Annotated in this window: 53 protein-coding genes and 1 pseudogene (1 of these 54 cut by a window edge); 21 read left to right on the forward strand and 33 right to left on the reverse strand. The window is 70.8% G+C overall.

Annotated elements, in window-relative coordinates:
- Positions 1–912 carry the 5' end (the start) of a CoA transferase gene (locus ABD191_RS03425; RefSeq protein WP_344076660.1) on the reverse strand. The gene continues 1,269 nt to the left of window position 1, outside the view, so 912 of the gene's 2,181 nt are visible here — the first part of the coding sequence; it begins with the start codon at positions 910–912; its stop codon lies off the left edge, out of view.
- A 95-nt stretch (positions 913–1,007) separates the two neighbouring features.
- Here ABD191_RS03425 and ABD191_RS03430 point away from each other — a divergent pair, with 95 nt between their 5' ends.
- Both ABD191_RS03430 and ABD191_RS03435 read left to right on the forward strand, forming a co-directional pair.
- Positions 1,008–2,234 carry an acetyl-CoA C-acetyltransferase gene (locus tag ABD191_RS03430; protein ID WP_344076663.1) on the forward strand — a complete coding sequence of 409 codons (1,227 nt, stop codon included), beginning with the start codon at positions 1,008–1,010 and terminating at the stop codon, positions 2,232–2,234.
- A complete protein-coding gene (locus ABD191_RS03435) occupies positions 2,227–3,453 on the forward strand; it encodes a CaiB/BaiF CoA transferase family protein (protein WP_344076665.1) in 1,227 nt (408 codons plus the stop codon). Before ABD191_RS03430 ends, ABD191_RS03435 begins: the two co-directional genes overlap by 8 nt.
- On the opposite strand, the gene ABD191_RS03440 is transcribed toward ABD191_RS03435, so the two are convergent.
- Both ABD191_RS03440 and ABD191_RS03445 read right to left on the reverse strand, forming a co-directional pair.
- Positions 3,425–4,099, reverse strand: a complete 675-nt coding sequence (locus ABD191_RS03440) for an EthD family reductase (RefSeq protein WP_344076668.1) — start codon at positions 4,097–4,099, stop codon at positions 3,425–3,427. The genes ABD191_RS03435 and ABD191_RS03440 overlap by 29 nt on opposite strands.
- Positions 4,096–4,836 (reverse strand): enoyl-CoA hydratase/isomerase family protein, encoded by a 741-nt coding sequence (locus tag ABD191_RS03445; protein ID WP_344076670.1) that lies wholly within the window; start codon positions 4,834–4,836, stop codon positions 4,096–4,098. The genes ABD191_RS03440 and ABD191_RS03445 overlap by 4 nt, the downstream gene beginning before the upstream one ends.
- 333 nt (positions 4,837–5,169) lie before the next feature.
- On the opposite strand from ABD191_RS03445, the gene ABD191_RS03450 reads away from it, so the two are divergent.
- Genes ABD191_RS03450 through ABD191_RS03460 form a run of 3 tightly spaced genes read left to right on the forward strand, consistent with a single transcriptional unit; the run spans position 5,170 to position 7,913 of the window.
- Positions 5,170–5,982, forward strand: coding sequence for an ABC transporter ATP-binding protein (locus tag ABD191_RS03450; RefSeq protein WP_344076672.1), 813 nt, complete (start codon positions 5,170–5,172; stop codon positions 5,980–5,982).
- Positions 5,982–6,857: an ABC transporter permease gene (locus ABD191_RS03455; RefSeq protein ID WP_344076674.1), complete on the forward strand. Its 876-nt coding sequence runs from the start codon at positions 5,982–5,984 to the stop codon at positions 6,855–6,857. The genes ABD191_RS03450 and ABD191_RS03455 overlap by 1 nt, the downstream gene beginning before the upstream one ends.
- 15 nt (positions 6,858–6,872) lie before the next feature.
- Positions 6,873–7,913 (forward strand): TIGR03619 family F420-dependent LLM class oxidoreductase, encoded by a 1,041-nt coding sequence (locus tag ABD191_RS03460; protein ID WP_344076676.1) that lies wholly within the window; start codon positions 6,873–6,875, stop codon positions 7,911–7,913.
- Here ABD191_RS03460 and ABD191_RS03465 read toward each other — a convergent pair.
- Together ABD191_RS03465 and ABD191_RS03470 are read right to left on the reverse strand one after the other, a co-directional pair.
- Positions 7,895–8,881 (reverse strand): SMP-30/gluconolactonase/LRE family protein, encoded by a 987-nt coding sequence (locus tag ABD191_RS03465; protein WP_344076678.1) that lies wholly within the window; start codon positions 8,879–8,881, stop codon positions 7,895–7,897. The two genes, ABD191_RS03460 and ABD191_RS03465, sit on opposite strands and share 19 nt — an antisense overlap.
- Positions 8,878–10,374 (reverse strand): class I adenylate-forming enzyme family protein, encoded by a 1,497-nt coding sequence (locus ABD191_RS03470; protein WP_344076680.1) that lies wholly within the window; start codon positions 10,372–10,374, stop codon positions 8,878–8,880. Before ABD191_RS03470 ends, ABD191_RS03465 begins: the two co-directional genes overlap by 4 nt.
- Before the next feature lie 151 nt (positions 10,375–10,525).
- On the opposite strand from ABD191_RS03470, the gene ABD191_RS03475 reads away from it, so the two are divergent.
- Genes ABD191_RS03475 through ABD191_RS03490 form a run of 4 tightly spaced genes read left to right on the forward strand, consistent with a single transcriptional unit; the run spans position 10,526 to position 13,997 of the window.
- Positions 10,526–11,149 (forward strand): TetR/AcrR family transcriptional regulator, encoded by a 624-nt coding sequence (locus ABD191_RS03475; protein WP_344076682.1) that lies wholly within the window; start codon positions 10,526–10,528, stop codon positions 11,147–11,149.
- Positions 11,139–11,885 (forward strand): SDR family NAD(P)-dependent oxidoreductase, encoded by a 747-nt coding sequence (locus ABD191_RS03480; protein ID WP_344076684.1) that lies wholly within the window; start codon positions 11,139–11,141, stop codon positions 11,883–11,885. The genes ABD191_RS03475 and ABD191_RS03480 overlap by 11 nt, the downstream gene beginning before the upstream one ends.
- A gap of 48 nt (positions 11,886–11,933) precedes the next feature.
- Complete coding sequence (locus ABD191_RS03485; protein WP_344076686.1) at positions 11,934–12,740, forward strand: enoyl-CoA hydratase/isomerase family protein; 807 nt, start codon at positions 11,934–11,936, stop codon at positions 12,738–12,740.
- A 12-nt stretch (positions 12,741–12,752) separates the two neighbouring features.
- A complete protein-coding gene (locus tag ABD191_RS03490; protein WP_344076688.1) occupies positions 12,753–13,997 on the forward strand; it encodes an MFS transporter in 1,245 nt (414 codons plus the stop codon).
- 5 nt (positions 13,998–14,002) lie between these two features.
- Here the strand turns inward: ABD191_RS03490 and ABD191_RS03495 are convergent, their stop codons facing one another.
- From ABD191_RS03495 to ABD191_RS03525, 7 genes are all read right to left on the reverse strand, one after another.
- Entirely contained in the window at positions 14,003–14,773 is a 771-nt protein-coding gene (locus ABD191_RS03495) for an enoyl-CoA hydratase/isomerase family protein (RefSeq protein WP_344076691.1), read from the reverse strand.
- A gap of 8 nt (positions 14,774–14,781) precedes the next feature.
- Positions 14,782–15,948, reverse strand: coding sequence for an acetyl-CoA acetyltransferase (locus ABD191_RS03500; protein ID WP_344076693.1), 1,167 nt, complete (start codon positions 15,946–15,948; stop codon positions 14,782–14,784).
- Positions 15,945–16,319 carry a Zn-ribbon domain-containing OB-fold protein gene (locus tag ABD191_RS03505; protein ID WP_344076695.1) on the reverse strand — a complete coding sequence of 125 codons (375 nt, stop codon included), beginning with the start codon at positions 16,317–16,319 and terminating at the stop codon, positions 15,945–15,947. Before ABD191_RS03505 ends, ABD191_RS03500 begins: the two co-directional genes overlap by 4 nt.
- Positions 16,304–16,720 carry a MaoC family dehydratase gene (locus ABD191_RS03510; RefSeq protein ID WP_344076782.1) on the reverse strand — a complete coding sequence of 139 codons (417 nt, stop codon included), beginning with the start codon at positions 16,718–16,720 and terminating at the stop codon, positions 16,304–16,306. Before ABD191_RS03510 ends, ABD191_RS03505 begins: the two co-directional genes overlap by 16 nt.
- Complete coding sequence (locus ABD191_RS03515) at positions 16,720–17,223, reverse strand: FAS1-like dehydratase domain-containing protein (protein WP_344076697.1); 504 nt, start codon at positions 17,221–17,223, stop codon at positions 16,720–16,722. Before ABD191_RS03515 ends, ABD191_RS03510 begins: the two co-directional genes overlap by 1 nt.
- A 5-nt stretch (positions 17,224–17,228) precedes the next feature.
- A complete protein-coding gene (locus tag ABD191_RS03520) occupies positions 17,229–18,185 on the reverse strand; it encodes an SDR family oxidoreductase (protein ID WP_344076699.1) in 957 nt (318 codons plus the stop codon).
- 90 nt (positions 18,186–18,275) lie between these two features.
- Positions 18,276–19,472 carry an acyl-CoA dehydrogenase family protein gene (locus ABD191_RS03525; protein ID WP_344076701.1) on the reverse strand — a complete coding sequence of 399 codons (1,197 nt, stop codon included), beginning with the start codon at positions 19,470–19,472 and terminating at the stop codon, positions 18,276–18,278.
- A gap of 44 nt (positions 19,473–19,516) precedes the next feature.
- Between ABD191_RS03525 and ABD191_RS03530 the strand changes: the two genes are divergently transcribed.
- Positions 19,517–20,632, forward strand: coding sequence for an acyl-CoA dehydrogenase family protein (locus ABD191_RS03530; RefSeq protein ID WP_344076703.1), 1,116 nt, complete (start codon positions 19,517–19,519; stop codon positions 20,630–20,632).
- A gap of 11 nt (positions 20,633–20,643) precedes the next feature.
- Here ABD191_RS03530 and ABD191_RS03535 read toward each other — a convergent pair whose 3' ends face one another.
- Together ABD191_RS03535 and ABD191_RS03540 are read right to left on the reverse strand one after the other, a co-directional pair.
- Positions 20,644–22,413, reverse strand: coding sequence for a flavin-containing monooxygenase (locus ABD191_RS03535; protein WP_344076705.1), 1,770 nt, complete (start codon positions 22,411–22,413; stop codon positions 20,644–20,646).
- A gap of 71 nt (positions 22,414–22,484) precedes the next feature.
- Entirely contained in the window at positions 22,485–23,228 is a 744-nt protein-coding gene (locus tag ABD191_RS03540; RefSeq protein WP_344076707.1) for a GntR family transcriptional regulator, read from the reverse strand.
- Between the two features lie 133 nt (positions 23,229–23,361).
- Here ABD191_RS03540 and ABD191_RS03545 point away from each other — a divergent pair, with 133 nt between their 5' ends.
- The 3 genes from ABD191_RS03545 to ABD191_RS03555 are packed head-to-tail and all read left to right on the forward strand — an operon-like array spanning position 23,362 to position 26,256.
- The gene (locus ABD191_RS03545) at positions 23,362–24,567 is read left to right on the forward strand and encodes a CoA transferase (RefSeq protein ID WP_344076708.1); all 1,206 of its coding nucleotides are present in this window, start codon (positions 23,362–23,364) and stop codon (positions 24,565–24,567) included.
- A gap of 8 nt (positions 24,568–24,575) precedes the next feature.
- Entirely contained in the window at positions 24,576–25,418 is an 843-nt protein-coding gene (locus ABD191_RS03550; protein WP_344076709.1) for an HTD2 family dehydratase, read from the forward strand.
- A gap of 4 nt (positions 25,419–25,422) precedes the next feature.
- On the forward strand, positions 25,423–26,256 hold the full coding sequence (locus ABD191_RS03555; RefSeq protein WP_344076710.1) for an HpcH/HpaI aldolase/citrate lyase family protein: 834 nt from the start codon (positions 25,423–25,425) through the stop codon (positions 26,254–26,256).
- 128 nt (positions 26,257–26,384) lie between these two features.
- On the opposite strand, the gene ABD191_RS03560 is transcribed toward ABD191_RS03555, so the two are convergent.
- The 13 genes from ABD191_RS03560 to ABD191_RS03620 form a co-directional block, all read right to left on the reverse strand.
- On the reverse strand, positions 26,385–26,912 hold the full coding sequence (locus ABD191_RS03560) for a DUF6036 family nucleotidyltransferase (RefSeq protein WP_344076711.1): 528 nt from the start codon (positions 26,910–26,912) through the stop codon (positions 26,385–26,387).
- Complete coding sequence (locus ABD191_RS03565; RefSeq protein WP_344076712.1) at positions 26,909–27,274, reverse strand: hypothetical protein; 366 nt, start codon at positions 27,272–27,274, stop codon at positions 26,909–26,911. The genes ABD191_RS03560 and ABD191_RS03565 overlap by 4 nt, the downstream gene beginning before the upstream one ends.
- 371 nt (positions 27,275–27,645) lie before the next feature.
- Entirely contained in the window at positions 27,646–28,941 is a 1,296-nt protein-coding gene (locus ABD191_RS03570) for a YeeE/YedE thiosulfate transporter family protein (RefSeq protein ID WP_344076714.1), read from the reverse strand.
- Positions 28,931–29,347 carry a thioredoxin family protein gene (locus ABD191_RS03575; protein ID WP_344076717.1) on the reverse strand — a complete coding sequence of 139 codons (417 nt, stop codon included), beginning with the start codon at positions 29,345–29,347 and terminating at the stop codon, positions 28,931–28,933. Before ABD191_RS03575 ends, ABD191_RS03570 begins: the two co-directional genes overlap by 11 nt.
- Entirely contained in the window at positions 29,325–29,936 is a 612-nt protein-coding gene (locus ABD191_RS03580) for a GTP-binding protein (protein ID WP_344076719.1), read from the reverse strand. The genes ABD191_RS03575 and ABD191_RS03580 overlap by 23 nt, the downstream gene beginning before the upstream one ends.
- A gap of 2 nt (positions 29,937–29,938) precedes the next feature.
- Positions 29,939–30,391, reverse strand: a complete 453-nt coding sequence (locus tag ABD191_RS03585) for a roadblock/LC7 domain-containing protein (RefSeq protein ID WP_425560645.1) — start codon at positions 30,389–30,391, stop codon at positions 29,939–29,941.
- A gap of 2 nt (positions 30,392–30,393) precedes the next feature.
- Complete coding sequence (locus tag ABD191_RS03590; protein WP_344076722.1) at positions 30,394–32,814, reverse strand: sensor histidine kinase; 2,421 nt, start codon at positions 32,812–32,814, stop codon at positions 30,394–30,396.
- 22 nt (positions 32,815–32,836) lie between these two features.
- Positions 32,837–33,499: a DUF742 domain-containing protein gene (locus ABD191_RS03595; protein ID WP_344076724.1), complete on the reverse strand. Its 663-nt coding sequence runs from the start codon at positions 33,497–33,499 to the stop codon at positions 32,837–32,839.
- 19 nt (positions 33,500–33,518) lie between these two features.
- Positions 33,519–33,968, reverse strand: a complete 450-nt coding sequence (locus ABD191_RS03600) for a hypothetical protein (protein WP_344076727.1) — start codon at positions 33,966–33,968, stop codon at positions 33,519–33,521.
- Complete coding sequence (locus tag ABD191_RS03605; protein ID WP_344076729.1) at positions 33,965–35,218, reverse strand: NAD(P)/FAD-dependent oxidoreductase; 1,254 nt, start codon at positions 35,216–35,218, stop codon at positions 33,965–33,967. The genes ABD191_RS03600 and ABD191_RS03605 overlap by 4 nt, the downstream gene beginning before the upstream one ends.
- Positions 35,215–36,051: a 4Fe-4S domain-containing protein gene (locus ABD191_RS03610; RefSeq protein ID WP_344076731.1), complete on the reverse strand. Its 837-nt coding sequence runs from the start codon at positions 36,049–36,051 to the stop codon at positions 35,215–35,217. Before ABD191_RS03610 ends, ABD191_RS03605 begins: the two co-directional genes overlap by 4 nt.
- The gene (locus ABD191_RS03615) at positions 36,048–36,797 is read right to left on the reverse strand and encodes a DUF4142 domain-containing protein (RefSeq protein ID WP_344076733.1); all 750 of its coding nucleotides are present in this window, start codon (positions 36,795–36,797) and stop codon (positions 36,048–36,050) included. Before ABD191_RS03615 ends, ABD191_RS03610 begins: the two co-directional genes overlap by 4 nt.
- Positions 36,798–37,061: 264 nt before the next feature.
- Positions 37,062–37,916 (reverse strand): helix-turn-helix transcriptional regulator, encoded by an 855-nt coding sequence (locus ABD191_RS03620; RefSeq protein WP_344076735.1) that lies wholly within the window; start codon positions 37,914–37,916, stop codon positions 37,062–37,064.
- A 407-nt stretch (positions 37,917–38,323) separates the two neighbouring features.
- Between ABD191_RS03620 and ABD191_RS03625 the strand changes: the two genes are divergently transcribed.
- The 3 genes from ABD191_RS03625 to ABD191_RS03635 all read left to right on the forward strand — a co-directional run bounded on the left by ABD191_RS03625 (position 38,324) and on the right by ABD191_RS03635 (position 42,090).
- Positions 38,324–41,185: a helix-turn-helix transcriptional regulator gene (locus ABD191_RS03625; RefSeq protein ID WP_344076737.1), complete on the forward strand. Its 2,862-nt coding sequence runs from the start codon at positions 38,324–38,326 to the stop codon at positions 41,183–41,185.
- 67 nt (positions 41,186–41,252) lie between these two features.
- Positions 41,253–41,759 (forward strand): mycothiol transferase, encoded by a 507-nt coding sequence (locus ABD191_RS03630; RefSeq protein ID WP_344076739.1) that lies wholly within the window; start codon positions 41,253–41,255, stop codon positions 41,757–41,759.
- Between the two features lie 100 nt (positions 41,760–41,859).
- Positions 41,860–42,090: a hypothetical protein gene (locus ABD191_RS03635; RefSeq protein ID WP_344076741.1), complete on the forward strand. Its 231-nt coding sequence runs from the start codon at positions 41,860–41,862 to the stop codon at positions 42,088–42,090.
- 75 nt (positions 42,091–42,165) lie between these two features.
- On the opposite strand, the gene ABD191_RS03640 is transcribed toward ABD191_RS03635, so the two are convergent.
- Positions 42,166–43,506: an FAD-binding oxidoreductase gene (locus tag ABD191_RS03640; RefSeq protein WP_344076743.1), complete on the reverse strand. Its 1,341-nt coding sequence runs from the start codon at positions 43,504–43,506 to the stop codon at positions 42,166–42,168.
- A 168-nt stretch (positions 43,507–43,674) separates the two neighbouring features.
- On the opposite strand from ABD191_RS03640, the gene ABD191_RS03645 reads away from it, so the two are divergent.
- Complete coding sequence (locus tag ABD191_RS03645; protein ID WP_344076745.1) at positions 43,675–44,799, forward strand: helix-turn-helix transcriptional regulator; 1,125 nt, start codon at positions 43,675–43,677, stop codon at positions 44,797–44,799.
- An 89-nt stretch (positions 44,800–44,888) separates the two neighbouring features.
- On the opposite strand, the gene ABD191_RS03650 is transcribed toward ABD191_RS03645, so the two are convergent.
- The 4 genes from ABD191_RS03650 to ABD191_RS03665 are packed head-to-tail and all read right to left on the reverse strand — an operon-like array spanning position 44,889 to position 47,103.
- On the reverse strand, positions 44,889–45,446 hold the full coding sequence (locus tag ABD191_RS03650; RefSeq protein ID WP_344076747.1) for a hypothetical protein: 558 nt from the start codon (positions 45,444–45,446) through the stop codon (positions 44,889–44,891).
- Positions 45,447–45,453: 7 nt separating this feature from the next.
- Complete coding sequence (locus ABD191_RS03655; RefSeq protein ID WP_344076749.1) at positions 45,454–46,386, reverse strand: AAA family ATPase; 933 nt, start codon at positions 46,384–46,386, stop codon at positions 45,454–45,456.
- Entirely contained in the window at positions 46,386–46,610 is a 225-nt protein-coding gene (locus ABD191_RS03660) for a hypothetical protein (RefSeq protein WP_344076751.1), read from the reverse strand. Before ABD191_RS03660 ends, ABD191_RS03655 begins: the two co-directional genes overlap by 1 nt.
- A gap of 4 nt (positions 46,611–46,614) precedes the next feature.
- Entirely contained in the window at positions 46,615–47,103 is a 489-nt protein-coding gene (locus tag ABD191_RS03665) for a hypothetical protein (RefSeq protein WP_344076753.1), read from the reverse strand.
- A gap of 250 nt (positions 47,104–47,353) precedes the next feature.
- On the opposite strand from ABD191_RS03665, the gene ABD191_RS03670 reads away from it, so the two are divergent.
- The gene (locus tag ABD191_RS03670; RefSeq protein ID WP_344076754.1) at positions 47,354–49,207 is read left to right on the forward strand and encodes an ABC transporter ATP-binding protein; all 1,854 of its coding nucleotides are present in this window, start codon (positions 47,354–47,356) and stop codon (positions 49,205–49,207) included.
- On the forward strand, positions 49,204–50,997 hold the full coding sequence (locus tag ABD191_RS03675) for an ABC transporter ATP-binding protein (protein ID WP_344076757.1): 1,794 nt from the start codon (positions 49,204–49,206) through the stop codon (positions 50,995–50,997). The genes ABD191_RS03670 and ABD191_RS03675 overlap by 4 nt, the downstream gene beginning before the upstream one ends.
- Positions 50,998–51,010: 13 nt before the next feature.
- Here the strand turns inward: ABD191_RS03675 and ABD191_RS03680 are convergent, their stop codons facing one another.
- Positions 51,011–51,601, reverse strand: coding sequence for a TetR/AcrR family transcriptional regulator (locus ABD191_RS03680; protein WP_344076759.1), 591 nt, complete (start codon positions 51,599–51,601; stop codon positions 51,011–51,013).
- Between the two features lie 129 nt (positions 51,602–51,730).
- Between ABD191_RS03680 and ABD191_RS03685 the strand changes: the two genes are divergently transcribed.
- Positions 51,731–52,426: a DUF998 domain-containing protein gene (locus tag ABD191_RS03685; protein ID WP_344076761.1), complete on the forward strand. Its 696-nt coding sequence runs from the start codon at positions 51,731–51,733 to the stop codon at positions 52,424–52,426.
- Between the two features lie 31 nt (positions 52,427–52,457).
- Positions 52,458–52,643, forward strand: a pseudogene (locus tag ABD191_RS03690) (DUF1257 domain-containing protein); the annotation flags it as partial.
- Between the last annotated feature and the right edge of the window lie 122 nt (positions 52,644–52,765).

Consider the following 52,765-nt stretch of genomic DNA (forward strand, 5'->3'; position numbering starts at 1 on the left):
GCGCTCCCACAGGTGCGGCGCAGCCATCACCTCGGGACCGTTGTTCACCGGGGTCGCCGGCACGCCGTGCTCCTGGAGCAGCTGGGCGACCTCGGCCTTGGCCCGCCCGAGGGTCCACTGCCTGACCTCGGCGGTGAGCCGCTGGGCGTGATCGCGACGGTCCTCGACGGTGCGGTACTTCTCGGCCCACTCGGGGTTGCCGAACGCCGCTTTGGCCCCGTTCCACTGGTGATCGTCCACGGCCGCCAGCCGCAGGTGGCCGTCCCTGGTCGGGAAGATGCCCGTCGGCGCGGTGTAGCGGCGCCCGCCCGAGCTACCCGGGCAGTTCAGGAGATGGTGCGCGCAGTCGAGGTAGGTGAAGGTGAACACGACCGCGTCCCGGGCGGCGACGTCGACCTCGACCGGGGCGTCGGACTGCTCACGGGAGGTGTTGAGGCCGTCGAGCGCGGCCAGCGCCGCGACGGCGCCGGTGGAGAGCATGGCCTGCCACCCCGCGGTCGGGACGGGTCGCCCCTCGGCGTCGTGGACGCCGGCCATTCCGCCGCCGGCGGCGAGGGCGACGAACTCCGACCCGACCCAACCGTCGTGGGTGCCGTCGAGGCCGAACGCGGTGATGGTGACGAGCACCCGCGGCGACCGCCCGAGCAGAGCGGGGGCCTGGCTGGGCGTTCCCGAGTCGATCCGGTCGTCGATGACGACGTGCCACTCGCCGCCGGCCACCGCTGACCGGTCGCCCGTTACGGTCTTGAACCGGTCCAGGTCCAGCTGGCCGGCAACCTGCGCCCGCCCGTCGCCGGCAGCGGTCAGCTTGGTCACGGACGCGCCCAGCTCGGCCAGGGCGGCGGCGGCGCACGCGCCCGCCACACCGTCGCCGAGTTCCAGTACCTGCAGGCCTTCCAGCAGCGTCGCCATGTTAGATATCTTGCCTAAATCATTCGTATAATTCAACTAGGTTTGCAGTAGGCTCCTCGCAGTCGGTCACCAGAGAAGGGGAGGGCGGCGGTCCGATGACCTCAAGCCGTGACGCAGTCATCTGCGAGCCCGTACGGACGCCCATCGGCTCATATGGCGGCAGCCTCCGCGACGTGTCGGCCACCGCGCTCGGCGTCGCCACGCTGACCGCGCTCCTCGAGCGCACGGGAGTCGACGGGGCGGATGTCGACGATGTCGTCCTCGGCCATTGCTATCCCAACAGCGAGGCCCCCGCCATCGGCAGGGTGGTCGCCCTGGACGCCGGCCTGCCGGTCTCGGTGCCGGGCTACCAGGTCGACCGCCGGTGCGGCTCGGGCCTGCAGGCCGTTATCGACGCGGCACTGTACGTCGGCACCGGCGCCATGGACACGGTCGTCGCCGGTGGCGTGGAGAGCATGAGCAATGTCGCGTTCTACTCCACCGAGCTGCGCTGGGGCACGCGGCGTGACAGCCTGGCCCTGCACGACGGACTCGCCCGCGGCCGGGTCACCGCGGGCGGCGTGAACCACCCGGTGCCGGGCGGCATGCTCGAAACCGCCGAGAACCTTCGCCGCCGCTACGCCATCACCCGGGCGGAGCAGGACGAGTTGGCCCTGGAATCACACCGGCGAGCGGTCGCGGCCCAGGCATCCGGCGTCTTCGCGGAGGAGATCGTCCCGATCGAGGTGACGACCGGACGCGAGACGAGGACCGTCGACACCGACGAGCATCCACGCCCGGCGGCCTCCATGGAGAAACTCGCCGCCCTACGCCCGATCCTGCGCGCGTCCGATCCCGAGGCCACGGTTACCGCCGGCAACGCGAGCGGCCAGAACGACGCGGCCGCGATGTGCCTGGTCACCACCCGCGAGCTTGCCGAGCGGCGCGGCCTGGCTCCCCTGGCGCGCATCGTCACGTGGGCGGCGGCCGGCGTGGCACCCGACGTCATGGGCCTCGGCCCGGTCGCCGCCTCCGAACGGGCGCTCGGCGCGGCCGGCCTCACACTGGCCGACATGGATGTGATCGAGATGAATGAGGCCTTCGCCGCGCAGGCCCTGGCCGTGTACCGCGCGTGGGGCTTCGGTCCAGCCGACCTGGAGCGCACCAACGTGCATGGATCGGGGATCTCGCTCGGCCATCCGGTGGGCGCCACCGGGGGTCGCATGGTGGGTGCCCTGGCCCGCGAGCTGGGCCGCCGCGGTGGGCGCTACGGACTGGTCACGATGTGCATCGGGGGCGGGCAGGGCCTGGCCGCGGTCCTCGAACGGATCACCAATGACTGACGGCGAGGGCATGCTGGCCGGCGTGACCGTGGTGGCGATTGAGCAGGCGGTGTCGGCGCCGCTGTGCACGCGGACCCTTGCCGACCTCGGGGCGCGGGTCATCAAGATCGAAGAACCGACCGGTGGGGACTTCACGCGGGGCTACGACGACAGCGTCAACGGTCTCGGGTCGCATTTCGTGTGGCTCGCCCGCGGCAAGGAGTCGGTGACGCTCAACCTCAAGCACGAGTCGGGCAGCGAGATCCTGCATCGGCTCCTGGAGAAGGCCGACGTCCTGGTCAGCAACCTCGGGCCCGGCGCGACGACCCGGCTGGGCCTCTCCCCCGCCATGCTCCGGTCCCGCCACCCGCACCTGATCACGCTGGAGATCTCCGGCTACGGCGAGGGCGGACCACTCGCGCACAAGCGCGCCTACGACCTGCTGATCCAGGCCGAGAGCGGCGCCTGCGCCATTACCGGCTGGGCCGACGCGCCGGCCAAACCGGGTCCCCCGATGGCTGACGCCTGCACCGGCCTCTACGGTGTCATCACGATCCTCGCCGCGCTGCATGACCGGGGCCGCACCGGCCGGATCGCGTCCGCGTCGGTCAGCATGTTCGACTCGATGGTGGAACTCATGAGCTTCGCCCTCAACCATGCCCGCTACACCGGCACCAACCAGGTTCCGGTCGGGATGGGCTCACCGGCGGTCGCTCCGTACAGCGCGTACGAGACGGCCGACGGCGAAACCGTCGTCCTCGGCACGACCAACGACGGCGAGTGGACGCGGCTGGCTGCCATGATCGGACAGCCTGAGCTGGGGACCGCAGAGAAGTACCGCACCAACGCCGGCCGCGTCAGCGCTCGCGAGGAACTCGACGCGTTGATCGGGCAGTGGTGTCGCGCGCGCACGATCGCGGAGATCCAGCAGGCCGCCGACCGGGCGGGCATCGGCAACGCCCGGTACAACACCCCGCTCGGCGTCCTTGAGCACGAACAGTTGACCCAGCGTGGTCGGTGGCGGACGGTCCAGACCCCGGTCGGCGAGATCGTCGCGACCCTGCCGCCCCCGGTCTTCCAGGGCTGGGAGGCACCGATGAGGCCGGTTCCGGCCCTCGGCGAGCACACCGACGCCGTTCTCGGCGAGCTGGGTTTCAGCGCCGATGACCTGGCCCGGCTCCGGGCGAGCGGCGCGATCGGGGCGGCCCCGGTCACCGCCGCCGACACACCTCGCCGGTGAACAGACCGACGGACCCGCCGACGAAGTGGGGGCGGTCGGCGGCAATCGCCGCCCGCCCTTCCTCGCTGCCGTAGCGCCGCTCCCGCGCGTCCGCCACCGTCGGGTAGTGCAGTTCGGCGACACCGTCGAAGGGCAGCCCGGCCTCGCCGAAGCGGGCGACGACGAGGTTCTGCACGTACTTCCACATGCCGACGTGATGGCGCAGCGCCAGCGGATGGTGGACATCGAGCCAGTGCGCCGCGAACTCGGACCGGGTGCGCCCCGCGGGCCGGGTCAGGAGGAAGATCTCCTTGACGCCGGGCACCCGCTGGCCGATGGGGAAGGCCGGTCGCTCGTCGCGACGAACGTGCTCCTCCACGTGGTAGTGCCATACAGCTGGGCCCTCGCGGGGCATCCGCGCCGCCACGCTCGCGTGGAGGTCTTCGGGCGAGGCGAACCAGTTCTCCTCGACGGCGGCGAAGCGCGGGTAGTCGGCCGGCTGCGGCCAGCCACAATCGGCCGGGCTCACATCGGCCGGACTGACCGTCCGCCGAAGGGCCAGCGACGCGGGCCCGTCCCGCGTGTCGGCCTCGTGCCGCTGGACCGTGTCCGGTCCGACGTGGACGCTGATGAGCTTGCACCGGCCCGGCGGCGCGGCGTGCCTCACCGGAACCCGTCCCGGGCGGCAGCCGCGGCCGGACCGTACTGCGCGACCACCGCGGTCGCCAGTTCGAGGGCGGCGAACGACTCCTCGGACGCGGACTCCGCGGCGACCAGCAGGCGCTTGGTGAGTTCCAGGGCGCCGGCGTCGCGGCCGCTGAGCGTCTCGGCCGTCGCCACCGCGGACGCGAGGGCGCCACCCGGCTCGACCACACTGCTCACCAGCCCGAGCGCCCACGCTTCCTCGGCGCCGATCCGCTCACCCAGGAAGAGAGCGCGTGCGGCCCGGTGCCGGCCCAGGAGTTCAGTGAGACGCCGGGCCAGACCCCCGTCCGGCACGACGGCCCGTTCGACGAACGGCGCCGAGAACCACGCGTCGCGCGCGGCCACGACGAGATCGCAGGCGAGAGACAGGCTCCACCCCAACCCCACGGCCGCGCCCTCGACGGCGGCCACGACCGGGACCCGGGCCTGACGGATGCGAGCGAGCGCCTCCTGGGCCCGCTCGACCCGGCCGGCCGGTGCCAGGGGACCGCTGCCGTACGTGGGCGGGATCTTGAGGTCGCCGCCCGCGCTGAAGAAGCCGCCGGCCCCGGTGATGACGACGGCGCGGATCGTGGGGTCGTCGTCCACATCGGCCATACGGGCGATGAGGGCGGTCCACGACTCGTGGACGAGGGCGTTGCGGCGCTCGGGACGGTTGAGGGTCAGCACGAGGACGCCGTCGTGACGCTCGCGTCGCACCAACTCGACCGGACCACGCTCTTGATCGGAGCCTGACATCTCCTTAGATTATCCAGATCATTCAGGTTAACCAACTGATTCGTCAACCACCGATGGGACCGCCGCGATCGGAGCCCACCGCGGGACGGGCCTGGAGCCCTCGGCCGCCCCGGGAGGCGGACCGCGCCGCGCGCCGGGCCGCAGACACCGTGGCGGCCAGCCGGCCCGGGCCGGCATGGCGCGACCATTGCGCGCTCTTTTCGGCCGGGTTACGCTGCACGCCAGAACAATTGGTTGAATGATTTATCCAGATGGCGCCTCGACCGCCGACGTGGCAGGCAACAGGGAGATCGTGTGGACGAGAAGATCCGGATCCGGGACGTCGGAAAGGTGTACGGCACCACCCACGCCGTCACCGCACTCGAGGGCGTGGACCTCGACGTCATGGACGGCGAGTTCGTCTGCCTGGTCGGGCCGTCCGGCTGCGGCAAATCCACGCTGTTGCGGATGATCGCCAACCTGCACCGGCCCACCTCCGGCCTCGTCGAGATCGAGACGCAACGCCCGGTGCCGTGGCCGACCGCGATGGTCTTCCAGGACTACGGCATCTTCCCGTGGAAGACCGTCGAACAGAACGTGGCCTTCGGCCTGCGACCCCGAGGTGTCGGCAAGGAGGAGGCCCGGCGACGCGTCGCGCACTGGCTGGAGCGGATGGGCCTCACCGACTTCGCGAAGACCTACCCGGGCAACCTGTCGGGCGGCATGCGCCAGCGCGTGTCGATCGCCCGGGCGATGGTCGTCGAGCCGGAGGTCCTGCTCATGGACGAGCCTTTCGCGGCCCTCGACGCGCAGCTGCGCCGCCTGCTGCAGGAGGAACTGCTGGCCATCTGGCAGGAGAACTCGCGGACGGTCGTCTTCGTAACACACAGCCTTGACGAGGCGATCCTGCTGGGCGACCGGATCGTCGTCATGTCGGCCCGCCCCGGCCGGATCATCGGCGACTACCGCGTCCCCTTTGAGCGACCCAGAACCCCCGACATCCGCGGCACGGCCGAGTTCAGTGCCCTTGAGGAGCGCATCTGGGCCCAGCTGCGGGCGGAGGTGCGGCGCGCACCGGGCGGCGAACCCGCTGGCGCCATGGACGACAACCAGCGCGAGGTGGCCTGATGACCAGTACCGAACAGCGGACGGCTGCCCGGAGCACCGAGGCGAACGCCCGCGCCGCCTGCGCGGTCGTGCCGAGCGGGGCCGAGCTCGACCCGGTCGGCTTCGCGCGCAAACGCCGACGCATCTCCCGCACGCTCGGCATCGGCGTACCCATCGTGCTCATCAGCCTCTGGCAGCTGTGCGCCGCACAGGGTCTCATCGACACCCGGTTCTTCCCCGCACCCTCCCAGATCGTCACCACAGCCCAGCGCATGATCGCTGACGGCACGCTGTTCAGCGATGTGTGGACGACCCTGCGGGCCCTGCTCATCGGCTTCGCCGGTGGTGTCGTCGTCGGGGTGACGACCGGCGTTCTGCTGGCGCTGTCCTGGCCGATCCGGGCGGGGTTCGAGCCGCTGTTCAACGCGCTCTACACGGTCCCCAAGCTCGCCATCCTGCCACTGCTGCTGCTCATCTTCGGCCTCGGCGAGACCCCGAAGATGATCCTGGTCGGCATCGGTGTCTTCTTCATCATGTGGATCTCGACCATCGAGGCGGTCTCGGACATCCCCGAGGGCTACATCGAGGCGGCACAGTCCTTCGGTGTGCGCGGCTGGGATCGATTCGCCAACGTCACCCTGCCCGCGGTGCTCCCCCGCATCTTCACGGGGCTGCGGCTGGCGATCGGCAACGCGGTCCTGATCGTGGTCGGCATCGAGTTCGTCAACGGCGACGCCGGCATCGGCTACCGCATCTGGCACTCGTGGTCGCTGTTCGTGGCCGACCAGATGTACGTCGGCATCGTGACCGTGGCACTGCTCGGATTCTCGCTCGCTCTGGTGATCCGGACCGTGGCCCGCCTGGTCATCCCGTGGTCGCCGAGCAACAAGGACTGAGAGCCGACGACCGCGATGGAGGTCGGGCTTCAGCTGCCCCACCTGGGTGAGCACGCGACACCGTCGTTCGTACGCGACTTTGCGCAGGCCGCTGAGGAGCTGGGCTTCGACGGGCTGTGGGCGGCCGATCATGTCGCGGTGCCGCGCCGGATACGGTCGGCCTACACGCTCGCGGGCGGTCGACCCCCCGAGGACGGCGCGCTGTCGGCCGTCCTCGGCGGCAACCTCGAGTGCCTGACGACGCTCGCCTACGTCGCGGCCGTGACGCGGCGGGTGAAACTCGGCACCAGCGTCGCCGTCCTTCCGCTGCGCCACCCGCTGCTCAACGCCGCGATGCTGGCCAGCCTGGACGCGTACTGCGACGGGCGGTTGTGGTTCGGCGTGGGCGCCGGCTGGCTGCGGGAGGAGGCCGAGGCGCTGCAGATGCCGTGGGACCGGCGCGGTGCCCGCATGGACGAGCATCTCGAGCTTCTCCGTCGCATGTGGAGCGAGCCGGGCGACTACCTCACGTTCCACGGGACGTTCTACGACGTCGAAGAGATCGACGTACGCCCCCGACCGGCCCGGCCGGGCGGGCCGCCCATCCTCGTCGGTGGCCACAGCGCGAGCGCGCTCGATCGTGCCGGTCGCCTGGGCCATGGCTGGATCGCGTCGCGGATCACGCCGGCCGAGCTGGCCGCCGGCTTCGCGACCGTACGGGAGACCGCCCGCCGCCACGGCCGCGACCCGGCCACCCTGCGGTTGCACGCCAATGTCGACTTCTCGCCCCGCGCCGATCTGCGCCGGTTCGCCATCGTCAGCGACGCCGTCGCGAAGCACGGGGCGGCGGCGCAGGGCGTGGGCGTGTCCGAACGGCCGGAGGAGATCGTCGCCAGCCTGCGCGCCTACGCCGGCGCCGGCGTCCACCACCTCAAGGTGTCGGCCCGCATGGCGACCGCCGAGGCCGAGCTGGCGTGGCTGCGGCTACTGGCCCGCGAGGTGCTGCCCGCGTTGCGCGGCGGGAGCGGACCGCGACCGGCCGGCCGGGCCGACGACGCTCAGCGCCAGGTCACCTGAGCCGGCACGGCGGCGGTCGCTCCGCCGGCCCGGACGGCTGTTAGGACCTCGCTCCATCGCTCGACGGCGACCAGCCGGCCGGTGGAGGCCAGCGACGCGACCAGGCGGTCGCCGTACCGGTCGACGGTGGCGTTGGTGGTCATCGGATCGCCGGTCGGGATCCACAGCCGCAGTCGTCCGGCCGGGTCGTAGACGGACAGCCCGGCCGAGCCCAGGGTCGCCACGACGACGTAGCCGCTGGGATCCACGCAGACGCCATCGGCGCCGCCGAAGTTCATCGGGCCACCGCTCTCGACGGTGGCGAACCCGTGCACCGCGCCCACCTGGCCGGGCCCGTCGAGGGAGACGCGCCAGACCCGGCGGGTACGGGTCTCGGTGAGGTACAGCGTGCGGCCGTCGGGGGCCAGCGCGACACCGTTGGGCATCTCCAGGGGGTACAGGATCTCGGTGACGGTCCCGTCCGGCCGCCCGTGCAGCAGCCCCATGAGTTCGCGTCGGCGGTCGCGGGTGGCACCGGCGTCGGTGAGGTAGAAGCCGCCCTGGCCGTCCGAGCAGATGTCACTCGGCCGGCTCAGGGGACGCACCTGGCCGGTGGCCGTCGTGAACTCGGTGGCCACCGTGGACACGGCGCCGTCTTGCGCCACCCGCAGCACGGCCGGCGGCACCGGCCGTTGCGGGGGGCCGTGCGGAAGGCGCAGCCGCACCGCGCCCGGCAGGTCGAAGGGCCAGGCGACCTCGGCCCAGGACGCCCCGCCGTTCTGGCAGACCAGCAGGTCCGCGCCCTCGGCCAGGAGCCCGTTCGGTCCACCGCCGAGGTCGGCGTAGACCTCCGTTCTTGCATCGGCCACGCGGCTGACCCGCCCGGCGGACAGTTCGCTGACCAGCACCGAGCCGTCCGCCAGCGCCAGCGGCGATTCGGGAAAGCCCAGGCCGGCCGCCAGCTCGGTCAGCACGACCCCGACCGTCATGTCAGGTCCTGCAGCAGGGTCCGGAGCATGGGCTGGCTCACCTTGAGCGAGTCGGTGCGCGGCAGCGCGTCCACGGGCACGACCCGCACCGGAACCTGGTAACCGGTGAGCCGGCCGCGGACGAACGCGATCAGGTCCTCCTCGGTCGCCGCGTCGGGCGTCACCAGCTCCACCGCCGCCACGGGTACCGCCCCGAGCCGGGCGTCCGGGATGCCGACGACGCCCGCGTCGCGTACGGCCGGATGCTGCCGCAGCACGTCGACGATGGTGGCCGGCGTGATCTTGAATCCACCACGGATGATGACGTCGTCGGCCCGGCCGTCGATGAACAGGAACCCGTCCTCATCGATGTGGGCCAGGTCGGTGGTACGCACCCACGACGCGTCACCCGAGGTCCGCACCTCGAGCAGGCCGCGTTCGCCGGCCGGCAGCGGCTCACCGTCCTCGGTGACGACCCGCAGTTCGCGGCCACCCTGGGGCCGCCCGACGCTGCCCCTCTTGCGGTCTCCCCATTCGCGGTAGAGCGGAAGGTTCCAGCCCGCGACGCCGCCGGCGAACTCGGTCGCCCCGTAGGAGGGCATCACCGCCACCTGGTAGCGCTCCTCGAAGCGCCGCTGGAGGTCCACCGGCAGGTGCGACGTGCCCGCGGTCACGACCTTCACGCTGTCGAAGACCGCCGCCGGCACGTCGGCGTCGAGGACCATGGCGAGGGCGGCGGGCACGAGGCTGACCGCCTTCGGGCGGTGCCGCTGCACGAGTCCGGCGAACTCGGCCACCTGGAAGCGGTCCATCAGGGCGATGCGCCGCCCCTGGCAGATGTTGAGCACGGTACGGAACAGGCCCGACATGTGCACCATGGGCGAGCTGATGATGGCCACGCCGGTGCCCAGCCGTACCTGTGCCGATCCGGACGAGTAGTGCCGGCCGGCGGCGAAGATCGCCCGGCCGAGCGCCCGGTAGCCGAGGGGCACCCGCTTCGGCGGGCCGGTCGTACCGCTCGTCAGCATCTCGATGGCGACCTCGGGCCGTGGTGGCCGTCGACCGGCGGCCACCGCGCCGTCCGGCTCGCCGATCTCGACGCCGACCGCCGTGGCGTCGCCCGGGCCGACGCGCAGCCCGAGCGCGCCCGCCGCGGCGGCGCGCGCCCCGTCCCGGTCCCAGTCCCGGCGCAGTGCGACAACCACCGGCGGAAGGAGCGTCTTCAGGTCGTGCTCCAGGCCGGCGTCACCCTGATGCGCGCTGATGGTCACCACGCAGCCGCCGGCGAGCAGCACGCCGAGCACGGCCCCGACGATCGCCGGGTCGTTGCGCAGGACCACGCCCACCGCGATGCCCGGGGTGTCGAGGGCGCGAAGGCGCCGTTCGACGTCCACGGCGACGGTGGCCAGGCTGCGCCAGTCGTACCAGGTTCCGTGGTACTCGACGGCTGGGGCGTCGGGGTCGATAGCCAGCACCGCCCGGATGCGGTCGGCCAGGTCGCTCTGTTCGCTCACCGCGTCCTTCCCTCGCCGGGGACCGGTGCCCCGCGTTCACCGGACAAGTAGTTGCGTTAACTGCAAGTACTATGTCAGCATGCCGGAAGGAAGGTCAACAAGGCCGCAGGGCTTGTCACATAACGAGTCCCGCGGATCGAACGGAGGCCACGTGGACCTGCGGCGCGTTCGCGGGCAGCGCAACCGTCAGGCGCTCATCGACGCGGCCCTGGCCCTGTTCGAGCAGCAGGGCTTCGAGGAGACGACGACCGACCAGATCGCGGCGCGGGCCGGCGTGGCGCCGCGGACGCTGTTTCATCACTTCCCCGACAAAGAGGAGATCCTCTTCGACCAGCAGTCCGAGCGACTCGAAGCGGCCATCAACGTCCTGCGCACGATGCGGGACAAGTCGTTGGCCGAGTCGCTCACCGCGGTCGCGGGTGCGGTGGCCACGTCGATCCTCGACCAGGGCGAGGTGTTCCCCGCCCGGGCCCGCATGTACGGAAAGGCCCCCGCGCTGCGCTCACGCATGCTCTCGATCAACGAGAAGTGGATCGACAAGGTGACCGACGAGGTGGCCGCCCGCTACGGCGTGGACGCGCGCACGGACCCGCGTCCGCGCATCGCCGCGTCCATCGTGAACAGCACCAACCGGGCCACGATCGAGGCCTGGCTCGCGCGCGGCTGCCAGGACGACCTCACCGAAATGATCATGACCTCGGTGGAGCTGCTCCGACCGACCCTCGACCGCGTCGAAGCCGAACTGATGGAAGGCCTGAACGCACATGGAACCTGACCGGCCGGCCGCGATCGTCACCGGCGGCGCGCGCAGCATCGGACGCACGATCGCGCTCGAGCTGATCAGCCAGGGCTGGCGGGTCGGCGTCCTCGACGTGAACCCCAAGGCCATCGCCTCCTCGCAGGCGCTGGCGGAGGCCGAAGCCGGACTGCTGGTCCCCCTGACGGCCTCGATCACCGACCGGTCGGCCGTCACGTCCGCGCTCGGAACGTTCAGCGCCACGGCCGGCCCGGTGCGTGCCCTGGTCAACAACGCGGGCATGACGCTGCCCGCGCGGTTTCTCGACCAGACCGACGAGGACTGGGACCGCATCGTCGACGTCAACCTGAAGGGCACCTTCATCGTCTCGCAGGTCGCGGCGCGGTCCATGGTCGAGCAGGGCACCGGCGCCATCGTCAACATCAGTTCCATCTCCGCGCACGGCGTGCGCACCGGACCGCCGGCCTACGCCGCGGCCAAGGCCGGCGTCGAGGGCCTGGGCCGGCTGATGGCCGTCCAGCTCGGCCCATTCGGCGTACGGGTCAACACAGTCGTCGTGGGCACCATCGGATCCCCCTGGCTCCTGTCCCGCAAGACCCCGGACGAGCTGGCCGAGATGGCCGCCAGCACCCTGACCGGCCGGATCGGCACGCCGGCCGACGTGGCCGGGGTGGTCGCCTTCCTCTGCTCCGACGCCGCCTCCCACGTCACCGGCCAGCTGCTGTCCGTCTCCGGCGGGCAGTGGATCGCCTGAGACGGACGCGAGACCTCACCGCTCACCGATCGCCCGAAAGGAGTCCCGATGGCTGTCACCGTCGACGACCTCAACCCGACCGGAACAACCGAGCTGGAACGCATCCTGTTCGACGTCACCGACCACGTCGCGACGATCACCCTGAACCGCCCGGAGCGCCTCAACGCCACCGACGACACCGCCCGCACCGAACTGGGTGTGGCCTGGGCCAGGATCCGGCAGGACGAGAACATCCGCGTCGCCATCATCACCGGGGCCGGGGACCGCGCCTTCTGCGCCGGCCAGGACATCCGCGCCACGTCCGAGAAGGGCATCCGTAACAAGGTCCCCGGGTCGCGGTTGCATCACCAGGTCTGGAAACCGGTCATCTGCGCGTTGAACGGGATGGTCGTCGGCGGCGGGCTGCACCAGGTCGCGGACTCCGATCTGATCATCGCCGCCGAGCACGCGGAGCTCATCGACACGCATCTCATGGTCGGCAACGTGTTCGCCATGGAGCCCACGGTGCTGCTGCGCCGCATGCCGATCTCGATGGTCATGCAGCTGGCCCTGATGACCAAGGACGGGCGGATCAGCGCGCAGCGGGCGTACCAGATCGGTCTCGTCAACGAGGTCGTGCCGGCTGACCGCCTGCAGTCCCGGGCCCGAGAGATCGCCCTGCAGATCGCCAAGCTCTCGCCGGGCACGACCCAGGCCTCGATCCGGGCCATGTGGACCAGCCTCGACGTCGGTCTGGCCGCCTCGCATGACGTCGCCTACCGGTACGTCCTGCAGCACCAGTTGCAGCACCCCGACTACCACGAGGGAATGCGGGCCTTCGCCGAGAAACGCGAGCCCCGCTGGGCCGCGTCATGACGACGCGCCCCGATGGTGGATGAGCCGCTGCCGAACCGGACCATCGGTCGGCTGCTCACCGACCGGACCTTCGGCGCGTTGTTCTGGGGCAAGCTGCTCACGTCGTTCGGCGTTTTCATCCACAGCATCGTGGCGGCCGTCGTGGTCTTCGAGGCGACCGGGTCGGCGGCGGCCGTCGCGCTGGTGACGGTCGCGCAGTTCGGCCCCCAACTGGCCCTCACCCCGCTGACGGGCCGATGGGCCGACACCGGCTCGCCCACCTTCCAGATCCTGCTCGGGCGGATCTGCTGCGTGGTCGGCTCCGCCTCCGTGGCGGTGTGGCTGCTGCTGGACGACCAGCTGCGGGGGTGGGCGGTGGCCGTCCCCGTCCTGGTGGGGTCGCTGCTGGTCGGCATCGGCTTCTCGATCGGCGGGCCGGCGATGCAGTCGATCGTGCCGGCGATCGTCACCCCGGAGGAGCTGCCGCGGGCGATGACCCTCAACACGCTGCCGATGATGGTCGCCCGCATCGCCGGACCGGCCGTCGGCGCGATCGTGGCGACCCGGATCGGACCGGCCCCCGCCTTCGCGTCCAGCGCGGCCACCCACGCGGTGTTCGCGCTGTTCGTGCTGGTGGCCCGTTTCCCCCCTCCCGAGGCGCCGCCGCCGCGCTCCGACCGGCGGGTCTGGGCCGCCGTACGGCACCTGCGCAACGACCGCGTGCTCGGCCTGGCCCTGCTGGCGGTCACCATCCTCGGCTTCGGGTCGGACCCGTCCATCACCCTGGCCCCGGCCTTGTCGAGCCTGCTCACCGGGGATGTCGCGCTGGTCGGACCCCTCACCTTCGCCTTCGGGTGCGGGGCCGCGGCCGGCCTGCTGGTCCTTCTCCTGGCGCTGCGCTGGCTTGAACAGCGCACCCTGTCGCTGGCCGGTCTGGTGCTGCTCGCGGCCGGGTTGGCCGGGGCCGGACTGGCCCGGCACGAGCTGGTCGCGGTGGTCGCCTTCGTCGTCGCCGGCTGCGGCTTCGGAGTCGGGATGGCGTCGCTGAGCACCCACATCCAGCAACGGGCGCCGGTGCACCTGCGCGGGCGGGTGATGGCACTGTGGATGGTCGGCTTCGTCGGCTCGCGACCGCTGGCGAGCGTCTCCCTCGGACTGGTCACCGACGCCTGGTCGGTCCGGGCGGGCCTCATCATCGCGGGCGTACTGGTGGGCGGCGCCGCGATCGCCTTCGCCGCCGGTACCCGGCACGAGCCGGACGTGGGGCTGGCGGGCTGAGCCCGCTACCCGGCCGTGTCCGGGCGACGCTCGGTGACGCGGGCGACGGTCGCCGCCCGCAACTGCGCCCGCAGCGGGTCGGCCAGCGCCTCGGCCTGCAGGCGGTCCTCCCGGTCGAGGTGCTCAGCCAGGCTCGCTGAGGCGGCGGCCCGGAACAGGGCGCGGGTGACCCGTACCGCGGTGGGTGTGGTCGCGGCCAGGCTCTGGGCGAGCGCGACCGCCTCGGGCACGAGGTCGTCGGGCTCGACGACCGCGCGCACCAGTCCCTCGGCGAGCGCCCGGTCGGCCGACCACCGTTCGCCGCGCAGCACCCACACGAGCGCCCGCTCGTAGCCGAGAATGCGCGGCAGGTGGTAGGACGCTCCCATGTCCGGCGCCACGCCGATCTGGGCGAAGGCGGGGACGAACGTCGCCGTCGTGGCGGCGATGCGGACGTCCGCCGCGCAGGCCAGTCCGAGGCCGGCGCCGGCCGCGGCTCCGTTGACGGCCGCGACCAGCGGCTTTCCCAGCGCGTCGAGACGCAGCAGCATCGGGTTGTAGCAGCGCCTCAACACGGTCGTGACCGGCAGGGTCACCTCGTCGGGGTCCGGCGCGAGATCCGCGCCGGCGCAGAAACCGCGCCCGGCACCGGTGAGCACCATGGCCCGCACGGCCGGATCGGCCGCCTCGTCCCACGCCGCGTCCAGCTGCTGGACCATCAGCGGCGACAGCGCGTTGAGCCGATCGGGCCGGTCGAGGGTGACGACCAGGACCTCGCCGCGCCGTTCGGTACGCACCCGGGCGGTCACAGGGTGCCCCGGCTGCCGAAAATCGCCGTCGCCTGGCTGGACAGCTGACCGCCGTTGCCATGGGCGAGCGCGACCTCCACGCCGGGAACCTGCCGGTCGCCGGCCTCCCCACGCAGCTGCCGTACCGACTCGATGATCGTGAAGATGCCGTACATGCCCGGGTGGCAGTAGCTCAGCCCTCCGCCGTTGGTGTTGACCGGGTACGCGCCGCCGGGTGCGATCCGGCCCCCCGAGACGAAGGCGCCGCCCTCGCCCTTGGCGCAGAAGCCGAGGTCTTCGATAAAAAGGATCGGATTGATGGTGAAGGCGTCGTAGAGCTGCAGGACGTCCACGTCGGACGGACTGAGGCCGGCCATCCGGAACGCCCGCTCGCCCGACTCCCGGGCCGCGGTGACCGTCAGGTCGGGCATCTGCGAGATCCACTTGTGCCAGTGGGCTTCGGCCGCGCCGAGCACGTACGCCGCCGGCTTGGGGGCGTCGGCGGCCCGGTCGGCCCGGACCATGACGGCCGCCCCTCCGCCGTCGGTCACCAGGCAGCAGTCGAGGGCGCCGAAGGGCGCGGAGATGACCGGACTGGCCAGCACGTCCTCGACCGTGATCGGGGTCCGCCGGTACGCCCTGGGGTTGAGCATCGCCCATTGCCGGGCGGCCACGGCGACCTCGGCCAGTTGTTCGCGCGTCGTGCCGTACTGGTGCATGTGGCGGCGGGCCGCGAGCGCGTACCCGGTCACGGGGCTGCGCGGCCGGAACTCGCTCTCGTAGTCGGGTTGGTCGGCCGGGCGTCCGCCGTACAGCCGGCCCGCCCTGGCGTCGGTGCGGGCCGTGCTGCCGTAGGTGATGAGCGCGACGTCGCAGGCGCCCACGGTGAGCGCGATGGCGGCGTGCAGCAGCATGGAGACGAACGCGCTGCCGCCGGTCATGGTGCTGTCCGTGAAGCGCGGCCGGATGCCGAGGTACTCGCCGACGTCGACGGTGTGCAGCAGCTTGCCGTTGACCACGCTGAACAACCCGTCCACGTCGCGGGTGCCCAACCCGGCGTCGTCGAGGGCCCGCACGGCCGCCTGGGCGGCGAGGTCGATCGCGGTGATGCCGGGGGCCACCTGGCCGAGGTCCGACTCGGCGACGCCGACGACCGCGGTCGAACCGCGTAGCGACATTGTCATCGGCCGGTCCCGCCGACGAAGGTGGGACGGGGCGGGTCGCCGTCCTCGACGACGAGCGTGACCCGCGACCCGATCTCCACATCAGCGGCGGCCACGCCGGTGACCGTCGACATCATGCGGAAGCCCTCGTCGAGGTCGATCAGGCACACGGCGTACGGCTCGCCGTCTTTGGCCGCGACGGCCGTCGTGCTGTAGACCTCGCCCAGGCCCGCGCTCTGTTCGGTGCTGAGGTCCGCGCCGCCACACGACGGGCACACGACGCGGGGCGGAAAGACGGCGGCCGAGCAGGCGTCGCACCGCTGGAACAGCAGCACGCCCCGGGCCAGCCCGTCCCGGTAGGCCACGTGGGGCGAGGTCACGAGGTCGCGCATCGGGTCCTCGCGTATCCCGTGAACACCGGTTCCCCGGTCGCGTTGCGGACCACGACATCGAGTTCGGCGGTCCCGCCCTCGGTGTCCGCCTCGGTGACCGTGGCCGTGACGGTGAGCGTGTCACCGGGCCAGACCTGGGAGCGGAAGCGCCCGCCGAAGGCCAGCAACGCGTCGACACCGACCAGGTCGGTGAGCATGCGGCCGGCCATGCCCATCGTGAGCATGCCGTGGGCGAACACCGTGCGGTACCCGGCGACCCGCGTCGCGTAGACCTCGTCCGTGTGCAGCGGGTTGTAGTCACCCGACGCGCCGGCGTACATGACGAGCTGGGTCCGGGTGAGGTCCTCGACGACCACCGCCGAGAACTCCTGCCCGACCCGCAGATCGGCCGCGTTGAGCATCACCCACGCTCCTCGTCGCCGACCGTACGCTCGGTGCGCACGTACACGCTGCGCTCCCGGATGACCAGCGTGCCGTCCTCGTCGCGGAACTCGGTGATCTTTTCGATGAAGGTCAGCCGGCCGCCGCGGCTGCCCTGCTTGTGCCAGGTCCGACCCCAGTCCGTGCGCGCCGAGAGGCGTTGACCGGGCCGGACCGGGGCCAGGTACTCGAAGTGCTCCTCGGCGTGGAAGCCGGTTCCCTTCGACCCGCCGGTGTCCTCGCCGTTGCCGAGGGCCCGCCGGGGCGTTCCGGGAGTGCTGGCCGAGCCGAACCACGGTTGTTCGGGCGTCGGCCGCATCGGGTAACCCGGTTGGAACTGGGCGGCCGCGATGGCGAAGGTGGGCGGGACGGCGGTGATCGCGGTTTCGGCCGACGGCGGCTCGAACGCGGGGTTCGGGTCGCCGATGGCGCGGGCGAACATGGTGACGTGGCCAGCTTCGACGGGGAAGGTCCAGGACGTCACCGGGCTCACACCTTGGCCGGCGCGTCGGGGGCGACCTTCGGCTTCGACCAGCCCTGGTACCGGGCGCGGGCCAGCAGGTCGGGGACGACGTCGTCGAGTTCGGCCACCTCCCAGCGCGCACCCTTGTCCGCCTTCGGTCCTTCCTGCCACGGCTCGGCGACCGCCACCTGGCCGCCCGCGACGAAGAAGACCCGCCCGGTGATGCCGCGGGCGGCATCGGTACCGAGCCAGGTCACCATGGGCGCCACGTTCCCGGGCGCGATGGCGTTGAAGGTGTCCTCGGGCAGGTCCACGTACTTCTGGGCGAACGGCCGGTCCTCGGTCATCCGGCTCAGCGCGGTCGGCGAGATCGCGTTCACCGCGACCCCGTACCGTTGGAGTTCCTGCGCGGCGATGATGGTCAGAGCCGCGATGCCGGCCTTGGCCGCACCGTAGTTGGACTGCCCGGGGTTGCCGATCAGCCCCGAGTGCGACGAGGTGTTGATGACCCGCACGTCCTGCTCCGCCCCCGACTTGGCCTGGGCCTTCCAGTGCACGGCGGCGTGGTGCATGGTCAGGAACGTGCCCCGCAGGTGTACCCGGATGACGTCGTCCCACTCGTCGACGGACATGTTGGCCAGCGTGCGGTCGCGCAGGATGCCGGCGTTGTTGACGAGCACGTCGAGCTGTCCCCAGGTGTCGAGCGCCGTCGCGATGAGCCGCTCCGCGCCGGCCGGGTCCGAGACGTCGTCCGCGTTGGCTACGGCCTCGCCGCCCATGGCCCGGATCTCCTCGACGACCGCGTTGGCGGCCTCCGACGTCGGCCCCTGGCCGTGAACGTCCACGCCGTAGTCGTTGACGACGACGCGCGCCCCGTGGCGGGCGAACTCGAGGGCCTCGCCACGGCCGATGCCACGGCCGGCTCCGGTGACGATGACGACCTTCCCGACACAGCGACGTTCCATGGGGCTGCGACGTTCCATGGCGCTCTCCCAGTCAAATCATTTAGCTCATTTAGCCTGGGGTCATCGAAGCATCGGGCGCCGGGCGCGTCAAGGCGGCGAGGCGGGAACTCAGCGCGGCAACCCGAGCGCGGTCGTCGCGATGACGTCGCGCTGGATCTCGCTCGTGCCGCCGCCGATGCGGTGCAGCAACGACAGGAGCAGGCCCTCGGAGAAGTGGCCGTGCAGGACCGCGTCCGGGTCCTGCGGCAGCAGCATCCCGGGCAGGCCGAGCACGTCGGCCCCGACCGAGCGCACCTCGGCGGCCAGCTCGGAGTGGTAGAGCTTGGACAGTGAGGCGATTCCCGGCGTCAACGCGCGCTCGGCCTGCAGGTGGGCGATGCGGTACGACAGCGCCCGACCCATCTCCACCTTCTCGATGACGCGGGCCACCGCGGCCCGCCTCCCGGGATCCAGCAACGGGTTGCCCGGCCCCTGCCGGTGACACCACTCGACGAGCTCATCAAGGTAGCGCTGGGCCTGCGCCGCCCGGGTCACGTTGGTGCGCTCGGCGTTGAGCAGCGCCTTGGCCACCCGCCAGCCCTCCCCCTCACCCCCGACGAGCTGGTCGGCCGGGACCCGCACGTCGTCGAAGAACTCCTCCGCGAACGTGGGATAACCGGTCATTGACCGGATCGGCCGGCGGATGATGCCCTCGCTCGCCATGTCGACCAGGAAGAACGAGATGCCGTCCTGGCGCTTGCGCTCCACCGGTGACGTCCGGGCCAGGACAAAGATCCAGTCGGCCAGCATGCCGTTGCTGGTCCAGGTCTTGTGCCCGTTGAGCACGTACTCGTCGCCGTCGCGCCGGGCGGTCATGCGCAGCGCCGCGAGGTCCGATCCCGCGCCGACCTCCGAGTAGCCCTGGGCCCACATCCGTTCGGAGCGCGCGATGAGGGGAAGGTGCTCGGCCTGCTGCTTGGCGGTGCCGTAGGCCATGAGTACCGGGGCCAGCATGTTGACGCCGTTGTTGTTGACGATCGGGGCGCCCGCGTAGGCCAGCTCCTCCCGGATGACCACCTGTTGCACGACGTCGAGACCGCCGCCACCGTGCTCGACCGGCCAGTGCGGCACGAACCACCCCTGCTCGTGCAACGCCCGGCAGAACTGGACCGCCCGCTCATGGCTGTCGCGGGGCAGGTAGTCGGCGTTGGCCGCGGTCCGGCGGAACTCGTCGTCGAGGTGTTCGGCCAGCCACGACCGGACCCGCTCCCGCAGGCGGCCGGTCTCCGGATCGGTGTCGAGGCTCACCACTTGTCGCAACGCCATGGCAAAATCTTATGCTGAGCTAAATCATTCTACTAGGAGGCCCGGTGAGCGACTTCTCGTGGAGCTCCGACCAACAGCAGTTCCGGCAGAGCGTGCGTCGGTTCTTCGCCGCCCACTCGGACGAGCCGGCGGTGCGCCGGGCCATGGCCACCCCCGAGGGCCACGACCCCGCGGTGTGGGCCGCGATGGCGTCCCAGCTCGGGGTGCAGGGCCTGGCGGTCCCCGAAGCGTACGGCGGTGGCGGCTTCACGATCGCCGAAGCGGCGATCGTGCACGAGGAGGCCGGCCGCGTGCTGCTGTGCGGCCCGCTGCTCGCCTCCGCCTCCCTGGCCGCACCGGCGCTGGCGCACATCGGCGGTGAAGCCGCCGAGCGCTACCTGCCGGACATCGCGTCCGGCGCGTGCATCGCGACCCTCGCCCTGAACGAGCCGGCCGGCACCTGGTCGGCCCGGAGCACGACCACCACGGCCCGCCCGATCGGCGCGGGCCGGTACGCGCTTACCGGGATCAAGGCGTACGTGCTCGACGGCGCGCTCGCCGACCTCCTCCTGGTCGCGGCGCGCACGGACGAGGGACCGGGTCTGTTCGCCGTAGCCGCCGACGCCAACGGGCTCGTCCGGACCCCCCAGCAGACCCTCGACCCGACCCGTCGACTGGCCCGCATCGAACTCCGGGACTGCCCGGGCACCCTCCTCGCGGCGGCCGGCGAGGCGGAGGCGAGCATCGCCGCGGCGCTGATGACCGGCGCGATCGCCCTGGCCGCCGAGCAGGTCGGCGGATCGGAGCGGGCCCTTGAACTGAGTGTCGACCACGCCAAGCTGCGCGAGCAGTTCGGTCGGCCCATCGGCGCCTTCCAGGCCATCCGCCACCGGCTCGCCGACCTGTACCTGGCGGTCGAGACGGCCCGCTCCGTGGCCACCCACGCGGCCCTGGTCGCGGCGCGCGGTGGGGACGCCACCGCGCTCGCCCACCTGGCCCGATCGGCCTGTTCGCGGGCCTACCGGGACGTCAGCGAGGCGATGATCCAGGTGCACGGCGCGACCGGCTTCACCTGGGAGCACGTCTCCCAGCTGTACTACAAGCGCGCCCGCTGCGACGCGGAGCTGCTCGGCAGCCCCGACGAGCACCGCATGGCCCTCGCCGCAGCGGTCGGCCTGTAGGAGCGCGGCGGTCAGGACCGCGACAGACCCAGCAGGTCGGCCTTGATCTCCAGGGCGAGGTACCGGGAACGCTGCCGGCACGAGGCGAGACTGCCGGCGGCGAACCACAGGCCGGGCTGCGGGGTGCGTTTCCAGACGTTGGCCACCTCACCCGTCTCGTCCAGGCCCCAGATCTGACCGACTCTCCCGGCCACCTCGGCTCCGAAGTAACGCTCGACCGCGGCGCCCATCGGTTGGTACCCGGTCGCCAGGATGATGGCGTCCACGTGCGGCGCCGTACCGTCCCGGAACCGGATCGCGCGCGGCGAGAATCCCTCGACGTCCGACCATTGCCGCAGGCCCACCTCACCGGAGATGATGAGATCGCAGGCGCCGACGTTGATGTAGTAGCCGCCGCCGCGCCGTAGGTACTTGCTCAGCATGCCGCCGCCGTCCTCGGCGTAGTCGGTCCGGAACCCCTTGTCGTTCAGCTGCCGGATCAGGTCCCGGTCCAGCTCACGCATCCGGTCGGTCAACAGTTGCTGCGATCGCAGCGCGTACGGCGGTGGCGTCGACACGGCCAGCAGGTCGACGTCGTCCAGACTGCGACCTTCGTGATAGATGCGCGAGGGCAGCCGTCCCGCCGGCTCCAGCCCGATGACCGTCGTGGAGCCCCGCTGGAGCATCGTGACGTCGGCGCCCCACCGGTGGAGTTCCTGCGCCACGTCGTGGGCGCTGTTGCCGGTGCCGACCACGACCACGCTCTGTCCGGCGTAGGGGGCACCGTTGACGAACTCCGTGGTGTGCCGCACGTCGCCGGTGAAGTCGGACAGCCCCGGGATGTCGGGGCGGTACGGGATCCCGCTCACCCCGGTGGCCATCACGATGTGCCGCGGCCGCACCACCCGCTGCGCACCGCCGCCCTGGCGCAGCGTGACCGTCCAGCGCCCGTCCTGGACGTGGTACGCGCCCGACACGAGTTCGGTGCCGGCCCAATAGTTGATCTCCATGGCCTCGACGTAGATCTCGAACCAGTTGGCCAGCTGGTCCTTGGGCAGGAACGTGGGGAAGCTGTCCGGGAACTCCAGGTACGGCAGGTGGCACGTCCAGGTCTCGTTGTGCAGGGCCAGCATGTGGTAGCGCTGGCGCCAGTTGTCGCCGATGCGCGGCCACTTGTCGACCACGAGGGTGTCCACCTCCAGGTGGTTAAGCCGCGCGGCCACGCCGAGCCCGGCCTGGCCGCCCCCGACCACGAGGACGTCGGGTTCACGGTCGCGGTAGGCGACCGCCCACTCCCGCATGTCCCGCCAGTTGGCGCCCGGCGCCACGTGCTCGTAGTGGCCGCCCCGGCGACGGTTGGCGCCCCGTCGCTCCTCGTGCCCGATGATCTCCTCAAGGGCCGTCGACAGGGTCCAGCCGCGGTACGCGCCGTCGCTTTCCACCAGCCGAACGATCCCCCGGCCCCGGCCGTGCCTGGTGGTGAATGCCAGGAAGATCTCCAGGCACTCGCGCCCGACCCGGGTCACCCAGTCCGGGGTGCCGGCGATCGTGACGCGCACGGGCGAGACGTTCGCCAGCCGCTCGCGCAGCGCGCGCACGACCTCGGCACGCGGGCTGGTCGAGGATGTCGTCCAACTCATCAACACCAGATCGCGCCACGCCGCCTGCTCGATGAAGAGATCCTCGAATGCGGCGGCCGGGCCACGGTCGAGGGCCGCCTGCAGGCGACCGACCCAGGCCGCGGCGACGTCGCCCGGGCCGGGCCGGTCCGCGAGAAGCCCGATCTGATTGTTCTGAATCATTTAGCTATCATGACATGATCTCACCCGCGACCGGTACCGGGACGGGCCCCTGGGCTGCGGTCGAGCCCAGGTCATCGACCGCTGCGCCGCAGGCGGACCCGGTAGGAGTAGCGGTCGGGCAGGAAGTAGCTCGTCGCCAGCTCGACTGCCGCGCCGCTGGCGGCGTAGTACAGCCGGTCGATGCGCAGCAGCGGAGCGCCGTCCTCGCAGGCGAGCCGGTCCGCCAGGGCCGGGGTGGCCCGCGCCGCGGTGATGCTTTGCTCGGCCTCGGCGATCGGACTGGCCAGGCGCGCGTCGAGCAGGCCGATGACCGTCTCGACGCTGCGGGCTCCTGCCCGGGCGAGTTCGGGCACATCATCGAGAAGCCTGCCCACGTCGGGAGGCAGGTACACCGAGGTCACGCAGAATGGCGTGTCCTCGTAGTGGCGCCGGAAGTGCGCGGCGTAGACGGCGTCGGACGGCAGTCGCAGCCGGCCCGCGGCGTCCACATCGACCGTACGGCGCAGCGGCGTGAGCATCTCCAGCGTCGTGTCCAACGACAGGCCCATGAGGTCCTCGACGGAGCCGAACTGGCGCAGATAGGCGCCGGTCGGCGCCACGAACGTGCCCCGTCCGGGGAACCGGGAGACCATGCCCTCCGCGACGAGGTCGTGGAAGGCCCGCCGCACCGTCTGCCGGCTGACCCCGTACGTCCGCGAGAGCTCGGCCTCGGTCGGCAGGCGCCCGTCGGTGTACTCGCCACGCAGGATGCCCGCCCGCAGATCACGGGCGACGGTCTGGTACGCCGCCTCGGCGCCGCGCGCGCGTCCCGCCATGGTCCCCGCCCCCGAACCTCGAAAATTTGTAAGGCCAAATGTACCGCGTTGATAGCCGCCTGGCGCGATGCCGCCACGTATCAGCTTGACGCCAGCTCTGGATCATCAGCGATTTGGCCGTACAATGTCTCGCGTGCCGACTCTCCCGCTCGACGGCCTGACGGTCGTGGAGGTATCGACGTACGTAGCGGCCCCGCTGGGGGGCATGACGCTGGCCCAGCTCGGCGCCGACGTGATCCGCATCGACCCGCTCGGCGGGGCGCCGGACACGCGGCGGTGGCCGCTGGCGCGGGGCTCCGGGACCAGCCTCTACTGGGCCGGCCTGAACAAGGGCAAACGTTCCATGACCGTCAACCTGCGGTCAGGCGAAGGCCAGCGGCTCGTGGCCGAACTCCTGGAACGCAACGGACCCCACGGGGGCGTCCTGCTGACCAACGCCCCCGGCCGATCGTGGCTCGGCTACGACACGCTGCGCCGCGCGCGGCCCGATCTGATCCACGTCCAGATCCAGGGCCGCCAGGACGGCACCCCCGCCGTGGACTACACGGTCAACGCCGAGGCCGGCTTCCCGTTGGTCACCGGACCGGACGGGCACGACCAGCCCGTCAACCATGTGGTCCCGATCTGGGACATCGCCTGCGGGCTGTACGCGGCCCTGGCGGTCGTGAGCGCCGTGCACCAACGCGGCCGGACCGGCGACGGGCAGCACGTGACCATCGCGCTTGAGGACGTGGCGCTCGCGACCGCGGGGAACCTGGGCTTCCTCGCCGAGGCCCAGGTCAACGGCGTCGAGCGGCGCCCGATCGGCAACCACCTGTACGGCAGCTTCGGCCGCGACTTCACCTGCCGCGACGGCGCCCGGGTGATGGTCGTGGCGTTGACCGGACGCCACTTCGCGGATCTCGTCGCGGTCACCGGCCAGCAGGAACCGGTCGCCGCGCTGGAGAAGGCCCTGCACCGCGACTTCACCCTGGAGTCCGACCGGTACGAGTTCCGCGAGGTGCTCGCGGGCCTGTTCGGGCACTGGTTCGCCCGGCACGACGCCGCGACCGTGCACGACGCGCTGCGCCAGACCTCGGTGCTCTGGGCGCCCTACCGGTCGTTCGCCGAACTCGTGGCCCCGGACGGCCCGCTGTGGCACCACCCGCTGATGTCCATCGTGGACCAGAACGGGATTGGCCCGCACCTGTCCCCCGCGTCACCGATCCACACGGCGCGGCGCGCGGCGGCACGTCCCGCACCCGCGCTCGGCGAACACACCGTCGAGGTACTCAGGAACGAACTGATGATGGACGACGGCGCGATCGCGGCGCTGCGCACCGCCGGGGTCCTGGAGTGAGCCGCCCGATGAACCCGGAACTGGTCAGCGGTTGGCGGCCCGAGCCGGTCGAGGACGAGTGCACGCCCGACCTCGCGGTGGGCGCCGCGGCGGCCGGACTGTGGGGCACGGCCGCACCGGTCGCGGTCGCACCACCCATGTGGCACTGGTTCCACTTCGTCGAATGGACGCCCCGGCACCTGCTCGGCGCCGACGGCCACCCCGCAAACGGTCACTTCCTGCCGCCCGTACCCGACCGGCGTCGGATGTTCGCCGGTGGGACCTGCACGCTGCACCGGCCGGTGGCCTACGGTGAGCCGGTCCGCCGCCGCCGTACGATGCTCGGCGCCCGGCTCAAGGACGGCCGCACCGGCACGCTGCTGTTCGTGACCGTGCGGTCGGAGCTGTACCAACGCGGCCAGCTGTGCCTCGTCGAGGATCAGGACATCGTCTACCGCAGCGGGCCCGGCGACGCCGACCGGCGCGGCGTCGCGCTGGCGACCACCGGACCCGACGTCGACCCCGACAGCGCCCTGCCACTGGTCACGGACCCGCCGCTGCTCATGCGGATGAGCGCGCTGACCGGCAACCAGCACCGCATCCACTACGACCACCCGTACGCCACCGAGGTCGAGCACTATCCGGCCCTCGTCGTGCACGGGCCGCTGCTGGTCCTGCACATGCTCGAACTGCCGCGCCGCGCGCTGCCGGGCCGTACGCCGACCACCATCTCGTACCGGCTGCACTCCCCCGTCTACGTCGGCGAACCGCTGGCCGCCGTCGCCGAACCAGGCAACAACCCGCCGCTGTCGTTGCGGGTCGCGACCGCCCGCGACGCCCGGCACGCCTCCGTCGAACTGCGATGGGACTAGCTTCGTGCGCAGCTACCTGTACGTGCCCGGCGACGACGCCGGCAAGCTCGCCCGGGCACTGAGCCGCGGCGCCGACGCGCTGATCGTCGACCTCGAGGACGCTGTCGCACCCTCCCGCAAGGACCTGGCCCGCGAGCAGGTGCTCGCCTGGCTGGCCGGCCTACGGGAGCCTGCCAGCGAAATCTGGGTCCGGGTCAACGAGGGCGCCCGCCGCCACGCTGACGTCGACGCGCTACGGTCGGCGCCGAACGTGACCGGACTGTGCCTGGCCAAAGTGCGGTCGGCCGACGAGGTGGCCGACATCGACCGCCGGCTCGGCGGCACGGCGGTGGCGCTCATGCCACTCCTGGAGACTGCCGGTGCCGTGTACGACGCCCGGTTGATCGCCGCCGCGCCACGGGTCCAGGCCCTGCAACTGGGCGAGGTCGACCTGAGCGCCGACCTCGGCATCGAGCCTGGCCCGGACGGACTGGAACTGCTCTGGGCCAGGTCCCAGGTCGTCGCGGCGAGCGCCGCCGCCGGCATCGACCCACCGGTCGCGCCGGTGTCGGTCGACTTCCGGGACCTGACCGCGTTCGCCGCGTCGACACAGGCCTTACGCCGCCTCGGCTTCTTCGGCCGTGCGTGCATCCACCCGGCCCAGCTACCCACCGTCCACGACGTGTTCACACCGACCGCCGCGCAGATCGAACGGGCGCGGCGGGTCGTGGCGCTGCTCGACGGTGACCGCACCGGTGTCGCGCTGGACGAGGACGGCCGGATGGTGGACGAGGCCGTGGTTCGCTCCGCCCGGCGCGTACTGGCCGTGGCCGGCGGGACCAGGCCGGAAACAACCTGAGGCCTCTACCGGGCAGGCGGTTTAGGTTGAGACCGGCACCGCTTGGTGGCCTAGCGGCGTACTCAACACCTTTGTGTAGTTCATAGGGAACATAAGCCAGCCCATTGGTCGCGAGCCCCCGTGCCGCATTAGCCGCCGAAAAGTTCCGCCAGAACGCCTCGAGTCCGCGGTGAGGGCTCCTCGTCGGGATAGAAGTCATGACAGATTTGCAGGGCGTCATCGACCGTAGCCACGCCCGCGAGCTCGGCCAGCCGCCGTAGATCATCGACATCCCGGGTACGCGCAGCCAGTGCCTTCATGGCGAAGATGTGTTCCGGGGACGCCGCCATCACGCGCAGATTCGGATGGTCGAACACCCGACGCTTCCCCGGGTCGTCCTTGCCCGAGACGTAGACGCTGGCCTGCTCGTTGAGCCACCATGGCGGCAGACCGAGTTCGTCGGCTACGGCACGCGACTCCTCGACCACCACCCCGTGCGGAACGAACAACGCATCGACGTCGCGGGTGACCCTGGTCGCGTCATATGCCAGTGCCATGGCCGCCCCGCCAACCACAAAAAGATCCGCGACCACGCCCCGGCGACCCAGCCGGTCACCAAGCGCGGTGAAGGCCCGCTCCAGGTCCGCACGGCCCATCAGGACTCCGCCGTCGGTCACGCCGCGCTCAGATCATGAGCAGATAAGTACACGCCATGCTTTCGGAACGCGGCTGGCGCCCGCACCAAGGCGTCGGCACGCTGAATCGCCAACTCGGCCGGAAACCATGCATGGCGCAGTACCCGAGACTCCGCCCACTGCGGCGGAGCAAGATCATGTTGCGCACACAGGTGCTCAGCCAACGCCGCCAGCAGGGCATCCCAGCGCTCGTCACCTGTCGGTTCCGGCTCAGACCACAAGAGCCGTGTCTGGGACTCTGGCGGCTCCCACCGGTACTCCTCCAGAAACTCCCACACCAACTTCCAGCGCAACCGACCATCAGCAGTCGCCGCCACATGCTGAGCGAGCACTGCCAGACTCATCGGCTGATACTTTTTCAATGCGCACCGTCCACCAAGCCGACCGCCTCCGGCGCTGACTCACCCCAAAAGTGACTACTGGCTGCAATCATACTGCCCAGGTGATCACGAATCGGCCTACCTGGACACTGCCAGCCCAACGAGATTGACTCCCGCTGGTGGCATCTGCCGTTCGCGACGCCTTGCCGACCTAATCCGTTGTGAGGTCGGCGACGAGCTCATTAAGGAGCAGTTCTTCTTCGACGACCTCTACGTCGGCGAGCCCAGGCAAACGGGTCATCCCAGTGCGCGGTTACCTGGCCACGGCGCAGCAGAACTCTGCCGCAGCCCGCGGCCTCCCCATCTCGGTGCGTGCCAGGCACTCTTCCCTTCGGTCAGCAGATGCTGTCGGAGGGTCTCGGATTGTGCAGGCCGAGCAGTGGCCGCGCCTGAACTCCCAGCCAAGCGCCGGCGAGGGCGCAACAACCCCAGATCCAGCCGCTCAGGTTTCCGACCGAGATCGCGCCCAGGAAGGCGCCGATGTTGCATCCGCCGGACATGCGTGAGCCGACGCCCATCAGCAGCCCGCCGAGCAGGGCCGCCAGCGCCGCGCGCGCGGGCATGCGGGTGTGCAACCGCCAGGCGCCGGCCGCCGCCGCGGCGACCGCCGCGCCGATCATGATGCCCAGGTTGGTCAGCGTCAGTCGGTCGGTGAGCAGGGGCGCTTGCAGTTGGCGCGCGTTGTCCGGCAGTTGCCAGAAGGCCCAGTGCTCGGGGTGCCCGCCGGCCGCTTGCAGCAGCTTCGTTCCCCACAGGCCGAACGCGCTCGCGACGGCCCAGACCCGGCCGGAGACCAGGAAGACCAGGCCGGCCAGCACACCCAGGACGAGCGCTCCCGCAGTGGGCGACCACGTGCCGCGGTAGAGCCGGGCCGCGCCGCGCGCGGTCGGTGGCGGGGCCACCGGCGGCGGCCGGCGTTTGCGCTGTACGTGCCACGTGAGCCCACCGGCCAGTAACACCGCCGCCCAGGTGACCGCGCTGGAGCCGATCCAGCCGACCCGGTCGGCCAGCAGCAGCCCCGGGGCGGCCGGCAATTCCTGCACCGCCGGGTACGCCCAGATGCACAGCGTCTGGCCGGCCACGAAGCCGCCGAGGCTGAGCACGATGGATGACTGGCCGGCGCCGACGGCGAAGAGGGTGCCGGAGGCGCATGAGCCGGCCAGTTGCATCCCGATGCCGAAGAGGGTGGCGCCGATCAGCAACGCCAGGCCGATAGGAACCGCCGTGGGGCGGGTGACCGGGTCGAAGACCGCCAGCTGGCCGGCGAGGACGATCGTGATCATGGTGGCGGCGACGCCGAGCAGCAGCAGTTGCGCGCGCAGCGCCTGGCCGTTGCCGACGGTCACCAGCTGCCGCCACCCGGACGTGAAGCCGAAGTGCGAGTGGAACAGCGTGAAGCCCAGCGCCAGGCCGAGGGCGAGCAGCAGCGCCGGTTTGCCGCCATGCTGGAGGCTGACCAGGACGAGGGCGCCGGCGGCCAGCAGCGTCGCGACGATCAGCGGCAGCCGGTCGACCGGCCCCAGCGGGTCGGCCGGTGGCGGAGCGCACCAGGTCGGTGCCGCGACCCGGAACCGCTCGCGCAGCCGCACGCCGCCGTCCAGGACGGGGATGTGCGGGACCTCAGTGGCCATCGTCGCGCCCGGTCCGCTGCGCGGCGGTTCGCCTCAGCTCGGCCATGTCGAGCCGGCGTACCTGCTCCACCAGGTCGGTGAGGGCCTCGTCGGTGAGCTCCCCCTCGTGCGAGAAGACCATCGCGCCGCTGCGCAGCATGGCGATCTTGGGAACGGCGCCGACCTGGAACGCCTTGGCGAGTTCGACCTGCCGTTCGACATCCACCAGGGCGAACCCCACGTCCCGGTGCTCTTCCGCGGCGGCGGCCAGGGTCTCCCGGAAGCTGCGGCAGGGCGTACACCAGTCGGCGTAGAAGACGATGATCAGCACATCATGGCGCGCCAGCACCTCCCGCAGCCGCTCGATGGTCAGGTCGAGGATCCGCCCGGCTGGCGCGACCCCCTCAGACCGCGGTCGGCTCGACATGGGCCTCCTCCGACTGCGAGATCGCGTACTCCAGCAGTGTCAGCAGTACGCTCTTGACCTCGCCGCGTACGCGGGCGTCACAGCAGACGACCGGGATGGCGGGGTCGAGGGCCATGGCGCGGCGCACGCTTTCGACCGGGTGGTGCAGGATGCCGTCGAACTTGTTCACCACCACCACGTACGGGATGCCGCGGTTGTCGAAGAAGTCGATCGACGTGAACGAGTCCGCGAGCCGTCGGGTGTCGACCACCACGACGGCGCCGATCGCCCCGCGCACCAGGCTGTCCCACATGAACCAGAAACGCTCCTGGCCCGGTGTGCCGAACAGGTAGAGGAGCAGGTCGTCCTCGAGTTCGACCCGGCCGAAGTCCATCGCGACCGTGGTGGTGGCCTTCAGCGGGATGCGGGCGATGTCGTCGACGTTAGTGCTCGCCAGGGTCATCATGGCGTCGGTGGTCAGCGGTTTGATGTCGGAGACCGCGCCGACCATCGTGGTCTTGCCCACCCCGAAGCTGCCCGCCACCACGATCTTCACCGAGGTCACGGTTGCGCCGCGCCTCGTGGTGCCTTCGCTGCTGGTCTTCGTCATGGTCAGCTCCGAGCCTCGGTCGCCCGGTGGGCGACCAGCTTCGACCGCAACTCGTTGTCGTCGCGGGCGGCGGGGGTCAAGGTCCGGCCCACCCGGTCCACCAGCAGGGCCATCTCGTACGCGATCTGGCCGACGTCCTCGGCCGGGTCGACGAGCGCCACCAGCGACGACCCGTCACTGATCGACATCAGCAGCATGGTGCCGCCGTCCATCTCGATGATGGTCTCGTTGACGTTGCCGGCGTCGAAGCACTGCGCGGCGCCGTCGGCCAGGCTGACCAGGCCGCAGGCGACCGCCGCCAGCTGGTCGGCCCGGTCGCTCGCGAGGTCGTCGGAGGCCGCGAGCAACAACCCGTCGGCGGACACCGCGACGGCATGCGCCACCCCGGGCACCCGGCCCGCAAAGTCGTTGATCAGCCAGCCGTACTCGTTTTTCGGCGACGATTTGGTGTCCACGGTCACTCCGATTCGATGGTGTTCGCTGAGGTTTTTCTGCTCTTGCCGAGGGCGGCCCACCGCGATACGCGGCTCTGGTCGGGGTCCTTCGCTTTCCGCACACCGCGCTGGAAGCCGCTCAGGCGCGACCGGGTACGCGCCGGGTCCCGGATGATCTCGCGTTGGCCGCCGTCGCGCCGAGCGCTGCCGGGAACGAGTTGCGCGCCCCGCTGCCGGATCGGCAGTCCGTCGTCGGTGTAGTCGTAGTGCCGGGGACCGCTCAACTCGGACAGCACACTCCAGCCGTCCGGGGCCGCCGCCGCCTCGCCGGCGACCGACACCGACCGGGGTTGCCCCGCCGTGTCGCGGGCTTTGAACCACCCCGACGCGGCCCGCTTGGCCGGATCCGCGTTCTTGCCGATCAGCCGGTTAGGGGTACGCGTCGGCAGGTCGTCGGGAATGTCCGTGTGCGACTGCTCGACGAGTTGCCGGGAGCGGTCCGGAGCCGTATCGGCGGGTTGTACGTCCGGCGGCTGCGCCTGCCGCGAGCGGTCCGCCGATGGGCCAGGAGGTGGTACGGCCGGCGGCGGCGCCTGCCGCGAACGGTCCGGAGCGGGGCCAGGATGTTGGACGTCCGGTGTCTCCGCTTTGCGGCGCCGCGAGGCGGCGGCCTGCAGGGCGAGACGCCGGTCGGCCCAGCCCGGACGTTCGCCGCCCTCCACGAGGTCGGCCGGGACGCTGACCAGGGCGATCGTACCGACCGCCTGGTCACCGCCGAGCAGTTCCACGCCGAACCCGTGCCGTCCGGCCAGCCGGCCGACCACCACCAGGCCCACCCGACGCGACCGCACGAGCTCCGTCGAACCCAGCCGGGTCAGCCGCCCGTTCGCAGCCCGGACCTCGTCGTCGGTCATGCCGATGCCCTCGTCGATCACGGCGATCGACAGGCTGCCGTCGCGCAGGACCTGCGCCTGCACCGACACGGTCGTCTCCGGCGGCGAGAAGGAGATCGCGTTGTCGATCAGCTCGGCCAGCGTCCGGGCCAGATCGCTTGCCGCCGCTCCGGCGATGTGCGCCTTGGGCGGGTCGATGACCTCGACCCGCCAGTACGCCTCCACTTCGGACTTCGCCGCCTGCAGGAGGCTCTCCACCGACGTCGGCTGCGTTGCCTTGCGCACCACCTCCGTCCCTGAGAGCACCAGGATGTTCTCGTTGTTGCGCCGCATGCGGGTGACGAGATGGTCCAGCTGGAAGAGCTTGGCCAGCTGACTCGGCGACTCTTCGTCGGCCTCCAGCCGCTCGATGAGGTGCAGCTGCCGCTGCACCAGCGACTGGCCACGGCGGAACATGTTGGTGAACACCTCCGCGTACCCGGAGCGCATCTCCCGCTGTTCGCCCACCGCGGCCACCGCTTGTGCGCAGACCACGCCGAAGGCGTCCGCCACCGCGGCGAACTCCTGGGGCAGGGGCGGTACCACCGACGGTGACTGCTGCCCCTCGATCCGGCCGTCCCGGATGTCGCGCAACAGCTCGGGAAGCCGGCGGTTCGCCAGCTCGGCGGCCGCGTTATTGACCGCGGTGAGCCGCCGGGTGATCTGCCGCAGCAGCACCACGATGCCGACCGCGCCGAGCACCCCGGCCACCAGGAGGACCAGAACCGTCGTCAGCAGAGCCGCGCCGGCCGACTCGGCCGCCTTCCCCGCCCGGTCCGCCATCTCCGTTGCGCGCTGGGCGATTCGCTGATCCAGGCCGGTCAGCGCGGGTCCGGTGGCCGCTTCCCACTGGGCACGTGGCACGACCGGCCGGAACCCGCCGGAGGGCGGCAGCATCGTGGTCGCCAGCCTGGTCCAGGTGCGGCTCTGCTCCTCATCGAGCACGCCCGGCCGCAGCCCTAGGGCCAGCGCAGACCGCGCCTGCGTGGTGGCCGACTCGTTCAACGGCGTGGCGCTGAGCAGCAGCAGTCGGTTCTGGTCCAGGTGTTCTCTGGCCCGCCGCAGCGCGGTGGTTTCGCGCAGCGCCTCCGCCAGCGACGCGCTGCTGAGCCGGGCCGGGTACGTGTCCAGAAGGTCGAGCAGGGAACCCGTCACGGCGGTGTAGCGGGCGATCGCCGTGGCCGGCACGACGATGTCCCGGATGTCGGCGAGCTGGTCGAGCCGGATCTGGTCGAGCCCGGCGGCGGTTATCGCCGCGTCGGTCGCCGCCCGGGCCTCGGGCGCCGCGTCGGCCGACGCGGCCCGCTCGCGCTGCACCGCGGTCAGTACGTCCACGACGGCCTGCGTACGGGAGACCAGCGCCGCGTCAGCCTGGGCCGCGGACCGCTGTTCGGCGGCGTGCCGGATCATCTCGGTGCCGCCCCATCCGGCGACGGCGAGCGGGATCGCCAGCAACACGAGGATCCGGGCGGGAACGGGCCAGCCGTTCGGGCGCTTCCATGAAATAGGCACAGTCACTCCTGCGACGGTCCGGTCAGCTGAGCTTCGCCAGGCTGGCGTGTACGCGCTTGAGCAGCGCCACCGGCGGCCGGCCGTCGGAGATGGGAGTCGTCTCGTGCAGCATCAGCAGGCCCTGGTCGATCGCGTCGCTGATCAGCACTTTCACCGCGCCGATGGGCGCGTTCAGGGCGACCGCGATCTCGGCCACCGACTGCGGCGTCGCGCAGTGCTCGCACAGCTGCAGGTGATCTCCGGCGAGTTCGGATTCCCCGGACCAGTTCTCGTGCAGGCCGGTCGAACTGAGCAGCGTCTCGAACTCCAGCGGGTGTGCCGCCTCGACCCGCCCGCCGGTACGCACGTAGGGCCGGATCATGGACGCTTCGAGGTCGATGTCCAGATGGATGTCGATCATGTCGTCCCGGGCACAGGCCGAACCGGTGTCGACACCGCCGGGATGGATCTGGCAGCGGGCGCTCTCGGCACCGGCCCGTTCCAGTTCCGGCAGCGAGATGGGCGACAGGTAGGTCAGCACTTCGACGACCAGGGCGGCGGGTGGATGCGTACCGACCTCGTCGTCCGGGTCGCGGGGGCGGAAATCGCGCTCAGCCCACTCCTGGTAGTCCGACCATCCACCGAAGCGGGATCCGACCGGGCGTCCACCCGGGTGTTCGGGGCGTGTGTCATCTGCTGAACTCATGCGCGTACTCCACTGGTTGTCACCCGCGTCCGCCGTCCTGCACCGTGCAGGACACGGGACTGCCGTCGTGGGGTGCGGTTAGGAGGGTTCCGTCTTCGGCGACGCCGGGCAGGACGCCGCCACCGCCGGCGTTGCGCATCGGCCATGCCTCGAGGTCGCTTCCCGGACCGGCCTCGGCGCCGCAGGCGAAGACCGGCTGGCGGATGGCCACTACCTGCTCGGCCGCTTTCCTGGTCTTGGCCGTGACGAGGTAGAGCTTCCCGTCCAGCAGGGTGAAACCGACCGCGACCGGACCTCCCGCCGCCGGCGGCTGCGACTGATGGCTCGGCGCCGGGGCCCCGGTGGCCGGAGCCGCCACGATCCGATGGTCCGCCTGGACCGGCCCGGACGCGTCCGGATCCCGTTTCGACAGGAAGGTGACCGCACCGGCGGTGAGCACGAGCAGGAGGGCGCCGAGGAGATACTTCATCGGTTCCCCGCCCGTACGGCTTCGGTGAAGGAAAGGCGCCGGGACCGCCGTGCCGGCGACGGCGCCTCGTTGGCGGCGAGCGGCGCCTGCCGCGCCAGTTCGTCACCGTACGCGAGGACGGCGTTGGAACTGTTGAAGCCGACGACGCCCACCAGCCGCCCCGAGCGTACGTACCCGGTCACCGACCGACCGCCGGTGCTCAGCTCGCGCAGGGCCACCCGGTCGCCGCCCAGCGCGGGCACGCCGGCGGCCTGGATGCGCATGCCGTGCTGCTCGGACCAGAACCGGGGTACGGGCAAAAACGGGGCCGCCGAGCCCTTGCCGGCGAGCAGGCTCTCGGCCGCGGCCCGCCCCATCTCGATGGCGTTCGTCCAGTGCTCGACGCGGCGGGGCGCCCGGTCGAAGCGCAGATTGGGCCACTGCGCGACGTCACCGGCCGCCACGATGTCGTCAAAGCCGTCGACGTGGCAGGTCGGCCCGCACAGCACCCCCTCGTCCACCGGTACACCGGAGTCCCGCAACCACGCGATGGACGGCACCGAGCCGACCGCGACGACGACGCACGCCGCCTCGATGACCCGACCGGTGCTGAGCCGTACCGTGACGCTGCGCGAACCCAGCGACCATTCCTCGATGCCGGCGCCCAGCGCCAGGTCAACCCCGTGGTACCGGTGCAGTTCCACCAGCTGGCTGCCCAACTGCGGACCGAGCAGGCCGGCCATCAGGCTCTTCGACCGGCCGATCAGGGTCACCTCGCGCGACATGTGCCGCAGGCTGGAGGCGATCTCGCAGCCGGTGAAGCCGCTGCCCAGCACCACAACGGGCAACCGGTTGCCGGCCAGCGCGCGTTGCAGCCGCTTGCCGTCGGCGATCGTACGCAGGGTGACGACGCGCGGATTGCCGTGCTGGCCGCCGTTGACCCGGCGGGCCTCCACCCCGGTCGCGATGATCAGCCCGTCGTAGCCGAGTTCCTCACCGCCGGGCAGGTGCAGGATCCGGCGCTTGGGTTCGAGCCGGTGCACGGGGGTGGCGAGTCGCCAGATCGCATCGAGCTCCTCCAGCGGGTCGATGCGCAGGTCGGCGGCGTTCGCTTCGCCGGTGAGGAACTGCTTGGACAGCGCGGGCCGGTGGTACGGCATGGAGTCCTCGGCGTTGAGGATGACGATCTCGTCGCGGTGGCCGAGTTCCCGCAGGCGTTCCGCGGCCCGCAGGCCGGCGAGTCCGGCACCGACGATGACTATCCGGGTCATTTCTCGACGGCTTTCAGTTCGGCCCCCTTGAGCTGTATCGCCCGCATCGGGCACGCGCGTGCCGCGGACCAGACCTGCTCGTTTCGGCTGAGGTCGGGATGGCGCTTGTACTGCAGGCGGCCGTCCTCGCGGAGCTGGAAGATCTCCGGCGCCTCGGTCTGGCAGAAGCCGTAGCGGTGGCACCGCTGGTTGTCGACGCTGATCTCGACCGGGTTCGTCCGGTCCAGGCGGACCGGAGCGGCGGTCTCACCGTCGATCAGCCCGACCCGGATCAGCGTTGCCGGTGGCGCGAACCGCAGGACGGTCAGGACGACCGCCGGTACCGCGGCCGTCAGCCCGCCCATCCACCAGATGTCGATGTCGGCGTTGGCCCACGCGCCGGCCCACGAATGCACCATGGCGAGCGCGATGGCCACGTAGGCGAGCTGGTGGAACCGCAGCCAGTTGCGGTAGCGGAAGAGCCGGTGCAGGCCGGCGGTCACGCCGATCGCGAGCATCAGGTCCAGCGCGATGATCCCGAGTGCGTGCCGCCACTGTCCGTTGAGGAAGGGAACGACCAGGCCCAGGCGGGAGATCACCTTCTCGTCGAGGAAGACCAGCGAAACGGCGTGCGTGCAGCCCATCGCCAGGGTGAACGCGGCCAGCACCATGTGCCCGCCGCGCAGCGCCTGGTGCCCGGTCGCCCGGCGGACCCAACCGGTCGCGGTCAGCACGCCCCAGCAGAGGGTCAGGCACATCAGGAGGTAGGCCAGCCGGGCGGTGAGCGCGGCCACCTGCCGCACCCCGGAGTCGTGACCGTCGATGCCGGCCGCAAGGATGTCGACGGTCGTCATTCGGATGCCGCCCGGGGCTCGTAGCGCGCCAGGGCCCGGACAAGCATGACGGTGAGAGCGGCAACGGCGAGCGCGGCCGCCACCCCGGCCAGGATCTCTTTCCCATCCGGCAGGGGCTGGTGGGGGGCCATGTCGGCGGACCCGACGTACAGGGCGTTCGCCCGCACGAGACCGGTGCTCTCCAGCAACGTCATGTGGCGTTGCACCGTCTCGTTCGCCTTCTGCGCGAACGCCCTCATCACGTCGTTGCGAGTCTGTGCGCGTACCTGCGAGATGAGCATGAATATCGTGCCGTGGGCCTGGCGGGTGATATTCGCCCACGCCGCGTCGGCGTCAGCGCCGGTCCTTCCCAGGATGTCGCTTATCCAGGCTTCCTGCAGGGGGTTCGGATGGTCGGGAAGAGTGAAATCGAGCTGATCAGCGACTTCCTGGGTCGCTTCTTCGAGAGCGTGATGTTCGTGCATCAGCTGCCGGGCGACCGCCTGAACCCGCGGATTCGCCGACCGGTCGGCGATCGTGCCGCTGGTCGGCCCTTCCCAGAGATTCGCCCAAGCCACGTTGATCAGAAGGTTGCGGTCGTACTGCGACAACGGCCCCCACGGCGTTTCCCGGTCGACCGTATCGAGATCACCCCGAACGGGGTCGATAGGGGACGGCCCGGCGCCCTGCGCATGTGCCTGCGAAACGTTGAAGAAAAGGCTCGACAGCCCTACCAGTAAGACAGTAAAAACCCTCGCGAACCACATGACGCCACCGCCATGTCCACGTGGCCTCTTCTTCCGTCGCACGGGGTAAGTCACCGAGAAGGTCCCTACCGGTTTCAGCACACTGGACCGCCGAGCCGCCGGTTCGCTTCTGAGGTTTCGCACGAATGGTAAATGCATATCGATCCGTTCGATCGAGCCTTGCCCTTGGACTGAAATCGAGACTGCCCCGGACGGGAGAGGCACGTCCGGACGCCGGCATCGCGATGCGCCGGTGAGCCGCCGACGGTCATGACGGCGTTGCTTTCAGAAGTTCCGCGCCTCCGCCCGGTCGGAGCCCCAGGCGGCCAGCAGCGGCAGGGTGCGCGCCGTCGGCGAGTGCGGCTCGACGGTGTAGATGACGACGTGTTGGCTGTCGTCGCGCGGGGCGACGACCAGCTCGACGTCGAAGTCCAGGACACCGGCGACCGGGTGGCGGATGCGCCGGTGACCCGACGAGTACTCGCCCACCAGGTGATCGCCCCACCAGCGCTCGATGTCCGTGTCGGCCCGGCGCAACTCCTCAATGTCGCGTTGCAGGCGACGATCCTGCGGATAGCGGGCCGCCTCACGCCGCATCCCGGCGATGATGGCCCGGGCGCCGCCCTCCCAGTCGTCGATGCGCTCGCGGGCCTCCGGATCGAGCAGCAGGAAGTGCGGCCACGACGTGCCCGGATCCAAGCTGTGCCCGTACACGGCGCTGAACAACGCGTTGCGGGCCAGCACGGTCCCACGCCGGCCGATGAGCAGCGCCGGGACGTGATCAAGCATGCTGAGCACCCGCAGCAGCCCCGGGTCCGGCCGCTGCGGGCGGTCGGCGGGCAGCCGGTCACGGGACGCGTAGGGCGCGGCAAGGTCGTACAGGTGAGCCCGCTCCACGTCGCTGAGGCGCAGCGCCCGGGCGAGCGCGTCGAGCACCTCACGGGAGATATTCGCCTGGCGGCCCTGCTCGAGGCGGCTGTAGTAGTCCGCGCTGACCCCGGCCAGCAGAGCCAGCTCCTCGCGGCGCAGGCCTGGTACCCGCCGCTCGCCGGGCAGCGGCACGATGCCGGCCTGCCGCGGCGTGAGCCGGTCACGCCGGGAGCGAAGGAACGCAGCGAGCTGAGATCGATCACTGACCATATTGACGACCGTAGTCTGGGATAGACGGATCTGAGTGGTCCTGTCATGCCCAGGCGGCCGGGACCCGCTTCCTCGTACCGCTTGGCCGTGGCGGCGGGCCCGTGCCGGGCCTGACGGGCGCGGGCACGCGCGACCAGCTGTTCGTGCAGGATCATGCCTGACCCCCTGACCTGACCAGGTTGTAGTCTTATCGTGCTGGCGATCCGGGGGTCAGACATCGGCACAGTGACGGCGCCTGCCGGTCGGTGGTCGACCGACCGAACACCGTTCCTACGTCATTTGACGCACATCATCGGTGCCGGTCCGAGGTGGGCGGGCCATCGGGTCGGACGATCGCACCCTCGGACCTCGTCGTGACATTTCTATCTATTTCATTCATGTCCGCCGATACGAAGTATTCTCTCGACGTGCTCCCCATCGATCGGCCGAATGTCTGGGTTGGACGCGAGAGCGAACTGGCGGTTCTCCACGCCGCGGTCGGTGCGCTGGGTCGGGGCCTCGGCTCTGTGGTCTGGGTGGAGGGTGAGGCCGGCATCGGCAAGTCGTCCATGGTGGCGGCTGCGCTGGTCACCGCTCGTGACACCGGATGCCAGGTGCTGTGGGGCACAGCGGACCAACTCTTCCAGCGCTTGCCGTTGGGGGTGATGCTGGACTGTCTGCGGGTACGGTCAGGCTCGCCGGATCCCCGTCGGGCGAGGATCGCCGCGTTTCTGCGTGACCGGCGCCCAGGCCTGTTCGAGCCGGACGACCTCGCGCACACGGCGATCGAGATGCTCGTGGCACTGGTGGACGAGTCGTGTACCGAACGTGCGACCGTCGTGGTCGTGGACGACATTCAATGGGCGGACGAGGCGTCCTTGCTGGTGTGGCACCGCTTGGCCGTCGCGGCCGAGCAACTTCCCCTACTGCTGATCGGTATCTGCCGGGTGGGGACGGGCCGGCGGGAGGTGCGGGAACTGCGGGCGGCCACCGGTCGCCGCGGCACCGTGATTTCGCTGGGTCCGCTCAACGAGACCGACGTCACCGCCCTGGTCACCGACCTGATCGGCGTGCCACCAGGGCCGGTACTGACCGAATTCGCCGCGCGGGCCATGGGAAACCCACTCTACGTATGCGAGTTGGTGGACGCCCTGATCCGGGAACGGCTCGTCGGGCCCGCGGGCGAGCTGCCGGAGACCGCGCTCGACCACATACCGTTCTCGTACGCGGCCGCCCTGAACGACCGGCTCGGTGTCCTCCCCGCGCGGACCGCGCAGATGCTGCGCACCGCATCCCTCCTCGGTGGCGAGTTCCGGGTCACGGAACTGGCGGCCGTGCTGGATGTGCCCGCCTCCGAACTGGCCGAGAGCGTCCAGGACACGGTCAGCGCCGGGCTGGTCGTCAGCGTCGGCCGAGAACTGGCGTTCCGGCATCCGCTGATCCGCCAGGCCCTCTACGAGGGCATGCCCGCCGCATTGCGATCGGCACTGCACGGCGAGGCGGCCCGGGCGCTCGCCGAAACCGGCGCCGACCCGCTGCGGGTCGCGCAGCAGTTGCTCGCGGCGGACCAGCCGGGCAGCGACTGGGCGCGCGGCTGGGTCGCTCGGACGGCATCGGTCCTGGTCGCGCAGGCGCCGGGCATCGCGGTCGAACTGCTCCAGCGAGAACTCGACCGCCCACTTCCCGATCAGGATGACCAGCAGATCCTGCTCGTCGGCCTCGCCCGCACCCTACTCAGCATGGGCCGGCATGCGGAGGCCGCGACCCGGGCCCGGCAGGCGCTGGCGCTCGCGGCAGAGCCACAGCACCACGCCGAGATGTACTGGGTGCTGACCCGCGCCCTGTTCAGCGCCGGCGACAATGACCGGGCCGTGGAGGCGGTTCGGCACGCGCTCGCGTGGCCGGAGCTTCCCGCGCTCTGGCGGGCCCGGCTGCTGGCGATGCTGGCGATGTTCCAGCGGGCCAGCACCGGCGATCTCGACGCCGCCGACGCCACCGCCCGTGAGGCGCTGGCAGCCGGCGAAGAGGCCGCCGACCAGTTCTCCATGGCTTACGCGCTGATCGACCTATGGCTGACCCACTCCGTCCGGCGCGACCACGCCGCCGCCCTGAGCCACGTCGACCGGGCCCTGGACGTGCTCGCGGAGGACCCCGAACACGCGAACCTACGAACGTACTCGCTCGACGCTCGCGTCTTCACCCTGCAGAACCTCGAGCGGTGGCCCGAGGCCGAGTCGACCCTGCGGTACCGGCGCACACTGTCCCCGGACAGGAACGATTCCGGCCAGGTGACTTCGGCGCTGACCGCGGCAGTGCTGCTCTACTGGTTGGGCCGGTGGGATGACGCGATGGCCGAGCTGGACGCGGTCGACCTGGACGCCACCGAGATCACGTACGCAGGTCTGCGCGAACGCGGACCGATGATGCTGCGCCACGGCGTCGCCGCGATGATCACCAGCCGGCGGGCCGAACGATCGGCGGCGGATGAGCACCTGCGCGCCGGACTCGACCTGCCCATCGCGACGATCTCGGACCGGGAAAACTCCGACTTCCTCCTTGCCGCGCACGCGCTCACCGCTGAGCAGGACGGGAATCCGCACGCCGCCGTGTCCATCCTGTCCGGCATGCTGAACCGACGGCCCGGTGAAATGACGTTGACCCACCAGTGGCTGCCCGATCTCGTGCGGATCGCGCTCGACGTCGGCGACCATTCGGCCGCGGTGGCCGCGCTGCGCTCCTGCCAGTCCGAGGCCGCGGCGGAAGTGCCACCGGCGCGGGCAGCCGCCGCCCGCGACCGCTGCCGGGGCCTCCTCAACCGGGACCCGGCGGCGCTGCGCTCGGCCGCCGCCCACTACCGGAAGGTGGGACCATCGGTGCCTTTAGCCGGTACCCTGGAGGATCTCGCCGCCACGCTCGCCGGCAGCGGCGACATGGCCGAGGCCCGGCTCGTGCTGAACGAAGCGGTCGACCTCTACCACACCTTCGGTGCCACCTGGGACATCCGACGCGTGGAGAACCGGCTGCGCCAACACGGCGTCCGGCGGGGCGTCCGAGGAGGACGCCCACCGCGGCCCACCAACGGCTGGGAAGCACTCACCCCAACGGAGCGCCGGGTCGCCGCGATGATCGCCGAAGGTCGTTCGACACCGCGCATCGCGCAGGACCTGTACCTGTCCCGACGCACCGTACAGACCCATGTCTCACACATCCTCGGCAAGCTCGACATGCGCAGCCGGGTGGAGATAGCACGCGAAGCACTGCGCCACGGAGCCGATGCGGCTCAGGGTTGACTCACGATCAGGCCACATCCGATAGCGAAACGCGTAGCCTGGCCGTAGGCGCTGGATGAGGAGTCCCATGGACAACCGTGCGTTGCTTACCGACCTGTTCGGGCGACTGCCCGAGCTGGTCCAGGACGCGGTGGAGGGTCTCACCCCGGACCAGCTGTGCCAGTCGCCCGCGCCGGGAGCGAACCCGATCGGGTGGCTCGTCTGGCACCTCACCCGGGTGCAGGACGATCACGTCAGCGAACTGCTCGGCGAGGAGCAGGTCTGGGTCGGCGACGGCTGGGCCAAGCGCTTCGGCCTGGAGCCCGACGCCGCCAACACCGGGTACGCCCACACGCCCGAGCAGGTGGCGACCGTGCGACCGGACAGCTGGGAGGCGCTCGTGGAGTACTACGCGGCTGTCTCCGCGCGTACCCTCGCATTGATCAAGCGGTTGACGGACGACGCGTTGGACCGGGTCGTCGACAAGCGGTGGAACCCGCCCGTGACCCTCGGCGTGCGCCTGATCAGCGTCGCGAGCGACGACCTGCAGCACGCCGGACAGGCCGCCTACGTGCGTGGCCTGCTCGGCGTCTGAGCCGCGACTCCGGCAGGTGGACGATACCGGCCGCCAGGTTGCCGGCGTGGTGCCGCAGCCGAGGCGTTCGGGTCTTCTCCGGCGGCAGCGGCTTCGACCTGTGGCGACAGCACATCACCGAGCCACCACCCCTTCGTACGCTTTCCCGGACGTACCCGAAGCGAGTGAGAAGCTGGTCCTCGACCTGCCGCGAAGGCCCCCGGCGGACCCCTATGCCGTCTACGACCGGCCGCTGCACGACGACCTCCTCGTGGTGTACGGCGCACACCACGAGGAGACCCGGGAAGTCGCCGACGTCCTTGTCCGGCTGCGACTCACCGCCAACGAATAGGTCGCGCTCAGGGAGGGTGCGACGGCCATGCCACGCCGGCGGGGAACCTGTCCGTACCTCCCTCGTCGCCGGTACTCATGACAGTTCCCTACCGTCCGGCCCAGGGGCAGACGTGCCCGCGTCGACCGGGTGGTTGCTGCGGATGACCCCACGCGGGTCGCGGTCCCGCTTGATGTCGCGCAGCCGCGCCAGCTCCTTGTCGTCGTAGGCCTCCTCGATGTCCTGCAGGCCGAGGAAGTTGAACGGCACCCGGGCGGACGCCACGTCGCCCAGGGCCCGGCGCAGCTCGGCGAACGCGACATCGATCGCGGCGGCCAGCTCGTGGTTCGCCGGCACGCCCATCGCGAACAGCAGGTGCGTCTCCTCGTAGTGCCCGGCGACGCCGTCACGGCCCGGTTCGGCCATGGCCCCGGCCAGGTGGCGCACGCTGACCGTCGTCAGCGGCGTACGCCCGCCCGCCACGGACAGCAGGCGACCGATCACGTCCTCGTCGAAGCGGTGCAGCAGGACGCCGAGGTCCATCGCCGGCATCGGGTCGACGGGCTCCGCGGCCACCTCGCCCAGCCGCCCGATGGGCACGACATCCACCGTGTCGACGACGGCCGTCCCGGCCGCCCGAATCGGGGCCAGCAGGTCCGCCAACGCCGGCACCGGCCCGAGGAAGGTCACGTCCACCACCGCGAACGAGTTGCCGCGCAGCGACTGCGGCACCTCGGGCAACGGCGGGAAGTGCGTGACCGCGGCCCACAGCGTCAACTCGCGTGGGGCGCCGGCCTGCACCCGGGCGACAGCCGTGAGAACGGCCGCCGCCTGCTCGGCCGGGAACATCAGCTTGCCGCCGGTGAGCGCGGGCTCCTCGTACAGGTCGAACTCGATCGCGGTGACGATGCCGAAGTCGCCGCCGCCCCCGCGCAGCGCCCAGAACAGGTCGGGATCGCTGTGCTCGGTGACCCTGGTCGGCTCGCCCGCGGCGGTGACCAGCTCCACCGCCCGCACCGACCGCGACGCCGGACCGTACTTGCGGCTGAACCAGGACATCCCGCCGCCGAGCAGGTAGCCGACGACGCTGACGTCCGGGCTCGACCCGGCCAACGCGATAAGCCCGGTGCCGTCGAGGTGAGGCAGCAGGGTCCCCCACTTCACCCCCGCACCCACCCGGGCCGTGCGGGCCACCCGGTCGATGGTGATCTCGGTCAGCGCCGAGGTGCGCACCAGCACCGCGCCGTCGAGGGCGCGGGTCGCGCCGTGGCCACCGGGCTGCGCCGCAACCGGGATCCCCGCCTCGCCGGCCAGCCGGACGACCGTCGCCACGTCGGTGACCTCGCGCACAGTCACGACGGCGACCGGCTGCTGGTCGACCGCGACATTCCACGCCATCCGGGCGGCATCCCAGCCGGGCTCACCGGGCTGGATCACGGTACAACGAGAGCTCAAAAGGCTGTCCAGCCGGGAAAATACCTGCGTTGTCATCATGTCGCCCAGCGTGCCGCCGCCCGGGCCGCGTGCCCACCCCTGGAACCTGGTCAACCGGACCCCCAGGTTATTGGGGGTGACGGCCACCGGCCCGCGGCCCACAATTCCCCCGTGGGCACATTGCGCGTTGAACAGGTTCGGGCACGGTTGGCTGGCCTGGCCGCGGCCGGCCTCGACGTACGGGAGTACCTGTCGTCGGCGATCCCGTTGGTCGGCGCGGTCATACCGTACGACGGCGCCTGCTTCGGCACCGCGGACCCCGACACCGAACTGCTGACCCACCACCAGAAGGTCGGCCTGCCCGACGACCGCGACTTCCAGTTCGTGCAGTACGAGTACGAAACCGACGACGTCAACAAGTTCACCGACATCGCCCGCCGGGACACACCCGTCGGGCTACTGAGCCACGACACCGGCGGCGATCCGCAGCGCAGCCGCCGCTATCGCGAGATCATCAACCCCCATTACTCGTACGGGCATGAGCTACGTACCGTCTGCCGCTACGACAACACCACCTGGGGCATGGGAACGCTCTACCGCGCGCCGCAGTCGCCGGGCTTCAGCATGGCCGAAACCGACGTCCTCGGCCGCCTCGCACCCCTGATCGCCCTGGGATTGCGCTCGGCGCTGGTCGCCAGCGCGGCCGACACGGTCAACACGACCAGCGGCCCGGCGGTCGTCATCGTCGACGGCGACAACCAGGTGTCGCAGGCCAGCGTCGCGGCCGCGGAACGCGTGGCCGAACTCGGTGGCGACCTCTGGGGCGAACTGCCGACCACCGTCTCCGCCGTCGTCAGCGCCGCCCGCGCGTACGGCTCCGGCCGCTCCTCCGTACTCCCCCGGACCCGCCACCGCACCCGGTCGGGCCGGTGGCTCATCGTGCACGCCTCACCGCTCGCCGCCCGCGACGGACAGATCGGCCAGGTCGTCGTCACCATCGAGGAGGCCGGACCCCCCGACGTCGTACCACTGGTGATCGCCGCGTTCGGGCTCACCGGCCGCGAGCGCGACGTGGTCACTCACGTCCTGCAGGGGGCGGGCACGGCCGAGATCGCCTCATCGCTGCACCTGTCGCCCCACACGGTCCAGGACCACCTCAAGAACATCTTCGACAAGGCGGGCGTACGAAGCCGACGCGCGCTCATCGCCCGCGTCTTCTTCGACCACTACCAGCCGCGCAACAGCGGCAACGGGGTACCTGTCACGGCGACCGGAAGGCTGTCGACCGCCGGGTAGACGGACCAGCGATGGCGATCTGTCCCGCTGGTCCACCGACCTTCGGTACCCGAGGTCGGGGAGGCGGCGTCGCCTCCCCGACCGCTGGCTCACCGGCCGCTGTCGTCCTCGTCCGGCGTCTCCGGCTGCGCAACTGCGTCCTCCGGCGACGGCTCGTTGCCCTGGGCCTCAGCCGACTCTGCCGCCGACGGGACGTCGGGATCAAGCTTGGCGGGCTCCGGCTGCCCTGCCGTCACGACCGTCAGCGTGACCGTTGCCGGATTGCCGTCGGCCTTGCTCACCAGCTCGATCAGAGCTGGTGCGACCTCCTCGGTGGCCAGCACCGCGACCTCGACCTTCGCATCGCCCGACAGCTCATCGAGAAGGTCCATCGGCGGAACGGACAGGTTCTCCTCGGCGTTCATGTCGTAGTCAACGTGCAGACCGATCTCCATGCCGTCGGTCCGCACGACCAGCGCGGGCGAGCCGACCGCGCGCTTGGCCAGCAGCAGATTGAAGAGCGGGGTCAGCGACCTCAGCTGGTCAGCCACCCGGTCCGCGTGCGGATAGCGGCGGGCGGTCAGCACGGCCGCGGCGAACTTGGACAACTCGCCGATGGTTCGGCCGGCCGAGTGTCGGGCGGCGGTGATGGAACGTTCTGCCTTCACTGTCGGGTCACCTTCCTTGGAAGCTTTCCAGGTACATGCCGCCGGCACGCTCCAGGCCGGCTTCCGTCGCTGTGACCCGCGCCAGGGCGTCAGCGACATGTTCGATCGTGAGTGACTTTGAGCCGACGGCCAGCGTCGCGGCCAGCACGAACACGTGGCGGATGGCGCGACCGGACATACCCTCCGAAGACTGGACCAGCCACCGCCAGTCGCGGACCTGCTTTTCCGCAGCGGCCGTGACCGGCCCCACGTCGTACGCCACGCGGAGCCCGGTCAGCGCGGACTGCATAATCTCTTCCCGCTCGGCGGGGCCGGGCGGAGGCACCTCGACCGAGAAGTCCACGCGCTCGCGCACCGCCCGGTCGATCGCCTTCGGAATGTTCGTAGTGAAGACGAACATCACGTTAGGACTGACCCTGACGTTCATATCGAGCGACTCGAGGAACGCGGTCACCTGATACATCGCATCTTGTGGGTTGGTCTCCAAACTGATGCTGCCCCGGTTAGCGCCGAGCGTCTCCACCTCGTCAACCAGAACGAACAAGGGCATGCCGGTGGATGCCTGCTCGCGGATCTCCTGGAAGAGCTGCAGAATGAGCTTCTGTCCCCCACCGCGCATCCCGCTGAACAGTGCGTGTGTATTGACGTGCATGAAGCCGGCTTCGCGTCGCGGATCGGCCCGTTGCCAGGCGTACGGCAGGCCACGCGCGAGACTGGTCTTTCCGCAGCCTGGCGGACCGAATAGCAGGATTGCCCGCCGCAGGCCCAGCGCCTGCGGGGGCACGGGGCTAAGCCTGTGCAGTGTGTCGACGAACCGTAGGAGGATGTCTTTCAGCCCACCTGCCGTCACGATCGCGTTCCAGTCGGCGGCGAACTGTGAACGGTCATCAGGCTTCCCCGCGAACCGGTGCAGGCTGTAAAGCGCCTGTCCCTCGGCCATCAGCTCAGGTCCCCGAGATCGATGCTGGTGTTATCGCCCGCCAACGCGTTCAGCAGGCCGTCGGCAATCTTTTCGGTCAGGTGGTCGCGGCCGGCGAGCTCGGGGTGGCTCCGTCGGAGGTGTTCCTCGATCTTCCGGGTGATCTCACCGAGGTCCTCGGTGGCCCCCGGGTCGTATGTGTGCGGGTTACCGCTGACCTGGTAGTTGACCTGCATGTCGTTCATCCCCTCACAGGAACCGGTACATCTGGAGCCGACCGCCGCCGGTGTTGACTACCTCGCCGACGTCCTGGCGCTGGAGGTGATCGACGCTGCCGAGCGAGGTGGGACCCCAGCCGCTGACGTCAGGAGCACCGTCCTTGAGCGTCACCACAACGCGGTACTCGCACCCGAACATCTTCGGCGTGCCCGCCAGCGCCCCGCGGACCCGGTCGATGTCGGTCGAGTAGCGGTCATCGCTGGGGTTTTGGACGTAGCTGAGCCCGAGATCGATCCGACTACGCACGACCTGGGTACCCCGCTCGACAATCTCCAGGTGCGCGGCTTCCAGGTACTGCATGGTGATCCACGTACGCAGGCCGTTCTCGATCGTCTGCTGGATCTCCACGTACGCGGTGGGATCGAGCCCGGCGCTCTGAATCGACTCGAGGAAGATGCGGTTGATCTCGTTGGCGATGTACACGTAGCTCCTGGCCGCCACGTGCACCGACGTGCGCACCTGAGTACCCGATATGGCCATTTCCCTCGTCTCGCTCTCTGGGCGACCGTCTGTTGCTGTCGCCCGTCTCTGACGGACAGGGGTTGGTGAACACCGCGCCGACTGCGGCGTCCATTGAGCGGGCCTGCGGTGCGCGCCTTTTCGAAAGGACGTTCCGAATTAACTGCTTGACACCGAAAGCCTTCGATGTGAGCGTGCACGGTCGGTTGTCTTTGGTGAGGCGGGTGCCGCGGCGGGGGGGAATTGGCGGATGATCGCGTACGTCCGGCGGGCGGTTGCTGACCGGATCCTGTTGCTGCGGGCCCTGCGACGGGCCGGGCCGGCGCTGATCGTGACAATCAGCGCCCTGGCGGTGCTGGGCAGTCTGGTGCCGGCCGCCACCGCGCTCGCAGTGGCCTTCCTCGTCGGACGGGTCGAGGCGGCCACTGCCGACGCCGTGCTGTCCGCCTCTGTCCTGCCGCTCGGGCTCTTCGCCGGCGTGCTGATCGCAGGTCAACTGATGGAAGCGGTCCGTAGTCCCCTGAGCGGCCTGGCGAAGGCACGCATCGACGGCGCGCATCGACGGCACATCATCGTGCTCACTACCGGGGGCTCCGCCTTGGATGCCCTGGAGAGCCCGCTGGTCCAGCAGCTCATCAGGGAGGCGAAGGCCGACCCGGACAACTGGACGCAACGCACCCCCGCCGAGGGGGCGTTGGCCCAGCTCGGCCTGCTTGGCTCCCTCGTCGGGTTGATGGGCTCGTTCGCGGTGCTGGCCAGCTACTCGTGGTGGCTGGTGGTGATGCTCGCCGTGCCGCTGCTGGTGGCACGGATGCTGGACACCGCAGGCGAACGCGCCGGATACCGGACGTGGCTCAGGGGCAGTGGTGAGGGCGTGCACGCGGGCAAGTGGAAGCAGGCGATCGTCTCGCCGGGCGAGGGCAAGGAGGCCCGCGTGTTCGGTCTGGGCGACTGGGTCGTCGCCCGCATGCAGCACCACATCGGGGCGATGTTCGAGCCGGTGTGGGCGGTCCACCGGCGCAACATGGCCATGCGCTGGCGGCAGGCGCTGCTGGTGGCCGTGCCAGTGGGGATCGCCTTCGCCATGGTCGCCGACTCGGCGGCGAGCGGGTTCACCTCCGTCGCCGTCGTCACGGCGGTGTTGAGCGCGGGCGCGTCGCTGCACATGATCTTGGATCCGTTCAGCGACCCCAGCATCATCGGCGGGGTTGCTTGCCTGCGGGCAACGCAGCAACTGCGGGTCGAGTTGGGCGGCGCAGAGCCGCAGGCGAGCGAGCCCGCCCGCGCCGCACCGTCTATCCCGCCCTCCGCGCCACTGGTGAGGTTCGAAGCGGTGTCCTTCACGTACCCACGGACCGGCCGGGTCGTGCTGCAACACGTCGACCTCGAGATCCGCCCCGGCGAGCTGCTGGCCATCGTGGGCCTCAACGGCGCCGGCAAGTCGACTCTGATCAAGCTGCTGGCCGGCCTCTACACTCCGTCCTCCGGCCGGATCACCGCGGACGGCGTGGACCTGACGCGCCTTGGCATTCCAGCCTGGCGCCAACGGATCGCGGTGGTGTTCCAGGACTTCGTCCGCTACCACTTGTCGGCGGAGGACAACGTGGTGCTGGGCCGGCCCGACAGGGATCCAGCGGCCCTGGACGCGGCCGCCAGCGACGCCGGGCTCGATGAGCTGATCGCCCGTCTCCCGGACGGTTGGCGCACACCGCTGGCCCGGTCGCGTACCGGCGGGGTTGACCTGTCCGGCGGCCAGTGGCAACAGGTCGTCCTGGCCCGGGCGCTGTACGCGGTGCGCACCGGCGCCCGCCTGCTCGTGCTGGATGAGCCCACCGCGCACCTGGACGTGCGGACGGAGTTCGACGTGTTCGAGCGCCTCGCCGCGCACAAGGGCGACGCCAGCGTGGTGCTGATCTCCCACCGGCTCTCCACGGTGCGTCGGGCCGACCGGATCGTGCTGCTGGAGCACGGCCGCATAGCGGAGTCCGGGACGCACGACGAGCTCATGACCCTGGGCGGGTCGTACGCCGAGATGTTCCAGATCCAGGCCGACCGGTTTCAGCGCGGCTTCGACGACCGGATCGAGGAGGGTGAGCTGCTGTGAAGCGGTACGTCGCGCTCTGGCTGAAGCTGCTGCGCCTAACCTGGCAACTCTTTCCGGGCCAGACCGCGGCGCTGCTGGTGTTGCGGTTGCTGATGGTGGGCGTCACGGCGGCGACCGCGCTCGCCATGCGGGCCGTGGTCAACGCGGTGGCCGAGGGCGACCCGGCCGGCGCCGTACGGGCCAGCGCCGTCACGGCGCTGACACTCGGGCTGAACGCGTACGCTCTCGGGGCCGAGCACAACGTGCTCTTCCTGTTGGTCGAGCGGGTCGGCTTGAAGCACGTCCGGGCCCAGATCGACCGCGACATCGCCGGGCTGGAAGGGCTGGATCACCTCGAGCGTACCGACTTCCTCGACCGCGTCACCGTGGTCCGGGGCGCGGCGTGGGGCCTGACGTACGGCATGTGGAACGCGGTCGACACCATCTTCGCCGCGCTGCGGCTCGTCGTCATGCTGGTGCTACTCGGCGTCGTCAACCCCTGGCTGCTGCTCCTGCTGGCGTTCGCGGCGGCCCCGCTGTGGTTCGAGCGGCGCGGCCGCAAGGCGATCGTCCAGGCGGAGCTGGACACGGCCGAGCGGATGCGGCTGCAGCGGCACCTGTTCGAGCTGGCCACGGAAGCGCGCACCAACAAGGAGATCCGCACGGCGGGCGTCGGCCCGGCGCTGGCCCGCCGCCAGGAGCAGATCTGGCAGGAGATGGCCGAGGTGTGGTTGCGCGCCCGGGTGCGGTCCGGCGCCTGGCGGTTCGCGGGCTGGTCGCTGTTCACGCTCGGCTTCGCGGGGGGCATGGGCCTGGTGGCCGCCGACGCGGCGGGTGGCGCAGGCAGCGTCGGTGACGTGGTGCTGGCCATCATGGTCGCGGTCACCATGCGGGAGTCCGTGGAGACGACGGTGTCGCGTACGGCGACGGTGGCGGACGCCGGCCGGCTCATTGAGCCCTACCTCTGGCTGCAGGAGTACGTCGCGGCCGACCGGGGCCGGGCGAAGGGCGACCGGGCCGCGCCCGATCGCCTGCGCGACGGCATCACGTTCGACCACGTGAGCTTCACCTATCCGGGACGCGACGAGCCGGCGCTCGACGACGTCAGCGTCCACCTGCCGGCAGGCACGGTCGTCGCGCTCGTCGGGGAGTACGGCTCAGGCAAGACGACCTTGGTGAAACTGCTGCTCAAGTTCTACCGCCCGGACGAGGGCACGATCCGCGTCGACGGGGTCGACCTGGCGGCTATCGACACCGAGCAGTGGCGGCGCAACGTCAGCGCCGCCTTCCAGGACTTCGGCCGCTTCCACACCGCGTTCGCCGAGACCATCGGTCTGGGCGACCTGGAGCACCTGACGGACACCCAGCGCATCGAGGCGGCGATCCGCAGCGCCGACGCCGAGGAGCTGGTGCGAAGGCTGCCGGACGGTCTCGACACGGAACTGGGTCGGGAGCAGGGCGGCGTCGACCTGTCCGAGGGGCAGTGGCAGAAGACCGCCCTGGCCCGGGCGTCCATGCGGGAGCGGCCGCTGCTGTTCGTGCTCGACGAGCCCACCGCGTCGCTGGACGCACCCAGCGAGCACGCGGTGTTCGCCGGGTACATGGCGCGGGCGCGAGGGCTGGCCGACCGGGCCGGCGCCATCGTGGTCGTCGTGTCCCACCGGTTCTCCACGGTCGCCGGAGCCGACCTGATCCTGGTGTTGGCCAACGGCCGGCTCGCTGAGACGGGCACCCACGAGGAGCTGCTCGCCCTCGACGGTCGCTACGCGGAGCTCTACAACATCCAGGCCACCGCGTACGCGCGCGCATAAGCGGTGGCGCCGGCTAGTGGAGCTGGCCCTGGTAGCGCAGCCATCCTTCGTCGAGGAGCCGGAACCCCGCGTCAATCGCGGACTCCGGGTCGGCGGTCCGGGTTGCGCTGAGCTGTATCTGGAGGGCGAAGCGGACGTAGAAGCGGATCTCGTCGCTGGGCTCGGGATGCCCGAACTCCTTGGTGATCGCCGCGATCAGGGCGTCCTCGTGGCGGAACCACATGCGTTCGGCGTACTCAACCAGGGCGGGGGTCTGTTCCATCAGGGCGAGGATCGGCTGCTCAGGGTTGGACCCGAGCGCGGTGATCTCCGCAAGGTAGTGCGCCTTGAGCGCGGCGGAGATCGACGTGCCCGGGGGCCGGTCGGTTACCGCCGCGACGAGCCGGTCGTGTCGCACGTCCTCGTCACCGAACGCGAGGGCCTCCTTGGTCGGGAAGTGCGTGAAGACGGTCGTCGGTGACACGTCGGCCCGGTCGGCGATCTCGCGGACGCTCACCGCGTCGAACCCTCGTTCGAGGAACAGTTCGTGGGCGGCCTGCACGATCGCTGCCCGGGTCGCTGCCTTCTTGCGCTCCCGTCGCCCGGTTCGCTGCCCCTCGCTCATGCCGACAGAGTACTGGACCCGTTCAGTACACGTATTGACTTCATAACTGGCGTGAGTACAGTTTTGGTGTAGCACCGGGATTGATCGCGGAATCGACACATGCGGCAGGACGCCGGGAGAGAAGGAACCATGGACGCGACCCCCACCCAGGTGGACCCTCAGCAAAGGCAACGCTTCGCCGCCGGCATCGCGCTCATTGCCGGAGGACTGGTCTTCTTCGTCGCGGAGTTCATCGCCGCGGCCGCATGGACGCGTCCGCCCTACAGCTACACCTACGACTACATCAGCAACCTCGGCGTACACGGCCCCACGCAGGGCTTCGGGCAGCTCATGTACTCGCCACTGGCGTGGGTGATGAACACCGGATTCTTCCTGTTCGGGATCATCCTGTTCGGCGGCATCGCCATGCTCACCGGCATGCACGGGACGCGCGGCTGGGCAGTGCGCACCCTCGCCTTCCTGATCGCCGCCGGCGGGGTGCTGCTCGCCTTCTTCCACGGAACCGGCGAGACGGCCGACAGCGGTGCCATCGACTTCCACTCGGTGGGCGCCCTGGCGAGCATCATCAGCGGCAACGTACTGATCATCATTCTCGGGCGCGCGCACCGGCAGGCCGGGATCGCCGCCACCACCGGCCGGGCCATGGTCGCCCTCGGCGCCTTCGGGCTTGTCTCCCTGATCGGCTTCATGGCCATCGCCGGCTCGTCAGCCACTCTGATCGGCCTGGTCGAACGCTGCGCGGTCTATCCCCTGCTGATCGGCTTCATCTGCGCCGGCAGGTCCATCTGGAAGAGCAATCGGCGGTTGACGGCCAGCAACGCGTAGACGGCCACGACCCAGAGCGGACTGGTGGGGCGTCCGGGTGGTGCGACAGGACGCGTTCCTGCGGCGGCTGATCCGCGAGTACGCTCTGGTCGGCACCGTCTCCGCGCTGACGGCCAAGGGTTTTGAGGTGCAGGTGCAGGTTGAAAAAGCGTCGGGAGAGATCCGCGTGGTGCTGCGGCGGGGGGGTGAACCGTGGCCGAGGAGATCCTCGAGGTGACCATCAGCCCGAGCGGCAAGGCAGAGATGCCGAGGCGGCGAAGGTCGATCTGACAGCGCGACCCTAATACGGCAGTGACGGTTCACCCGTTGAGCTGCTCGGACTCGATGAGTTCTCGTCGT

This window comes from Luedemannella helvata (genome assembly GCF_039528415.1).
Taxonomy (GTDB): domain Bacteria; phylum Actinomycetota; class Actinomycetes; order Mycobacteriales; family Micromonosporaceae; genus Luedemannella; species Luedemannella helvata.

Excerpts from the sequence above, each read along its gene's own strand:
- ABD191_RS03660 (WP_344076751.1), bottom strand. The coding sequence starts at position 46,610 with ATGAACGACATGCAGGTCAACTACCAGGTCAGCGGTAACCCGCACACA.
- ABD191_RS03575 (WP_344076717.1), bottom strand. The coding sequence starts at position 29,347 with ATGTCGAGCCGACCGCGGTCTGAGGGGGTCGCGCCAGCCGGGCGGATC.
- ABD191_RS03570 (WP_344076714.1), bottom strand. The coding sequence starts at position 28,941 with ATGGCCACTGAGGTCCCGCACATCCCCGTCCTGGACGGCGGCGTGCGG.
- ABD191_RS03610 (WP_344076731.1), bottom strand. The coding sequence starts at position 36,051 with ATGACGACCGTCGACATCCTTGCGGCCGGCATCGACGGTCACGACTCC.
- ABD191_RS03535 (WP_344076705.1), bottom strand. The coding sequence starts at position 22,413 with ATGATTCAGAACAATCAGATCGGGCTTCTCGCGGACCGGCCCGGCCCG.
- ABD191_RS03565 (WP_344076712.1), bottom strand. The coding sequence starts at position 27,274 with ATGAGTCTGGCAGTGCTCGCTCAGCATGTGGCGGCGACTGCTGATGGT.
- ABD191_RS03620 (WP_344076735.1), bottom strand. The coding sequence starts at position 37,916 with ATGGTCAGTGATCGATCTCAGCTCGCTGCGTTCCTTCGCTCCCGGCGT.
- ABD191_RS03615 (WP_344076733.1), bottom strand. The coding sequence starts at position 36,797 with ATGTGGTTCGCGAGGGTTTTTACTGTCTTACTGGTAGGGCTGTCGAGC.
- ABD191_RS03550 (WP_344076709.1), top strand. The coding sequence starts at position 24,576 with ATGAACCCGGAACTGGTCAGCGGTTGGCGGCCCGAGCCGGTCGAGGAC.
- ABD191_RS03605 (WP_344076729.1), bottom strand. The coding sequence starts at position 35,218 with ATGACCCGGATAGTCATCGTCGGTGCCGGACTCGCCGGCCTGCGGGCC.
- ABD191_RS03430 (WP_344076663.1), top strand. The coding sequence starts at position 1,008 with ATGACCTCAAGCCGTGACGCAGTCATCTGCGAGCCCGTACGGACGCCC.
- ABD191_RS03595 (WP_344076724.1), bottom strand. The coding sequence starts at position 33,499 with ATGAGTTCAGCAGATGACACACGCCCCGAACACCCGGGTGGACGCCCG.
- ABD191_RS03500 (WP_344076693.1), bottom strand. The coding sequence starts at position 15,948 with ATGACAATGTCGCTACGCGGTTCGACCGCGGTCGTCGGCGTCGCCGAG.
- ABD191_RS03580 (WP_344076719.1), bottom strand. The coding sequence starts at position 29,936 with ATGACGAAGACCAGCAGCGAAGGCACCACGAGGCGCGGCGCAACCGTG.
- ABD191_RS03480 (WP_344076684.1), top strand. The coding sequence starts at position 11,139 with ATGGAACCTGACCGGCCGGCCGCGATCGTCACCGGCGGCGCGCGCAGC.
- ABD191_RS03525 (WP_344076701.1), bottom strand. The coding sequence starts at position 19,472 with ATGGCGTTGCGACAAGTGGTGAGCCTCGACACCGATCCGGAGACCGGC.
- ABD191_RS03485 (WP_344076686.1), top strand. The coding sequence starts at position 11,934 with ATGGCTGTCACCGTCGACGACCTCAACCCGACCGGAACAACCGAGCTG.
- ABD191_RS03630 (WP_344076739.1), top strand. The coding sequence starts at position 41,253 with ATGGACAACCGTGCGTTGCTTACCGACCTGTTCGGGCGACTGCCCGAG.
- ABD191_RS03670 (WP_344076754.1), top strand. The coding sequence starts at position 47,354 with ATGATCGCGTACGTCCGGCGGGCGGTTGCTGACCGGATCCTGTTGCTG.
- ABD191_RS03490 (WP_344076688.1), top strand. The coding sequence starts at position 12,753 with ATGGTGGATGAGCCGCTGCCGAACCGGACCATCGGTCGGCTGCTCACC.
- ABD191_RS03685 (WP_344076761.1), top strand. The coding sequence starts at position 51,731 with ATGGACGCGACCCCCACCCAGGTGGACCCTCAGCAAAGGCAACGCTTC.
- ABD191_RS03655 (WP_344076749.1), bottom strand. The coding sequence starts at position 46,386 with ATGGCCGAGGGACAGGCGCTTTACAGCCTGCACCGGTTCGCGGGGAAG.
- ABD191_RS03455 (WP_344076674.1), top strand. The coding sequence starts at position 5,982 with ATGACCAGTACCGAACAGCGGACGGCTGCCCGGAGCACCGAGGCGAAC.
- ABD191_RS03510 (WP_344076782.1), bottom strand. The coding sequence starts at position 16,720 with ATGCTCAACGCGGCCGATCTGCGGGTCGGGCAGGAGTTCTCGGCGGTG.
- ABD191_RS03465 (WP_344076678.1), bottom strand. The coding sequence starts at position 8,881 with ATGACGGTCGGGGTCGTGCTGACCGAGCTGGCGGCCGGCCTGGGCTTT.
- ABD191_RS03460 (WP_344076676.1), top strand. The coding sequence starts at position 6,873 with ATGGAGGTCGGGCTTCAGCTGCCCCACCTGGGTGAGCACGCGACACCG.
- ABD191_RS03680 (WP_344076759.1), bottom strand. The coding sequence starts at position 51,601 with ATGAGCGAGGGGCAGCGAACCGGGCGACGGGAGCGCAAGAAGGCAGCG.
- ABD191_RS03505 (WP_344076695.1), bottom strand. The coding sequence starts at position 16,319 with ATGCGCGACCTCGTGACCTCGCCCCACGTGGCCTACCGGGACGGGCTG.
- ABD191_RS03540 (WP_344076707.1), bottom strand. The coding sequence starts at position 23,228 with ATGGCGGGACGCGCGCGCGGCGCCGAGGCGGCGTACCAGACCGTCGCC.
- ABD191_RS03520 (WP_344076699.1), bottom strand. The coding sequence starts at position 18,185 with ATGGAACGTCGCAGCCCCATGGAACGTCGCTGTGTCGGGAAGGTCGTC.
- ABD191_RS03435 (WP_344076665.1), top strand. The coding sequence starts at position 2,227 with ATGACTGACGGCGAGGGCATGCTGGCCGGCGTGACCGTGGTGGCGATT.
- ABD191_RS03600 (WP_344076727.1), bottom strand. The coding sequence starts at position 33,968 with ATGAAGTATCTCCTCGGCGCCCTCCTGCTCGTGCTCACCGCCGGTGCG.